The 57,671-nt window shown below is 42.0% G+C and carries 47 protein-coding genes and 4 tRNA genes (2 of these 51 only partly in view); 16 read left to right on the plus strand and 35 right to left on the minus strand.

Annotated elements, in window-relative coordinates:
- On the plus strand, nucleotides 1–313 hold the 3' portion of the coding sequence (hisIE, locus tag N6H18_RS04435) for a bifunctional phosphoribosyl-AMP cyclohydrolase/phosphoribosyl-ATP diphosphatase HisIE (protein ID WP_262310629.1). 296 nt of this gene lie to the left of the window's left edge; the window shows 313 of its 609 coding nt (coding positions 297–609); the start codon falls outside the window, past its left edge; the stop codon is at nucleotides 311–313.
- Between the two features lie 60 nt (nucleotides 314–373).
- On the opposite strand, the gene N6H18_RS04440 is transcribed toward hisIE, so the two are convergent.
- The 3 genes from N6H18_RS04440 to N6H18_RS04450 all read right to left on the minus strand — a co-directional run bounded on the left by N6H18_RS04440 (nucleotide 374) and on the right by N6H18_RS04450 (nucleotide 2,853).
- Nucleotides 374–1,105: a DUF2807 domain-containing protein gene (locus N6H18_RS04440; protein ID WP_262310630.1), complete on the minus strand. Its 732-nt coding sequence runs from the start codon at nucleotides 1,103–1,105 to the stop codon at nucleotides 374–376.
- A 295-nt stretch (nucleotides 1,106–1,400) separates the two neighbouring features.
- On the minus strand, nucleotides 1,401–1,850 hold the full coding sequence (locus N6H18_RS04445; RefSeq protein ID WP_262310631.1) for a GreA/GreB family elongation factor: 450 nt from the start codon (nucleotides 1,848–1,850) through the stop codon (nucleotides 1,401–1,403).
- A gap of 7 nt (nucleotides 1,851–1,857) precedes the next feature.
- A complete protein-coding gene (locus N6H18_RS04450; protein ID WP_262310632.1) occupies nucleotides 1,858–2,853 on the minus strand; it encodes a WD40/YVTN/BNR-like repeat-containing protein in 996 nt (331 codons plus the stop codon).
- A gap of 45 nt (nucleotides 2,854–2,898) precedes the next feature.
- Between N6H18_RS04450 and N6H18_RS04455 the strand changes: the two genes are divergently transcribed.
- Nucleotides 2,899–3,126, plus strand: coding sequence for a hypothetical protein (locus tag N6H18_RS04455; RefSeq protein WP_262310633.1), 228 nt, complete (start codon nucleotides 2,899–2,901; stop codon nucleotides 3,124–3,126).
- A gap of 128 nt (nucleotides 3,127–3,254) precedes the next feature.
- Here N6H18_RS04455 and N6H18_RS04460 read toward each other — a convergent pair.
- Nucleotides 3,255–3,329 (minus strand) — tRNA-Val (locus N6H18_RS04460).
- Between the two features lie 140 nt (nucleotides 3,330–3,469).
- A complete protein-coding gene (locus tag N6H18_RS04465; RefSeq protein WP_262310634.1) occupies nucleotides 3,470–4,243 on the minus strand; it encodes a class I SAM-dependent methyltransferase in 774 nt (257 codons plus the stop codon).
- A gap of 66 nt (nucleotides 4,244–4,309) precedes the next feature.
- On the opposite strand from N6H18_RS04465, the gene N6H18_RS04470 reads away from it, so the two are divergent.
- Nucleotides 4,310–5,491 carry a GWxTD domain-containing protein gene (locus N6H18_RS04470; protein WP_262310635.1) on the plus strand — a complete coding sequence of 394 codons (1,182 nt, stop codon included), beginning with the start codon at nucleotides 4,310–4,312 and terminating at the stop codon, nucleotides 5,489–5,491.
- The gene (gene rlmB, locus N6H18_RS04475) at nucleotides 5,470–6,246 is read left to right on the plus strand and encodes a 23S rRNA (guanosine(2251)-2'-O)-methyltransferase RlmB (protein ID WP_262310636.1); all 777 of its coding nucleotides are present in this window, start codon (nucleotides 5,470–5,472) and stop codon (nucleotides 6,244–6,246) included. The genes N6H18_RS04470 and rlmB overlap by 22 nt, the downstream gene beginning before the upstream one ends.
- On the opposite strand, the gene N6H18_RS04480 is transcribed toward rlmB, so the two are convergent.
- The gene (locus tag N6H18_RS04480; protein ID WP_262310637.1) at nucleotides 6,243–7,316 is read right to left on the minus strand and encodes a mannose-1-phosphate guanylyltransferase; all 1,074 of its coding nucleotides are present in this window, start codon (nucleotides 7,314–7,316) and stop codon (nucleotides 6,243–6,245) included. The genes rlmB and N6H18_RS04480 overlap by 4 nt on opposite strands.
- A 181-nt stretch (nucleotides 7,317–7,497) precedes the next feature.
- Between N6H18_RS04480 and recQ the strand changes: the two genes are divergently transcribed.
- The 4 genes from recQ (at nucleotide 7,498) to N6H18_RS04500 (ending at nucleotide 12,947) form a co-directional block, all read left to right on the plus strand.
- Nucleotides 7,498–9,681 carry a DNA helicase RecQ gene (recQ, locus tag N6H18_RS04485; protein WP_262310638.1) on the plus strand — a complete coding sequence of 728 codons (2,184 nt, stop codon included), beginning with the start codon at nucleotides 7,498–7,500 and terminating at the stop codon, nucleotides 9,679–9,681.
- 232 nt (nucleotides 9,682–9,913) lie between these two features.
- On the plus strand, nucleotides 9,914–11,197 hold the full coding sequence (gene purD, locus N6H18_RS04490) for a phosphoribosylamine--glycine ligase (RefSeq protein ID WP_262310639.1): 1,284 nt from the start codon (nucleotides 9,914–9,916) through the stop codon (nucleotides 11,195–11,197).
- A gap of 80 nt (nucleotides 11,198–11,277) precedes the next feature.
- Nucleotides 11,278–12,471 (plus strand): PSP1 domain-containing protein, encoded by a 1,194-nt coding sequence (locus N6H18_RS04495; RefSeq protein WP_262310640.1) that lies wholly within the window; start codon nucleotides 11,278–11,280, stop codon nucleotides 12,469–12,471.
- Nucleotides 12,468–12,947 carry a gliding motility lipoprotein GldH gene (locus N6H18_RS04500; RefSeq protein WP_262310641.1) on the plus strand — a complete coding sequence of 160 codons (480 nt, stop codon included), beginning with the start codon at nucleotides 12,468–12,470 and terminating at the stop codon, nucleotides 12,945–12,947. Before N6H18_RS04495 ends, N6H18_RS04500 begins: the two co-directional genes overlap by 4 nt.
- 37 nt (nucleotides 12,948–12,984) lie before the next feature.
- Here N6H18_RS04500 and N6H18_RS04505 read toward each other — a convergent pair whose 3' ends face one another.
- Genes N6H18_RS04505 through prfA form a run of 4 tightly spaced genes read right to left on the minus strand, consistent with a single transcriptional unit; the run spans nucleotide 12,985 to nucleotide 20,534 of the window.
- A complete protein-coding gene (locus tag N6H18_RS04505; protein ID WP_262310642.1) occupies nucleotides 12,985–17,022 on the minus strand; it encodes an AAA domain-containing protein in 4,038 nt (1,345 codons plus the stop codon).
- Between the two features lie 58 nt (nucleotides 17,023–17,080).
- Entirely contained in the window at nucleotides 17,081–18,010 is a 930-nt protein-coding gene (locus N6H18_RS04510; protein ID WP_262310643.1) for a ComEA family DNA-binding protein, read from the minus strand.
- Between the two features lie 31 nt (nucleotides 18,011–18,041).
- Nucleotides 18,042–19,439 carry a hypothetical protein gene (locus N6H18_RS04515; RefSeq protein ID WP_262310644.1) on the minus strand — a complete coding sequence of 466 codons (1,398 nt, stop codon included), beginning with the start codon at nucleotides 19,437–19,439 and terminating at the stop codon, nucleotides 18,042–18,044.
- Nucleotides 19,440–19,463: 24 nt separating this feature from the next.
- A complete protein-coding gene (prfA, locus tag N6H18_RS04520; RefSeq protein ID WP_262310645.1) occupies nucleotides 19,464–20,534 on the minus strand; it encodes a peptide chain release factor 1 in 1,071 nt (356 codons plus the stop codon).
- 134 nt (nucleotides 20,535–20,668) lie between these two features.
- Here prfA and N6H18_RS04525 point away from each other — a divergent pair, with 134 nt between their 5' ends.
- Nucleotides 20,669–21,232 carry a hypothetical protein gene (locus tag N6H18_RS04525; protein WP_262310646.1) on the plus strand — a complete coding sequence of 188 codons (564 nt, stop codon included), beginning with the start codon at nucleotides 20,669–20,671 and terminating at the stop codon, nucleotides 21,230–21,232.
- On the opposite strand, the gene N6H18_RS04530 is transcribed toward N6H18_RS04525, so the two are convergent.
- On the minus strand, nucleotides 21,229–22,092 hold the full coding sequence (locus N6H18_RS04530; protein ID WP_262310647.1) for a universal stress protein: 864 nt from the start codon (nucleotides 22,090–22,092) through the stop codon (nucleotides 21,229–21,231). The two genes, N6H18_RS04525 and N6H18_RS04530, sit on opposite strands and share 4 nt — an antisense overlap.
- A gap of 66 nt (nucleotides 22,093–22,158) precedes the next feature.
- Nucleotides 22,159–24,030, minus strand: a complete 1,872-nt coding sequence (gene asnB / locus N6H18_RS04535) for an asparagine synthase (glutamine-hydrolyzing) (RefSeq protein ID WP_262310648.1) — start codon at nucleotides 24,028–24,030, stop codon at nucleotides 22,159–22,161.
- A 262-nt stretch (nucleotides 24,031–24,292) separates the two neighbouring features.
- On the opposite strand from asnB, the gene N6H18_RS04540 reads away from it, so the two are divergent.
- Both N6H18_RS04540 and N6H18_RS04545 read left to right on the plus strand, forming a co-directional pair.
- Nucleotides 24,293–24,366 (plus strand) — tRNA-Ala (locus N6H18_RS04540).
- Nucleotides 24,367–24,493: 127 nt separating this feature from the next.
- Nucleotides 24,494–24,940, plus strand: a complete 447-nt coding sequence (locus N6H18_RS04545; RefSeq protein WP_262310649.1) for a KTSC domain-containing protein — start codon at nucleotides 24,494–24,496, stop codon at nucleotides 24,938–24,940.
- A 118-nt stretch (nucleotides 24,941–25,058) separates the two neighbouring features.
- On the opposite strand, the gene N6H18_RS04550 is transcribed toward N6H18_RS04545, so the two are convergent.
- Nucleotides 25,059–26,228, minus strand: a complete 1,170-nt coding sequence (locus N6H18_RS04550) for an AIR synthase related protein (RefSeq protein ID WP_262310650.1) — start codon at nucleotides 26,226–26,228, stop codon at nucleotides 25,059–25,061.
- 192 nt (nucleotides 26,229–26,420) lie between these two features.
- On the opposite strand from N6H18_RS04550, the gene acs reads away from it, so the two are divergent.
- Complete coding sequence (gene acs, locus N6H18_RS04555; protein ID WP_262310651.1) at nucleotides 26,421–28,316, plus strand: acetate--CoA ligase; 1,896 nt, start codon at nucleotides 26,421–26,423, stop codon at nucleotides 28,314–28,316.
- 68 nt (nucleotides 28,317–28,384) lie between these two features.
- Here the strand turns inward: acs and N6H18_RS04560 are convergent, their stop codons facing one another.
- From N6H18_RS04560 to N6H18_RS04590, 7 genes are all read right to left on the minus strand, one after another.
- Nucleotides 28,385–31,330, minus strand: coding sequence for a ligand-binding sensor domain-containing protein (locus N6H18_RS04560; protein ID WP_262310652.1), 2,946 nt, complete (start codon nucleotides 31,328–31,330; stop codon nucleotides 28,385–28,387).
- Between the two features lie 74 nt (nucleotides 31,331–31,404).
- Nucleotides 31,405–32,949 (minus strand): L-piperidine-6-carboxylate dehydrogenase, encoded by a 1,545-nt coding sequence (amaB, locus tag N6H18_RS04565; protein ID WP_262310653.1) that lies wholly within the window; start codon nucleotides 32,947–32,949, stop codon nucleotides 31,405–31,407.
- Nucleotides 32,950–33,007: 58 nt separating this feature from the next.
- Entirely contained in the window at nucleotides 33,008–33,823 is an 816-nt protein-coding gene (locus N6H18_RS04570; RefSeq protein ID WP_262310654.1) for a DUF4249 domain-containing protein, read from the minus strand.
- Complete coding sequence (locus N6H18_RS04575; protein ID WP_262310655.1) at nucleotides 33,816–36,056, minus strand: TonB-dependent receptor; 2,241 nt, start codon at nucleotides 36,054–36,056, stop codon at nucleotides 33,816–33,818. The genes N6H18_RS04570 and N6H18_RS04575 overlap by 8 nt, the downstream gene beginning before the upstream one ends.
- Before the next feature lie 73 nt (nucleotides 36,057–36,129).
- A complete protein-coding gene (locus N6H18_RS04580) occupies nucleotides 36,130–38,169 on the minus strand; it encodes a hypothetical protein (protein WP_262310656.1) in 2,040 nt (679 codons plus the stop codon).
- Between the two features lie 179 nt (nucleotides 38,170–38,348).
- Nucleotides 38,349–39,845 (minus strand): Do family serine endopeptidase, encoded by a 1,497-nt coding sequence (locus N6H18_RS04585; RefSeq protein WP_316044834.1) that lies wholly within the window; start codon nucleotides 39,843–39,845, stop codon nucleotides 38,349–38,351.
- A 135-nt stretch (nucleotides 39,846–39,980) separates the two neighbouring features.
- On the minus strand, nucleotides 39,981–40,418 hold the full coding sequence (locus N6H18_RS04590; protein WP_262310657.1) for an Hsp20/alpha crystallin family protein: 438 nt from the start codon (nucleotides 40,416–40,418) through the stop codon (nucleotides 39,981–39,983).
- Nucleotides 40,419–40,759: 341 nt separating this feature from the next.
- Between N6H18_RS04590 and N6H18_RS04595 the strand changes: the two genes are divergently transcribed.
- Nucleotides 40,760–40,833: transfer RNA gene (locus N6H18_RS04595), tRNA-Asn, on the plus strand.
- A 407-nt stretch (nucleotides 40,834–41,240) separates the two neighbouring features.
- A complete protein-coding gene (gene hemH, locus N6H18_RS04600; protein WP_262310658.1) occupies nucleotides 41,241–42,245 on the plus strand; it encodes a ferrochelatase in 1,005 nt (334 codons plus the stop codon).
- A gap of 47 nt (nucleotides 42,246–42,292) precedes the next feature.
- Here the strand turns inward: hemH and N6H18_RS04605 are convergent, their stop codons facing one another.
- Nucleotides 42,293–43,429: a cysteine desulfurase family protein gene (locus N6H18_RS04605; RefSeq protein ID WP_262310659.1), complete on the minus strand. Its 1,137-nt coding sequence runs from the start codon at nucleotides 43,427–43,429 to the stop codon at nucleotides 42,293–42,295.
- An 88-nt stretch (nucleotides 43,430–43,517) separates the two neighbouring features.
- Between N6H18_RS04605 and N6H18_RS04610 the strand changes: the two genes are divergently transcribed.
- Nucleotides 43,518–43,877 (plus strand): LytR/AlgR family response regulator transcription factor, encoded by a 360-nt coding sequence (locus tag N6H18_RS04610; RefSeq protein ID WP_262310660.1) that lies wholly within the window; start codon nucleotides 43,518–43,520, stop codon nucleotides 43,875–43,877.
- Nucleotides 43,878–44,015: 138 nt separating this feature from the next.
- Here the strand turns inward: N6H18_RS04610 and N6H18_RS04615 are convergent.
- The 3 genes from N6H18_RS04615 to N6H18_RS04625 form a co-directional block, all read right to left on the minus strand.
- Nucleotides 44,016–44,093 (minus strand) — tRNA-Val (locus N6H18_RS04615).
- A gap of 100 nt (nucleotides 44,094–44,193) precedes the next feature.
- Complete coding sequence (locus N6H18_RS04620) at nucleotides 44,194–44,850, minus strand: DUF2461 domain-containing protein (RefSeq protein WP_262310661.1); 657 nt, start codon at nucleotides 44,848–44,850, stop codon at nucleotides 44,194–44,196.
- On the minus strand, nucleotides 44,841–46,115 hold the full coding sequence (locus N6H18_RS04625; RefSeq protein ID WP_262310662.1) for a UDP-N-acetylmuramoyl-tripeptide--D-alanyl-D-alanine ligase: 1,275 nt from the start codon (nucleotides 46,113–46,115) through the stop codon (nucleotides 44,841–44,843). Before N6H18_RS04625 ends, N6H18_RS04620 begins: the two co-directional genes overlap by 10 nt.
- 100 nt (nucleotides 46,116–46,215) lie before the next feature.
- On the opposite strand from N6H18_RS04625, the gene N6H18_RS04630 reads away from it, so the two are divergent.
- Nucleotides 46,216–48,342, plus strand: coding sequence for a T9SS type A sorting domain-containing protein (locus N6H18_RS04630; protein ID WP_262310663.1), 2,127 nt, complete (start codon nucleotides 46,216–46,218; stop codon nucleotides 48,340–48,342).
- Here the strand turns inward: N6H18_RS04630 and N6H18_RS04635 are convergent, their stop codons facing one another.
- The 11 genes from N6H18_RS04635 to N6H18_RS04685 all read right to left on the minus strand — a co-directional run.
- Entirely contained in the window at nucleotides 48,343–49,134 is a 792-nt protein-coding gene (locus N6H18_RS04635; RefSeq protein ID WP_262310664.1) for an amidohydrolase, read from the minus strand.
- Nucleotides 49,135–49,689 carry a peptide deformylase gene (gene def / locus N6H18_RS04640; protein WP_262310665.1) on the minus strand — a complete coding sequence of 185 codons (555 nt, stop codon included), beginning with the start codon at nucleotides 49,687–49,689 and terminating at the stop codon, nucleotides 49,135–49,137.
- Complete coding sequence (gene ruvX, locus N6H18_RS04645; protein WP_262310666.1) at nucleotides 49,686–50,099, minus strand: Holliday junction resolvase RuvX; 414 nt, start codon at nucleotides 50,097–50,099, stop codon at nucleotides 49,686–49,688. Before ruvX ends, def begins: the two co-directional genes overlap by 4 nt.
- Complete coding sequence (locus tag N6H18_RS04650) at nucleotides 50,099–50,836, minus strand: iron-sulfur cluster repair di-iron protein (protein WP_262310667.1); 738 nt, start codon at nucleotides 50,834–50,836, stop codon at nucleotides 50,099–50,101. Before N6H18_RS04650 ends, ruvX begins: the two co-directional genes overlap by 1 nt.
- Before the next feature lie 99 nt (nucleotides 50,837–50,935).
- Nucleotides 50,936–51,898: an AAA family ATPase gene (locus N6H18_RS04655; protein ID WP_262310668.1), complete on the minus strand. Its 963-nt coding sequence runs from the start codon at nucleotides 51,896–51,898 to the stop codon at nucleotides 50,936–50,938.
- A gap of 8 nt (nucleotides 51,899–51,906) precedes the next feature.
- Nucleotides 51,907–53,250, minus strand: coding sequence for a peptidylprolyl isomerase (locus tag N6H18_RS04660; RefSeq protein WP_262310669.1), 1,344 nt, complete (start codon nucleotides 53,248–53,250; stop codon nucleotides 51,907–51,909).
- Complete coding sequence (locus tag N6H18_RS04665; RefSeq protein ID WP_262310670.1) at nucleotides 53,231–54,070, minus strand: peptidyl-prolyl cis-trans isomerase; 840 nt, start codon at nucleotides 54,068–54,070, stop codon at nucleotides 53,231–53,233. Before N6H18_RS04665 ends, N6H18_RS04660 begins: the two co-directional genes overlap by 20 nt.
- 22 nt (nucleotides 54,071–54,092) lie before the next feature.
- The gene (locus tag N6H18_RS04670) at nucleotides 54,093–56,045 is read right to left on the minus strand and encodes a peptidylprolyl isomerase (RefSeq protein WP_262310671.1); all 1,953 of its coding nucleotides are present in this window, start codon (nucleotides 56,043–56,045) and stop codon (nucleotides 54,093–54,095) included.
- An 8-nt stretch (nucleotides 56,046–56,053) separates the two neighbouring features.
- A complete protein-coding gene (locus N6H18_RS04675; protein ID WP_262310672.1) occupies nucleotides 56,054–56,461 on the minus strand; it encodes an ATP-binding protein in 408 nt (135 codons plus the stop codon).
- Nucleotides 56,461–56,802: an STAS domain-containing protein gene (locus N6H18_RS04680; RefSeq protein WP_262310673.1), complete on the minus strand. Its 342-nt coding sequence runs from the start codon at nucleotides 56,800–56,802 to the stop codon at nucleotides 56,461–56,463. Before N6H18_RS04680 ends, N6H18_RS04675 begins: the two co-directional genes overlap by 1 nt.
- A 5-nt stretch (nucleotides 56,803–56,807) precedes the next feature.
- On the minus strand, nucleotides 56,808–57,671 hold the end of the coding sequence (locus N6H18_RS04685) for a GAF domain-containing SpoIIE family protein phosphatase (RefSeq protein WP_262310674.1). 1,110 nt of this gene lie beyond the right edge of the window; the window shows 864 of its 1,974 coding nt (coding positions 1,111–1,974); its start codon lies beyond the right edge, outside the window; it ends in the stop codon at nucleotides 56,808–56,810.

Genomic DNA, 57,671 nt, shown 5'->3' on the forward strand with positions numbered 1-57,671 from the left:
CGACACTTGTTGGGGAGAAGAAAACAAGCCGAATTTTGGTTTCATCTCTCAGCTAGAAGCTGTCATCAAAGATCGTCATGACAATCCTGACGAAAAATCATACACCTCCTCTCTATTCAAAAAGGGGATCAACAAAGTTGCCCAAAAAGTAGGTGAAGAAGCGGTAGAAGTAGTCATCGAAGCAAAGGACAATGACGAAGGTCTGTTTCTTAACGAATCTGCCGATCTATTGTACCACTACATGATCTTGCTCCGCGCCAAGGGATATGATTTACATGATGTAGTGAAAATACTAGAGGCAAGACACAAATAAAAAACCACTGTGGTATGAATATCATACCACAGTGGTTTTGTGTGAATATAAATGTGTGTATTATATTTTTTCTATGGTGGAATTACCACTCATGTCTATTGCCTTGATTACTGCGTCTCCACCATATCTCAGTACACTCGCACCTGTAGCGTTGAGGCGTAGCTCTTGGTTGATGACCAATTTTGCCTGACTCGCTCCAGACAAAGTCAAATTCGCCATGTTGACTTCCATTCGGTCATCAGACACTCTACTAGCACCTGTAAGATTCAAGACGATAGAATTAGCCTCTCCTCTAATCTCTAAATTGGATGCGCCAGCAAGATTGGCTGTCAAACTAGCCGTACTCACTTCTGTTCGCAAGAAACTCGCTCCCGAGAGATCAAAAGTAACTGCACTTTCATAAGTCACACCAGAAGCCGTCAGTCTAGACCCTCCTGTAAGGGATATGGCCTTTATTGGATGGTTTGTATATACTCGTGCCTTCAGGATCGTTCTACCGCTCACATTGACATTATCCAAACGAATACTCAAATTCCCATTTTCTTGATTGGCCTCAATATACTGGTGGAGATTTTCATTTGATTCGATCAATACATATTCGTTGTCTCCCTCAGCCTCAAAAATCTCAACGTCAAACCCACTAGACACCTGAATGGTACTGAAATCACCAACAGTAATCTCCTCTGTGGTAATGGTCGCAGAAGGATTGATCTCATCGTCGCATGAAGAAAAGACCAATACACATCCTACCAACAAACCCAAGCCTAAATAATTCACCTTTTTTGAAATCATCTTATTAGCATTTAAATCACAAATTCTATTTTCCTCTGATGATTTGACAATAAGCATGCCATCTTCAAAAAAATCGTGATTTTACTAAGACCCTATAAATCAGCCAATAACAAAATATTGATAATTTATAAAAGTGAAAGTTTTCTGAAATATACCCAAATCTGGGTATTGAATAAGGTGTAGGGAATGGTCATCTTTGAATTGTAATCAACTGACACCTAAACTAAGTTATTACAAGATAATTTTTCTCGAATAAATGCTGCTGACGACACCATGAAGATGGTGTCGTTGTTTTTTATAGCACTTCCAAAATTTGTTCGGATTTCTTCATCCAGTCAAAAGTCTCTCCTTCTCTCTTACCCAACATCTGCTGTGCGATGGGAGAAATAGGTGAGATAGCCATCGCTTGGTTCATTTTGCCACGCACCAATCCAATACTGATTGAGATAAAAAAGAGACCTTTCTCTGTTTTGACCAAAGCACCAGACTCTACGGTTGACATCTTCTTCTTAGGATCTATTGATCCCAAAACCTTCTTTTGATGCAGCAAATCCGTGAATTGCTTGGCATACATATCTCTCTCATTTTGGCTCATGGCACGACCCGTCTCGTACTTGTCTCCAGCAGAGGATTTTGTTTCATTATTTGCCGATTCTTGAGCTGCTTCCATACTTGATTTGGCAATCTCAATTTTATCATCGAGTGTCTTCAGACAAGCATGATAAATGTCTTCTTTTAAAGTCACGTGTGTTTTATAAATCTAGTTTCATCACTCTCCCTTGGCTACCTGCCACCCAGATGGCACCATCTGCGGACACATCCACGGCATGAAACCCTGGATAATTGGTCTTGATCCAAGTATAGCCAGAGTCATTGGAAATGTAAGTACCTCCTGGGCCTGTAGACACCACATGCAGGCAATCCACAAAACGAACGGAGGATTGATAAACGGGAAAATTCTCCGAATGAATCCAAAATTCTCCTCCATCTTCCGTTACCACCACATTTTGATTTCCTTCGTCTTCTTTGGTATAGTCCCCACCTACTGCGACTCCCAACAGGTTGTTGCAAAAATCGATTGAGAAAATTCCTTGGCTACTTTCTCCTTGGATAATAGGCACAGCTTCGGCCTTCCAGCTTTTCAAACCAGCATCCGATATATAGAGTCGTGCTATTGATCCCCCTGTACCATTCACAAATATCTCATCATTCAAATACAGATGGCTACCACTCGCAGCAAATCCACCTGCCTCACCGTCGGCCATCTCGGGGAGCTTTTTTGGATTCACCCTTTTCCAAGTCTTGCCACCATTGGTAGTTCTGAGGACAAACAATTTACCCTCTATCGGATCACCAGTCAATACTCCCTTCAAAGAATCCGAAAAAGAGAATCCGTTAAAAAAGCCTTCTTCAAATGTATTGGCATACACCAAAGACCAAGACTTTCCAGCATTTTCACTTCGATAAATATTAGATTTTGAGCCTTCACCAGCACTCATCACCAAGACAGTTTTCGTATCAAACACCTCTATGTCTCTAAAATCCATCTCCTGAGTGTTGGGGATCACAACTTTCTGCCATGAAGCACCCCCATCATCAGTCTTTGCTATAGTGCCCTTGGTCCCACTTACCCAGACCACTTCCTGATTCAAAACAGAAATACCACGCAAAGAAGCTGTAGAATCTATGACAGTTTGTGCATGCACTTCCCAAGTGATCATTGATATGAAAATGAGTAAATATTTCATGCTTACAAATTAGTAAATTTTCCGCTGAGAATATCAAATGCTTGTTTGGAATCGCAAATCTCACCAAGGTCTGTGGTATTCATCTTTGAAACTGGTCTGTTGGTCTGTGTGCCACAGACCACGGAGAGTAGTAAGCTCTGTCAAGCCAGTGATCTATACAATAACATGAAGAATGAATGGGAAGTAAAGAAAGGAGTGGGACATACTGGATTCGAATCGGGACGCCGAACCGCAGTGACCTCTGCCCTGTCAAGGCAGCACTCTAAACCATGAAATCTGAAAATGAGTGAAAAAAGGAGTGGGACATACTGGATTCGAATCGGGACGCCGAACCGCAGTGACCTCTGCCCTGTCAAGGCAGCACTCTAAAGCATGAAATCTGAAAATGAGTGAAAAAGGAGTGGGACATACTGGATTCGAACCAGTGACCTCTGCCCTGTCAAGGCAGCGCTCTAAACCAGCTGAGCTAATACCCCATTTTTCGGTAACCGAGGCGCAAATATCACCCAAACAATTTGAATAGCAAATATGGAAGCCCCAAAATTATTATTAAAAGAATCACCCCCCCAAAACTTATTGTTTCGTTCGCTTTCGGGTTCTAGTTGATCATAATAACTCACTTAGTCAAGATACAAAACAAATCTAAGTTTTGATCAGACTCCTCTGCCAAAAAATAATCACTGTGATGAATCTCGGCTACCAAACCAGTATCCTGAGTTTGAAGCTTGTTTCTATTCATTCGATTCAAAATCTCGTAAGGAAAACGCAGAATAGGAGCTGGTAATTTGTGTTGCAAATCGAAGATATCGAAGCGCATGATTTTGTTGACCGACTTCCTGTTTTGCTCGTGATAGGTCATCACTTTTTCATTCCCTGCGATTCCTTTCATCTCTACAGACGAAAATATACCCTGTGCTAACTCTTTGAGTTCGGCGCTGGTATATTCTCTGACATGCCATGGGTTGCGAGAAAGCGACATTTTGATGTTAGGCGTGGTAATGATGGCTTTGCCTCCAGGTTTTAATACACGATGTATTTCTTTCAAGAACAAGAGATCATCTTGGATGTGTTCGATCACCTGAAAACTAATGACCGTGTCAAAAGTATTGTCAACCAATCCATCAAAAGGAGGAAAAACAGCTTGTCTAAAATCAACTGAATCATACTTCAATTTGAGCGCATCGATGACGGACTGGATTTTGTCCAATGCCAAATATTGATCTGCCTGAGGTGCTAGCAATTCAATCCCTCGACCTTCCCCACAACCTGGTTCGAGTACTGTACCTGATACCATGGGTTGGGCTACATAGTATGCCTTGAGTAGACGCTGATGAATGGGATTGTCAGAGACAATTTTGTCCGAGGCTATTTCCGTAGTAAATGTAGACATCCAGCAAAACTAAGGCATAAATGATCTCAAAACATGAAAATAATTTATATTTAGAGCATGCCTACTATGAAAATCCCACTTCTCACTATTTGCACCCTTCTTGTCTCATTTCTGAGTCATGCTGTCGATCTATCCAACATCAACTATGCTGACCACTACAAGAACTCCTCTGTCAAAATGAACTATCAGATAGCTCAAGTTGACAGTATTTACACACTGTTGCTATCGTTTGGCTACACAAGAATTTCGGCATCAGATAGCATCACCAGTTTTGAGTTATTGGCTCAGGAAAAATTTACTTCCTCCAGTGACTTCCCTGTAGAATTACTATCCGAAACGACTAGAAAACTAACTCAAGGGGAACAAAAAGAAATAAAACTCAAAGTTGATACGGATCAAAATTATTTGGTTGTAAAACTAGTCTATCATTCTCGAACATACTTTTTTGACATCCCTATCAATCAATCCTTGTCATTTCCTTTAGCTGATTTCATCATTAAACCTGCAGACACGACCAAGATGTTTCATGACCTGACCCTTGGTGATACATTGGTTCTACATCCTATCAGTGGTCAATCAGCTCCCTTTTATTCCTATGAATATCCCAATGCCTTTAAGAACGGGTTACCCCCTATGGCTATGCAACCAGACCCCAATGGCAACCAAGAGTTGGAGATCATCAAATCAAGCCTAATTGGTAATGAGTTTTCAATCCATGCGGAAAATAGTCTGTACTTTATACAAAACGACACGAGTACCAGTCAAGGACAAATTTGCCTTAGCCATACTGCTACTTTCCCAAAAGCAACACAAATTGAAGAACTCATCACTCCTTTAATTTTCATCTCCACCCAAGAAGAATATGAAAAATTGCTCTTGGCAACTGAACCCAGAGAAGCTTTTGAAGACTTTTGGCTAAAAATAATTCCATCCAAAAAAATGGCCGCAAGTACCATCAAAAATTACTACAAGCGAATCAAAGAGGCCAATGAGCTATTTACCAGTTATAAATCAGGATGGAAGACCGACCAAGGGATGATCTACATCATCTATGGTACACCAGACAAAGTAAGCAGAAATGGCAATGAAGAAATTTGGGAGTTTAAAGCCTATGAGGGGGATATTAAGTTTACTTTTGCAAAACAGATCAATCTATTTACGCAGCATCATTACACGCTGGTAAGAGATAGCGTCTATGCAGAGATCTGGTACCGAGAAATAAAAAAATGGAGAAAAGGAATTTCGTAAACCACCACAAACCTAAAGCAATCAAATATGACAACATGGTATTTGGTACCAGAGCAGTCATCGAAACGATCAAGTCAGGAAAAACCATCGACAAAATTTTCGTTCAAAAAGGTGCAGACAATGAACTGATCAAAGAGCTCATGTCAATGCTCAGAGGATCAATGGTCAGTGTATCCAAAGTACCTGTTGAAAAACTCGATAGTTTCACCAAGAAGAATCATCAGGGTGTGGTTGCCTTTGTTTCTCCAATTGATTTCGTAGCACTGCATCAGATTGTAGCCTCAAGCTATGAAAATGGACTAGCTCCTTTGGTCTTGGTACTCGATAGAATCACAGACGTGCGCAACTTTGGTGCTATCTGTCGTAGTGCTGAGTGTGTGGGTGTCAACGGAATCGTAATTCCTAGTCGTGGTGGTGCCATGATCAACAGTGATGCCGTCAAAACCTCGGCAGGCGCACTTAACTACGTATCCATTGCCAAAGAGCACAACCTCAGCGAATCCATCAAATACCTAAAGGATAGCGGCTTCCAAATCATCGCCTGTACAGAAAAGACCGATGAGGTCATCTATGGCGCTGATCTAACCATCCCTACAGCTATCATCTTAGGATCGGAAGAAGATGGAATATCAGAAGAACTCCTCCAAGCAGCAGATCTAAGATTGAAAATCCCCATCATGGGCAATATCCAGTCGCTCAATGTGTCAGTGGCGGCAGGAGTGATCTTGTTTGAGAGCTTACGCCAGAGAAGTTAGAGGTACTTTTCTCCCTTCTCTGCTTTTACTCTGGCTACATACTCTCTAAACTTGGACTCGTTGTTCTTTTTGCAGACAATTAGCACATCATCAAAATCCCCAACCAAGTAGCCATCTAGGTCATCCAGTACGATGAGTCTGTTAGATTCACTCTTTACGATGTTGTTTCTACTATTGAAAATCAGTGATTCTGCATCAATTACATTTTGATCTTCGTCCTTTTCACGTATCTCGTGCAACGAATCCCAAGAGCCCAAATCTGACCAATCAAAGTCCCCTTGAATCACATAGACATTGGGTGACTTCTCCAAAATCCCGTAATCGATGGAGATATTTTGGCAAGCAGGATAGACTCTGTTGATATAGTCCTGCTCCTGACCTGTGTAGTATAGGTTATTTCCTTCTTCGAAGGTGTCCGCTATATCAGGCAAATACTCAGCGAACGCATCGGTAATCGCCTGAGTGGACCAAACGAATATGCCAGCATTCCATACAAAATCACCACTCTCAAGGAATGTTTTCGCTAGTTCCAACTGAGGCTTTTCGGTAAAAGTCTTGACTTTTTTGACATCACCCTCACTTTCCAAGTATTGGATATATCCATAACCCGTCTCGGGTCTAGTTGGTTTGATACCAATGGTGACAATCTTATCAGATCGATCCGCTGCATCAATTGCCACCTGCGTAATCTTGGCGAATTTATCATTTTGAAACACCACATGATCCGCTGGCGTGACGACCATCACTGCATTGGGATTCTTCTGGTGGATTTTATATGCAGCATAAGCAATACAAGGTGCTGTATTTCTTCTACTTGGCTCACACAAAATTTGATTATCACTCATGTCGGGAATTTGCTCTTTTACTAAGTCCGCATATTGGTGATTTGTAACAACTATTATATTATCTTTGTTGGCGACTGACAAAAACCTCTCGTAGGTCATTTGTAATAGGGTTTTGCCGACACCCATGACATCAATAAATTGTTTGGGTCTGGAGTTTCTACTATAAGGCCAAAACCTGCTTCCAACCCCACCTGCCATTATTACAATATGTACGTTTGAGTTCATGTTAGATCATCTATTCTTTCGTGCAAATATATAAGACCAAAGCGCATAGGTTGTCTTTGGTAGAGTTTATTTTGAATAATAAAGTAGTTAAAAAATTAACCCCATTGATACAATATTGGTGTTCATTATTCGATATCCGAATGATTTTCGTTAAATTAAGTATCATATAAATTTGAGAAAAATGGTTGTTATTCAGGAGGAAGAACTTCGTGAGCAACTGAAAAACACTTTTGGTTTCAGTAAGTTCAGAGGAAATCAGGCAGCTATCATCAAGAACATCATGTCAGGCAAAAACACTTTTGTGTTGATGCCAACAGGCGCAGGCAAATCGCTGTGCTATCAGCTACCTGCTGTCATGCAAGAGGGCACGGCCATCGTAATCTCTCCGCTGATTGCGCTGATGAAGAACCAAGTTGATCAGTTGAATGCTTTTGGTGTCAATGCACAATTTTTAAATTCCTCTCTCAACAAGACCGAGATCAAAAGAGTCAAACAGGAAACCTTGGCGGGTCAAGTCAAGTTGCTCTATGTCGCTCCAGAGTCTCTCACCAAGGAGGAAAATGTGGAGTTTCTAAGTGAAGCCAACATCTCTTTTGTAGCCATTGATGAGGCGCATTGTATCTCCGAATGGGGGCATGACTTTCGTCCAGAATACCGCAGAATCAAATCTATTGTAGAGCAGCTCGGTTCTATTCCCATCATAGCACTGACTGCTACTGCTACGCCTAAAGTCCAACTCGACATCCAGAAAAATCTCCAAATGGAAGATGCGGATGTATTCAAATCTTCTTTCAACCGAAAAAATCTCTACTACGAGATCAGACCAAAAGTTGATGTAAAAAAACAACTTATTCGATTCGTCAAAGAACACAAAGGCAAGTCTGGTGTCATCTACTGTCTCAGCAGAAAAAAGGTAGAAGAAATAGCCGAATTGCTCAAAGTCAATGATATCAATGCCGCCCCCTATCATGCAGGACTAGACTCGTCTGTAAGAATGAAAAACCAAGACAGCTTCCTCAACGAAGACGTCGATGTGATTGTAGCCACCATTGCCTTTGGAATGGGGATTGACAAGCCTGATGTGCGATTTGTCATCCACTATGACACACCAAAATCTCTCGAAGGATACTACCAAGAAACTGGCAGAGCGGGCAGAGATGGATTGGAAGGGAAATGTGTAATGTTCTATAGTTTGGACGACATTATCAAACTTGAGAAATTCAACAAAGACAAACCAGTCACAGAAAGAGAGAACTCCAAGCTCCTCTTGGAAGAAATGTCGTCCTACGCTGAATCTTCGGTATGTAGAAGACGCCAATTGTTGCATTACTTCGGCGAAGAATACACAGATACAGACTGCTCAACCGACGGCATGTGTGACAACTGCGCTCATCCCAAAGAAATATTCCAAGGACAAGAATTCATTCAAAAGGCCATCAATATAGCAATCAAAACAGAACAAAGATTTGGCATCAAACATCTCGTAGATGTAGCACGTGGGATCGAAAACCAATATGTCAAAAGCTATGATCACAACAAGTTAGATGTATTTGGAATTGGTAGTAGCGACACAGAGGTATTTTGGAGATCTATCGTACGACAGACTCTACTCAATGAATTTTTGGAAAAGGACATAGAGAATATCGGTGTGTTGAAAGTGACCCAAAAAGGTCATGATTACCTCCAATCACCCTATCCAATCGAACTCTCCAAAGACCATGACTATATGGTGGAAGAACTCGACAAGAATGAAACCAATAATATCAAAGCCCATGACGAGGAACTCTTCGAACTACTCAAGAATCTAAGAAAGAAGGTTGCCAAAGAAAAGAATTTACCTCCCTACGTCATATTTCAAGACCCCTCGTTGGAAGAGATGGCCACTACCTACCCTACCAATAATGAGGATCTTGCTCAGATCAACGGCGTAGGAGTAGGCAAAGTAGCCAAATTTGGAAAACCATTCGTGGACCTGATCAGCAAGTACGTGAAGGAAAACGACTTGACCACTGCCTCAGATGTAGTCATCAAGTCCGCTATCAACAAGTCAAAGATTAAAATATTCTTGATCCAGCAGATTGACCGCAAGGTAGACCTAGAGGAAATTGCTGAAATTAAAAACATGACCTTTGATGCCGTAATAGCCGAAATAGAAAACATTTGCTATTCAGGGACAAAACTAAACTTAGATTATTACATCGATTCTTTCATTGACGAAGACAGGCAAGATGACCTTCTGGACTACTTCCTCACAGCCGAAACGGATGATATAGAAGTCGCCATGGAAGAACTAGAATACGATGGATATTCTGAAGAAGAAGTACGATTGATGAGAATCAAATTTATGTCTGAGTACGCCAATTAAACTTACCGCTGTTCGCTACGCGCTGATTGCGATACGCTTCAAGTTTTTTATAGGTCATGTTGGCAATGCTATTTATAATATACTGATATTCAGTATATTAACTATTTGATATCCAAGGATTAAGTCCCGAATTGCACCGTAGGGATCTCTTCGGTACATAATTCGGGGTCAATTGGCCACTGATAAGTTATTTCACTTAATTTTGCCTCTTTCAAATCAAAGCAAAAAGAAGATGAATGTACTTGTGATTGGTTCTGGCGGAAGAGAACATACCCTTATTTGGAAGATCAAACAAAGCCCTCTTTGTGATCAAATATACGCTACCCCAGGCAATGCAGGCACTCAGGATTTAGCTATCAATCTTCCTTATGGCGTCAATGATTTTGAGCGTATCGGACAGGCAGTAATTGAGCACAACATCGAACTAGTTGTCGTGGGTCCAGAAGAACCTTTGGTCAAGGGCATTAGAAATTATTTCACTTCTACCCCTGCCTTACAGCACATTTTGCTCGTAGGACCAGATGAAACAGGAGCACGTCTAGAGGGTAGCAAAGATTTTTCCAAAGAATTCATGATCAAGCATGGTGTCCCAACTGCTGGTGCCAAAGCTGTCACAAAAGACAATATCGAAGAAGGCAAAGCATTTCTAAGAACCGTAGAGGCACCTTATGTTTTAAAGGCCGATGGCCTAGCTGCGGGCAAAGGGGTCATCATTACTGAAGACCTGTCTGAAGCTGAAAATACACTGGATGAAATGCTGGCAGGTAAATTTGGTGATGCCAGTTCCAAAGTTTTGATTGAGGAATATTTGCACGGCATAGAGTTGTCCGTATTTGTCCTCACGGATGGTAAAGACTACCTGATCCTTCCTGAAGCCAAGGATTACAAAAGAATAGGTGAAGGTGACACTGGACCAAATACTGGTGGCATGGGCGCCGTCTCACCAGTGCCTTTCGCGGATGCGGCTTTCATGAAAAATGTAGAAGAAAAAGTTATCAAACCTACAGTGCTAGGGTTGCATAAAGACAAAATAGACTATGTGGGCTTTATTTTCATCGGACTGATGAATAAAGACGGAGAGCCCAACGTGATCGAATACAACGTCAGAATGGGTGATCCCGAAACGGAGGCTGTTCTCCCAAGAATCAAATCTGACCTACTACAACACTTGATCGCTGCGGCCAAAAAAGAATTGAAAAACGAGAGAATTGAAATCGGTACTGAAACAGCCACTACTGTGGTAGCAGTATCCGAAGGCTATCCAGATGCCTATCCTAAAGGACTAGAAATCACAGGCCTTGGAGACACCAACGACGGTATCGTCTTTCATGCAGGGACTAAAATGGAGAGTGGAAAAATCCTGACCAATGGAGGACGAGTCATCGCTTCCACAGCCTTAGGCAGTTCTATTCAAGAGGCTTTGGACAAGTCCTACGCCAATCTCGAAAAGATCAATTGGAAGGGCATGAACTACCGAAAAGACATCGGTCAAGACCTACTAACTTACAAATCATGACATCTTGTATGATCAATGATCCAGCTTCTCTCTATCATAGCAATTCTTGATTATATTTAGGGCTATCATAAACAACTAATATGTCAGGATGTAGTTCATGTGGGGTACTTACAGCAGCAGACGGAAACGTAAAGGGCTGTAACAGTAATGGAGGATGTAGCAGCGGTGGTTGCAACAAAATGAACGTATTTGATTGGTTGTCTAACATGGACAATCCAACCAACGATCAATTCGATATTTTAGAAATCAGATTCAAAAACGGTCGCAAGGAGTTTTTTAGAAACACCAATGACCTAGAACTTCATCCTGGTGATCCAGTTGTGGTAGATGTGCCCAATGGTCACCACTTGGGTTATGTATCGCTACAAGGTGAGCTTGTGCGTCTGCAGATGCAAAAGAAAAAAGTCAAGAACGATGATGAAATACGCAGCATCTACCGCATTGCCAACCAGAAAGATCTCGAAAAATTTGATTCCGTTCAAAAACGAGAAAACCCGACCCTATTCCGCACCAGAGAAATCATCAATACGCTGAAACTCAATATGAAGCTCACGGATATTGAATACCAAGCGGACAATTCCAAAGCGACATTTTACTACTCTGCAGAAGAAAGAGTGGATTTTAGAGAACTGATCAAGCAATTGGCGGGAGAGTTCAAAATCCGCGTAGAGATGCGTCAAATCAGTTTGAGGCAAGAAGCCAGCCGACTAGGTGGTATCGGATCGTGCGGCAGAGAACTTTGCTGCTCTACTTGGTTGTCAGAGTTCAAAAGTGTCTCTACATCAGCAGCGAGATATCAAAACTTGTCTCTCAACCCGAGCAAACTATCCGGTCAATGTGGCCGACTCAAGTGCTGTCTCAACTATGAGTTGGAGACCTACATAGAAGCTCTAGAGCATATCCCTCAGGTAGACAAAGGGCTACTCACTGAGCAAGGCGAGGCTAGACTACAAAAAACTGACATCTTCAGAAAAATCATGTGGTTTGGTTACAAAAATGACAGTGCATGGATCGCTCTCTCTGCTGAGAGAGTCATTGAAATCCAAAAACTCAATGCAGCTGGAAAAACACCTCAGTCCTTGATCGAAAACATCAAGGAGCCAGAAATGGAGTTTCAATCACTCAATAGTGATCTGGAGCAGATGGACAAGAAATTCAACAAGAAAGGAAAGTCCTCCTCCAACAAGAAAAGAAGAAATAAGAGCAGAAATAAGTTTAGAAAATCGCCAAACAAAAGCAACCAAAACAATCAGAAAAAACCTAATCAATCATGAAAACACACTTAATTCTTTTGTCTGCGACTATCTTCTCTGCATTTTTTTATTCTTGCTCTAGTGATACACTCATTGACAAAAACCATGATATCACAGAAGGTGTATGGCATGTAGACTCTCTGGCTACTTTTCACTTCGGGGTAGAGGACAGTACACAGGCCTATGATATTTCATACATCATTAGGTATGCCGTGGGGTACCCCTACTACAATCTGTACGTAACCTATTACCTAGAAGACTCGACAGAGCAAATCATTGATTCCAAGCTCCAAGAACTCGTCTTGTTTGACAAAAAAACGGGGACCCCACTGGGCGATGGAGTAGGCGATTTATTTGATCGTGAAGTATTGATTTTTGAAAACTACAAATTCAATACTACTGGAGATCATTCGTTCAAAATCAAGCAATTCATGAGAATGGAAGAACTGCCTGGTATCCTCTCATTTGGATTGAAGGTAGAAAAATCAGAGAAGTAAGAAATACAGATCGTCCTACACGGACACAAATTGAAGTCTAACTTTCTTCTTTCAGATTTCTAAAAATCAAACGATTGAGTCGCTCCTTGACATGCTCTGGGTCTGCCCATAACTGTCGGCTGTAAACTCGTGTGTAAGGCCAGTTCTTTTGTCTCAGGGTAAAATCTCTATAAACATGTGCGTCTTTGACAGAAACTGATTGATGATAGTAATCATCATCTGTCAACACAGCACCAGCATAATCCTTGCCTTCTTTGATGGTCAGATCAATGTTAGGAAAGCTTTCTACTAGCCTGATGTCTTCAAATTTCTCATAACCCAACTTCTCTATTTTTGACTTCAGGTACCAGCCTGACGAATGCCCAAGCTCCTGAGAATCATACTTGATATCCTGACCTTCGGAGATTTTGTGCGCAAACTCTAGGTACTTCTTGAGCAGTTTTGGTCCCTCATTTTTACTATCATCTACCCGCAATTGCTGTGGATGAATACTGGAGATCAAATAGATTTTTTCCCTGGCACGTGTGATGGCTACATTGAGACGGTTTTCTCCACCATCGGCATTCAGACTACCAAAATGCATATTCAACTTTCCACTACTATCAGGCGCATAGACGGTAGAGAAAATAATCACATCCTTTTCGTCCCCTTGGATATTCTCAATGTTTTTGACAATCAAGGTCTCAGGGATCAGGAAATTGTGATCAATCGCATACTGCTCCAGATGCTCTATGATGAACATCTGCTGACGGGAATTGAAAGTCACAATTCCAATCTCTAACTCAGGTCGCTGGTCCAGCAATCGCTTGACCAATCTAGAGACTTCCTGCGCTTCTACCTGATTGTCATTCTTTTCCCAGACACCCTCCACTTTGAGGTACTCGATCGCTGCCTTGTGTTGGTTTACCTCCTCAAAATCAGGCAGCATTTTGAGTCTATTCCCATAAAAGTGCTCATTAGAGAATCGAATAAGGTCGATATTTTTGCTGCGGTAGTGTCCATTGAGTTGCACTTGCATTATGTGCTGATTGGCGAGATTGAGCAAGGAATCAAAATCCAACTCTGGTAGATCATCCTCATTCTCTTCTTCCCATCTGACCTGATACAGATCATTGGGTTTGAGCTGCTTGTCATCTCCAGCGATCACGACCTGCTTGCCTCGGTACATGGCAGGCAATCCCTTCTCGACAAAACACTGTGAAGCCTCGTCAAAAATCACCAAATCAAACATTTTTTCCATTGGGAAAATAGCTGAGACGGACTCTGGAGAGGCCAACCAACAAGGCATCAAATCGAATATCTCTCTTGGGAAATTGCTCATCAATTTTCTCACTGGCCAGATTCTTCTCTTCTTTGTGACCTGATGAAATAAGTCTCTGTAGGTTACCAGATTGTTGAGGCGATTGTATTCTACGCTTTTATAAACACGCTCTCGTGCTTTGATGAGCAATATTTCGTTGCTGATTCTCAGTTTTTCACGCACACATTCCTGTAGCTCAGATTGCAGGTCTTCCAACTTGTTGGAGCTCACTGCTCTCAAAATAGGGTATTTCAATTCCAAGTGGTCAATCCAAGCCAACTTCAATGAATTCATAAAATCCCTTTGCCATACCTCAGCATCTATTTTGGAGGAATGATCTTTGAGTTTCTCGATGATATTTTTCTCTTCATTGTTCAGATTGTCACTGAGCTGGTCAAACTCACAAAGGGAGTCAAAATCCTTTCGCAGCGTAGACAAAAGCACCCCTGTTTCCATCTGTCTAGAAAATATCTCCCGCATCTGAGGAATAGAGAAATAGATCAACCAGTTTTTCAACTTTTCTCCAATTGGCTCTAATGAAGTCACCAGTTTTTTCAGCTTCTCAGTATAGATTTCCTCCGTATGCGTCTCCAGCGAAATATAATCCCTGAGCGGACGTATTTCGTTGAGAATGTCACGTGCCTCGATGCTTTGTTTTTGGAAGAAAAACCAGTTTTGGACATTGATTCGATTATAAATATCAGGGAGACGGTTGAGACCATCGCCATTCTTGAAGCGAGACATGTTGTGTTCCAGATTCAAGCGATTGTCTACCATCGTGACCAGCGTACTGAAATCCTCTTTGTTGTTTCGCAATTGATTGGCAACCAACACTCTGGTGATAAATATTTTGTCTTTGGAAAAAAACTTCCAAGTAAACCAACGAAAGATATTTTCTCTCGCACTGATACCCCGCTCCAAAACCTCTTGGAATCTACCCAATTCCGAACTATGCAAGGAGAGTTCTGGCCCTCGTCCTTTGAAAAACTGCAATACAATTTTTTCTACCTCGACCACTTCCTGTTTGGTCACGGGTCGTATGGATATTTTGTTCAACTTTAGTACACCATTGTACACATCTGGCTCCTGAAGGAGCTCGGATAGGTGTGTGATGTCGTCACGCTTGTCAATGATCTCCACCGCATCTTCAAACTTCAACTTCTTGCCAACTGCCTTTTCCGTCACTGTCTCCAGTACATGGATGTAGTCATACATCTCATCCAGATGTTTCACCATGTTTTGTAGATCCGACATGGTCAACAGGGCAAAGGATTTGCGTTTGTACCAAGTGTAATTCTCGTTGAGGAAGCGAGAAGCATACTGGCTATAGGTTTGAATTTTCTTTAAAAACCCATCTACTTCATCAAAATGAAAACCGCGGTACTCCTGATTGAGTGCAAAAAATGGTTCATGCGGACTGGATGTCAAATACAATTCCTTCACTGAGAGGCCACATTCCGATTCATCAAACAATGCATCTTTGAACTCCTCCAACTCCTCTTCCAACTGATCAATTCGTCGACTGGTCTTGAGAAAATTCCTTTCTATCTGGAGGGCATCCAAGGAATTATTCATCGCCATGTAGTCAGTCAAGCGGTTCACTTGACCTTCGAGTTGCTCATAGATTGGTTTTCTATCGTTTTTGAAGTCATGGAGCAAACCGATGAAATCGTTGAGTTGCTTCTCTTTCAAGCGACCAAACACCACATCCAATGCGGCTCGCTTTTGACTCACGACCAGCACGTTTTTGCCACGGGCAATGTAGTCTGCTACTAGGTTACATATCATCTGTGATTTGCCCGTACCAGGAGGTCCTTGCACCACAGCAGAGTTTCCTTTCTTGATGGCTTTGATGGCATTCTCTTGGTAGGCATCCATCTTGAATGGTGTGAAAGTCTGATCCTCTTTGACCCGCTTCAAGAACCTGTAATAAGATGAAGAATCCTTTTCATTATCATTTTCATCCAAATTTCTCTCCAAGAAAAAGTCCTCCATCGAAGCATACTTGTCCTCCTCGATCAGTGTCATATAATCAGGCACCAAATAGGAGCCCGCCTGTGGGAAAATACCCAACACGGCCTCTGGGAAGAGTTTTAACTCCCCTTCCTTTTCTAATAAATCCAAATCAGGTTTTTTGTAACTCTCAAAACGCTTCAAAACATCTTGAAAATTGTCCTGATTGAAATGCACCTCCATGTTGTGTGCCTTGAGTAGTTCGAAAAGATCCGTTCTAAATCCTGTACTCTCTCTGTCAAAATCATCAAAAACCCGCTCCAACAATCCTTCGTCCAGGGACAGTCCGTTGTAAAAAGCATAAGCCAAAACAAATGACTTGTTGAGCGTAATGTTGACGTCCTTTCGGAAACTTACATACCACTGCTTTTCATCAGATTCGAGGGTCACAGGAAAAAACATCAGCGGACAGCGGACAACCGTCCCGTCATTGAACTTGCCTTTGACGAAAGGCCAGCCGACATAGAGGTCTCTAGCACCCTGCTCCTCAAACACCAAATGATCCACACGTTTCAGCTTCTTCAACCGAGTAGATAGCTTGTTGCTATCCTTGTCTCTGCTGTCTTGTACACTGCATAGGGGTATTTTTGTCTTGCGTGCCATCAACCCCTTCATGATGTCGAAGGACGGTTGATTCAAGGCATAGTCAAACTCATGGATATCTATAAACTGCTCTGAGAGCAGTTTGAGCAAGAGAATTGACCTGTTGCTTCCAGATAGGTTGGTTAATCGGCGAAGGTAGGATTTTAGGATCTCTTGCATAACGACTGTTGAGTTTCTAAAATAATGAAGTGCTACGACTTTATATCCAATTCAGGATTTAATCTGCCACTTTTAAATACGGTCTAATTTTATCAAAGGTAGGCTCATCCAAAATTACGATTTTTTTGAGTGCATCTACAGACTGATAATCCCCGTGTTGTTTGCGGTATTTGATTATGGCATTGGCCAGTTTATAATTGATATACGGATGAGTGGACAACTCCTCTGTAGTCGCTGTATTCATGTTTAATTGTCGGATGTTGGTCACGGTAAATGTCGTGTGTTCCAAAATTATATCCGCGACACTGTCTTTCATGTAATCAATTTCATATACCTGCATACGATCGACGAATCCACCCAATCTCTCACGATGACTCACCACCTTTCTCGCCCAAAAAGAGCCAATGCCTCTGATGGTTTTTAGTTCTGTGGTATCTGCTAAATTCAGGTCATAAATGACCTGCTCCTTCTGCTCTTTTTTGGGTATCACAGGTAGGGACTGTTCGTTTCTCAGAGGTTGATAGGCTTTATTTATTCTCAATTTTTCCTCAGGAAGAAAATACATGTAGTCATAATATGCCTTGACAAGCCGTGTGTTGATCCCATATATTTTGAGCAAATCTTCCTTTCGTTTGAATCGCCCACCTTTGGTTACGTATTTTTCTATCCGCTTTGATACACTCTCCGAAAAACCCATTTCCCTCCATTGCTCGGCATCTATCAGATTGGGATCGAAATGCTTTGCCAAAACACGAAGATCCTCATCTTCAGTCACCTTGATTTGACTCTTCAACTCCTTCATCCAAACGTCCAAAACCTCTTGATCCTTGGCACTAGAGTCGAGTTGATGTCCTGATAGGTATGACTTGTATAGTTGTGGGATAAAAAGGACAAACACCAAAAGTGGTACAAGGACAAAAAGCCCTCGGATCTCTGTACTGGTGAAGCCAAAGTACCGTCTCAGGTAGTTTTTTAGTGGGTTGGACACAAACTAAAATTAAGAAATCCTTGGGGATTTTCTAGGGCAAAGAATCTTTTCTTTCGTACGCGCCCCAGTCTGGCATAGCATCCCTCGGGGTACCCAGTAGGTCAAAGACAATGGCTGATGGTGTACCTCTATCTCTGGCGCTCGCCAATGAGTCCAATTGGTAGTTGTAGAATGCTGGCGCATAAAAACCTGGAAAATTAGACTTTTGACTGATCACATTGCCCAGCTCTTCATAGTCACTGTTGGCAGACCGTATAATGTTGTTGTTAAGTAAGATGGAGACATTGGCTTGTCCAGAAACCGATATTGTCAATTCTTCATCCAATTCACCCCAGATGATAGAGTTGATTAGTTCCACATTTAGCTCCTCTATCAAAGCAGAACCATCACCAAGTAAGAGGTTGTCGGACAAGATCACAGAAGCTTGGTCTCTGGTGTACAGACTCGGTGCATTGGTAAAAGTACAGTGCTCATACTTATAATTGCCTCCAATATAATTGCCTAGCAGTTCAGTTTGGCAATTGTAAATTTCTGTGTTGTAAACATGGATATCTGAGTTGAAAGCCAAAATTCCTGACGAAGACATGTGTGCAATACTCGTGTTGGACACTACCAAATCAAAATCCGCATCGTCATCAGGACTACCGACGCGTAGACCTATTACGCCATTTTTGATGAGGGCATGATCAATGATATTGTCCTTGCTGCCTTCTAGAAACAGTATCGCATTCCATTGGCCAGGTGCTACTTCGTAGTCTGGATCGAGACGTGTGTTTCGGATGATTACTTTGCTATCCGCTGTACCGTTGACCAATAAAGTCCCTGCCACTGCCAAGGCAGAGTTGTTGTCTATGTAAATACGAGTGCCAGGTTCTACTGTCAGTGAACAATCCTTGGCAATCAAGACAGTGTCATACAACACATAGGGTTTGCCTGCTGTCCATACCGCATCGCATTCGATTACTTCACGATCCAAGAAATTGGCATCCTGCCCCCAAGCCACCAGCTTGACATCCTTTTGCTGTTGGTTGTACTCCATGACAACAGAGTCCTTGACCAAATAAGGCAAGGATTCATCCATAGGGTCGATCAAGACATCAACCAACACGAGCAAACTGTCCTTACCAAAAATCACTTCGTTCTTGAAAGACTCTGTGCGAATACCGTTGATGGTCAGGCCATATGGAGAATCACGATTTCCTCCCAAAAACAAACGATCGATCTGAATTGCTTTTTGGTTGGGATTATAAATCCTGAATCTCCTTGTGATGCTACCCACACTACTCAACAACGTGTCGAATTTGACGGTATCTGAAGAAAACAAAAGAGACTCGGAGCTGTCACGAGAAATTTCTTCCTCCACTGGATCACAGGATTGGATCAGCACCCAAATACCTAGGGCAACTAATAAAGGAAGTTTTATTTTCAAATTGTTTGCTTAATGGTAAGACTATTAAGACTCTCCGTCTTTTAATTTATTGGCATTCTCTGCAATTCGTAGTTCTTCTATGAAATTGCCAATCTCGCCATCCATCACGGTGGGTAAGTTGTGCTGAGAATACCCAATGCGGTGGTCTGTCACTCGCCCTTGTGCATAATTGTACGTTCTGATCTTGTCAGCACGGTCACCACTACCGACCATTGACTTGCGCTGCGCACCTACCGCATCATTGTGTTTTTTCAATTCGATATCGTATATCCTACCTCTCAGGACTTTCAATGCCTTCTCCAGGTTTTTAATCTGGCTTTTCTCATCCTGACAAGAAACTACCAATCCTGTAGGAATGTGCGTCAAGCGGATCGCAGAATAAGTGGTGTTCACAGATTGTCCGCCTGGACCGCTGGAGCAGAATGTGTCCTTTCGTACGTCATTCATATCGATCTGTACATCAACCTCTTCCATCTCTGGCAGTACCGCTACGGTAGCTGCCGATGTATGTACTCTCCCCTGAGTCTCGGTCGCTGGCACTCGTTGTACACGGTGCACACCCGACTCGAACTTCAGCTTGCCATAGACATCTTCACCCGTCACCATACTGATGATCTCTTTGTACCCTCCAGAAGTCCCCTCTGTCAAATCCATCACGTTGAGCTTCCATCCCTGCATTTCGGCGTAGCGCTTATACATCCTAAATAAATCTCCCGCAAATATTGCCGCCTCGTCTCCACCGGTTCCAGCTCTGATCTCTAGTATGGAATTTTTGTCATCATTTGGATCTTTGGGGATGAGCATGTCTTTGAGGATTGCTTGCATCTCCTCCTTTTTGGGCTCCAGTTCCTCCAGTTCCATTTTGGCCATTTCTCTGAATTCTGGATCTTTTTCCTTCTCCAAAATCTCTCTCGAACTGGCTATATTGTCCAATATCATGCGATATTCATCGTACTTGATCACAATCTTCTCCAAGTCTTTGTACTCCTTGCTCAACTTTGAATAGTTGCTCATATCGTTCATAGCATCTGGCTGTACGACCAATTGGCCTACTTCTTCGAACCTGTGCTTTATATCTTCTAACTTGTCAATCATGTATTACTATTTTCCACAAAACTAATGAATGGAGTTGGTCTAAAAAATCTAAAATACGTACCTAGTGTCATGTGGAGTCTAATAAGCCTACGAAATCGAGATTTCTACTAAATTGCGTACAAAATTATCTGTTCATGAACATTAGCCGTCTGATAGCTGTCTTAGTAATAAATACCCTATTATTCTCCTGTCTCTCTAAAGATGAGATCGTCTCAAAAGACGACAGCCAACTGGCTCATCTCGACTCTCTGGTCACCTTGCAATCCATTGGGTTGCTAGGTGAGCGTATTCACAAAACGGCAAACATCAATGGTACTACCGAATCGAAAGCAGTGGTGGCTGACTCTATTTTTGTACAAGGTGAATTCAAATCACTATTCAGCAAAAAATTCGAAAGGGTATTTACCAATGGTGCTTATCTCAAAACTCAATCAAATGGTGAATATATCTACACCAGAAAAGACGGTGAGAACTCTGGGCCTTTGACCCTCAGATTAACTTTTGACAGTAGCGACCGACTCATCAGATTGATCTACATCGAGACCAAAGACAACTATATCTACCAGACTGAAAACAAAGGTGTCTTTGAACTAAACCCCAACACGGGGCTAATCACAAACTACGAGCTCAGCGGTTTTCAAAAAATCATTGGGCTTGATAAAAACGAATACAAAGTTACTGGTGTAGTTCAGTCTTAGATTTTGAGCAAGGCATCAAAAAATCCAATGCTTTCGTTTTTGTCCTTGACAACCAAGCAAGGCACATCTTCGTCATAGTGTACCAAGCCAACAGCCGTACTGGCCAGCAACATAGAAGCAGCTTTGGTTCTGCCTTTGGAAGCTATGATGATCAAATCGACATTCTTTTCCTTGGCCATCTCATAGATGTTGTCTGAGGGTTTTTGATCCTCGTCCAGCGTAAAAACCACCTCAAATTTGCTCTCATCCAGTTCATTCTGCTTGATGAACGTCTCGTACTCCTTGACCTTGTTCTTGCGCATGATCTCAGCAAAATCCTCATAAGTTTTGCCGGTGCTGCTGTAGCCATTTGGCACGAAATATACGTGTTGCAGGAAGATCTCGATATCGGTGTGCTCTTTGATCCTGATAGCGGTATTGATTGATCGCAAAGAATCCTCCGAAAAATCCAACGGGATCAACACCTTGGATACATCGTACTTAGCCGTAACAGGCACCAGCATGACGGAGCATAGCGAGCCATTCAGTACGCGGGTTGCCTGAACACCCGTTGAAACCGACCGAGGTTTGATACCCATCAAGACGAGATCGATCTCCTTCAATCCCTCCCAACTTAGAATATGATGAGCCCCAGTTCCTTGAATAACCAATACTTCTTTCTCACAATCTGAATCAAAAAAAGTGTTGACCTTTTCTTGTAGGTTATGTTTGATTGACTGATCCCCATTGGTCTCAGCTACGTGAATAAATGTCGTCTTGGTGTTGGTGAAAAAACGCGCCATCATTGCGCTGTATTTCAGCAAATGGTCATCTAAATTGGTTCCATCTAGACAGACTAGAAGATTGTTGAGGTTCAGCATTTCGCTATTTTTTTATTCCGAAATAAAATTAAGGCAATTCGGTAGGATAACAAGTCCAAGCCAAATTTAAAAGTGCTTCTCTTGCCATTTTTGAAAAATGTAAAGCGCCCAAACATGAGCATGGCTATCTTCTGGATTGCCCGAATACATCTTGGTTTTGAGTTTTTCCACAGCAGACCAGTTAAATATCTTTCCCGCTTCGATTTTGTCCCGGTCAAATAAGGTGGCTGACAACTCCGAAGACAGAGAAGTCTTGAGCCAATTCAATAACGGCATCTCAAACCCCTTTTTGGATCGGCGATAAAGCTCCTTGGGCAAAATGTCTCTGTAGGTATCCTGCAAAATCTTTTTTCTCATCTGAGCATTGATTTTGTACTCGACAGGCAAAGAGTGTACAAACTCGACCACCTCGTGATCCAAGAAAGGCACACGAACTTCCAGACCAGACGCCATCGACATGAGATCGACCTTCTTCAACATATCATTGGGCAGGACAAACTGCGTATCCATGTACAACAGATCGTTGATGTCACGATAGCCATCTAAATCTTGCATCCACTGCTCTCGCATGTCCGACCCAGCGAATGAATCCCGCATCATGTTATCCGCATACTCTTGACTAGCCAATGATGCCAAAAACCAGTAGCGAGATTTTGGTTTGAGCTGGCGAGCTTGATCGTAGCGAATCACTTGACGCATCCGATTGGACAGCTTACCAGATCTGGATTGTGGCATGAGTTCAGCCACAGGTCGTGCCAATGACATCAATTTGTTCAAGCTACCTTTGGACTCCATCTTGAGCCAGGCTGCATGTTTGTTGTAGCCAGAGAATATCTCGTCCGCTCCATCACCCGAGAGAGCGACCGTCACATGCTCTCTGGTTTTTTTGCTCAATATATATACCAAGAGCGCCGACGAGTCGGCAAAGGGCTCATCTATATGATCTACAAACGCAGGCATGTGCGACAATATCTCCTCATTGCTCAGTTTGAAAGCTGTGTGATGGGTCTTGCACTTCTTGGCAACTAACTCTGCATAATGTGTCTCGTCAAAAAACGAATTCCCTTCAAAACCTATTGAAAAAGTCGACAGCTGATTGGTGTGTCTCGCCGCTATACTCGTGATGACACTGCTATCAATCCCACCACTGAGGAAAGTACCCAAGGGCACGTCCGCGACCATTCTCTTCTGAACCGACTCCTCCATCAGCTGAGCCAATTTCCTTTTCGCATCCTCATAGGACAGGTTTGATGGACTCGGATGGCTTTGTAGTTCGTAGTAATTACTTTTCGTTACTTGTTTGCCTTTGATCTCCAAACATTCGCCTGGCATGAGTTTTTTCACTCCCTTGATCATCGTCAGCGGAGCTGGTGTGTAATTCAGTTGCAGATAATAATGCAAAGCCTCATTGTCGATTTTGTAATCCAAGCCATAGGCCAAGATCGCGGACATTTCTGAACCAAAAAGCAGCTTAAACTCATCTTGGAAATATAGCAGCGGCTTGATGCCCAAACGATCCCTTGCTATAAAAAGTGACTGCTCAGAGGTATCGTATATCGCCAAAGCAAAAAAACCATTCAGCTTTTGCAAACAAGCCTTTCCCTCTTGGGCGTAGAGATGCATGATCACCTCTGTATCTGATTCGGAGTGAAATTGGATGCCCTTGGACTGCAAATCTTGGCGTAACTGGCGGTAGTTGAAAATCTCACCATTGAAGACCATCACATAGCGGCCATCCATGATCTGCATCGGCTGATGCCCGTCTGCACTGGTATCGATGATAGACAGACGGCGATGTCCCAAGCCCACCAAATGATCATTCCATATAGCATGGTGATCTGGTCCCCTATGAGCCAAACACCCTGTTGCTTTATCCAGATTGTTGATCTGAATTCTACCCACCTCATTGAAAGCCCAAACACCGGTAATCCCGCACATAAAATAGTGATATGATCTACCGCAATAATAATGAATGATCAAGAAGTAAAAGTCAAATGCCTAAAAACCATTTTCTACCTCACACAATTTTGAGCAGGGAATTGAAACCTTTGGCTATCTACAGATTATCGAAGAAAATCAAAATCTACAAATCCCTAGCCAATGTTCTGATACCTTTAGGAGTAAATTGAAAAATAAGAATATATTTGCGACCCTATAGAAATAGCGAAAGGTTTTGTCATAAATCAAGAAGCAAAAATATGGGGAATTAGCTCAGTTGGCTAGAGCGCTACGCTGGCAGCGTAGAGGTCATCGGTTCGAATCCGATATTCTCCACACCCAAAGGAAGTCATGACTGGCTTCCTTTTTTCCTCTTTATTCGCCAATCACTCTTTTGATATCCAAAAACACTTTAGAACTTAATAATCACTAGCTTTGCGGCTGGATAAGAAAAAGACCGTTTATGAAACGTATCGCGGAATACAGAAAGCTGTTCAACGCAGCAGCAAACACAGACCTCAAAGAACTCAAGACAACCTACAGAAACTTGGTCAAAGAATGGCACCCTGACAAATTCCAAGACGAAGCTGAAAAAGCGGAAGCAGAACTAAAAAGTCAGAAAATTATTGATGCCTATCACTTCCTCGTGAGCATCGCACCTGAGACCAAAGAGGCCAACTTAGCTGAGTACACGGTCACCACGACTGAGTCAGGCATTGCAGATTTCAGACACAAAGGATTGTTGCTAGAGGTATCCTTCATGGACGGCACCACCTACGAGTACTTTGGCGTCAACAAAAACGTTTATTCCAAATTGATCAACGCAGACAATCAATACCGCTTCGCCAAGAGAAACATCTTCAATTCCTTCTTGTACAGAAAGTCTAAAAGAGATCTAGAGAAAGCTTAATTTCTCAACGTGTATCGCAATACACGAATGAAAAATCAAAAACCCATCGTTCTTCATTGAGCGATGGGTTTTTTAATGCCGTAGTGAGGTCTGTGAGTCACAGGCCAAATAAAATACCTTACTTCAAATATTCGAACTCGCCCTTTTCAGACTTAATGGTTGCTTTGGTGATGTTGGATGATTCTACACGACCGATGATTTGTGCAGGGACACCAAATGATTCTGAGATCGCAATGATCTCTGAAGCGAGTGATTCTGGTACGTAAAGCTCCATACGGTGACCCATGTTGAATACCTTGTACATTTCTTTCCAATCTGTCCCACTTTCTGCATGGATCAGTTTGAACAGTGGAGGGATTTCAAAAAGATTGTCTTTGATCACATGCACGTCATTGACGAAGTGGAGGACTTTGGTTTGTGCACCTCCACTGCAATGAACCATCCCATGGATTTGTGATCGATAGTTTTCTAGTATTTTCTTGATGATCGGCGCATAAGTTCTCGTCGGTGACAACACGAGTTTCCCCGCATCAAGTGGCGAGCCATCTACCTTGTCTAGCAGATCTTTGCTCCCAGAGTATATCAACTCTGCTGGCACGGATGGATCAAAACACTCTGGATACTTCTCCATGTATTTTTTAGCAAAGACATCGTGGCGAGCAGAGGTCAAACCATTGCTCCCCATGCCGCCGTTGTACTCTGTCTCATAGTTGGCCTGACCGTACGAGGCTAATCCCACAATCACATCACCCCCTTTGATTTTTTCATTGGTGATTACATCGGCTCTTTTCATGCGACCGATGACAGTACTATCCACCACCACGGTTCTAACCAAGTCACCCAAATCAGCCGTTTCACCTCCTGTAGACTTGATATCGACACCATTGTCACGGAGCATCTGGAGGACTTCTTCGGTACCTTCGATCAGTGCAGTGAGCACTTCTCCAGGGATTAGGTTTTTATTCCTTCCGATCGTAGATGACAGCAAGATATTATCCACAGCACCTACACAAAGCAGATCGTCTGTATTCATGATCACAGCGTCCTGAGCGATCCCTTTCCAAACAGAAATATCTCCCGTTTCTTTCCAATACATATAGGCCAATGAAGACTTGGTTCCCGCACCATCTGCATGCATGATATTGCAATAGTCCTCACTGCCGCCGAGCATGTCTGGGACGATTTTACAAAAGGCATTAGGGAATATCCCTTTGTCTATGTTTTTGATGGCGTTGTGTACATCTTCTTTTGAGGCAGATACGCCTCGCTGCATATATCTTTCGTCCATGGTATCGAGCTATGAATTATGCCACAAAGCTAATAAACTATCTCTTTTCACTCTCTGATTCTAGCAAGTTCATTGTCAATCCAATATTGGACATTAAGCATCATTTTATAGCTTCCTAGCTAATAGTTTCTGTGATTTGATCTAAAAGAAAGTATATTTATTTGATTAAAAAATGAGACTAAATAATTATCCATGTTAAGTAAAGTAGAAAACCTCAGTGAATACTTTTTGGCTTATGAAAAGAGTGTAGCCAACACCGATACGTTTTGGGAAAGAATCGCTAATCAGTTTTACTGGAGGAAAAAATGGGACAAAGTAGTAGAGTCAGATTTTGAGGAAGCCAAAGTAGAATGGTTCATCAACGGCAAACTCAACATCACAGAAAATATCTTGGAGCGACATCTGTTCACCATCGGTGACAAACCTGCCATCATCTGGGAACCTAATGATCCTAAGGAAGCAAACGTCACACTCACCTATAGACAACTGCACGAAAAGGTCTGTCAGTTTGCCAATGTACTCCTCAAAAACCAAGTAAAAAAAGGAGATCGGGTTATCATTTACATGCCTATGATTCCTGAGGCAGCTATTGCTATGCTGGCATGTGCCAGAATCGGCTCAGTTCACTCTGTGGTATTTGCTGGGTTCTCTTCTACTGCCTTAGCCGATCGTATCAACAACTGCGAGGCAAAAATAGTCTTGACTTCAGATGGCAATTTTAGAGGCTCCAAGTCTATTGGGGTAAAATCAGTAGTAGATGAGGCACTAGAAAAAACCAAAACCATAGAGAAGGTAATCGTAGTAGAGCGCACCAAAACGCCTGTTACCATGAAAGCTGGCAGAGATCTTTGGTGGCATGACGAAGTAGCCAAAGTAGATAGCATCAACAAAGCTGAGGAAATGGATTCAGAAGACATGCTCTTCATCCTCTACACCTCTGGCTCTACAGGTCAGCCCAAAGGCGTGGTGCATACTACCGGAGGCTACATGGTATATACCCAATATTCTTTCCAAAACGTGTTTCAATACAACACCGATGACGTGTATTGGTGCACAGCTGACGTGGGTTGGATCACAGGTCACTCCTACATAGTCTATGGACCATTGCTGACTGGTGCAACAACTATCATGTTCGAGGGTGTACCTACCTATCCCACGCCTGGGAGATTTTGGGAAATTGTGGATAAATACAAAGTCAACCAATTTTATACAGCTCCAACAGCCATCCGTGCTTTGCAGGCATTCGGACTCGATCCAGTGACGCCTTATAAACTAGATTCGCTCAAGGTATTGGGCACAGTCGGTGAGCCTATCAACGAAGAAGCATGGCACTGGTACCACGACCACATCGGCAAAGGGAAATGCCCGATCGTAGATACCTGGTGGCAAACAGAGACAGGAGGAATTATGATCTCACCTTTAGCAGGTTTGACCCCTACCAAGCCAGGTTATGCGACTTTACCCTTACCAGGCATCCGACCCGTCATTGTCGATGCTGATGGCAAAATATTGAAAGGCAATGGAGTCAAAGGCAATCTTTGTATCAGTCATCCTTGGCCATCAATGATCCGAACGACTTACGGAGACCATGAGCGTTGCAAAAGCACTTATTTTTCTACATACAAAGGGATGTATTTTACAGGAGATGGGGTCAAAAGAGACGAAGATGGCTACTACCGAATCTTGGGACGAGTGGATGATGTGATCAATGTCTCGGGACATAGAATGGGTACTGCCGAAGTAGAAAACGCCATCAACGAGCATCCAAAAGTCATCGAATCTGCTGTGGTTGGTTATCCTCATGATATCAAAGGCCAAGGCATCTATGCCTATGTGATCTGTGATATGGAAGGACGTACCGAAGAAAACCTCAAGGAAGAAATCCGTGCGACGGTCAACAAGATTATCGGACCAATAGCCAAGCCTGACAAGGTTCAGATTGTATCGGGATTGCCAAAAACCAGATCTGGAAAAATCATGAGAAGAATCCTCCGCAAGGTAGCTGAAAATGATACTTCAAATCTTGGAGATACCTCTACACTCCTAAATCCAGAAGTAGTAGATGAGATCATCAAAGGGGCGCAGTAACATACCTTACATAGACCACCTAAGGCGTATAAGAAACTCAGAGAGATTGATCCAATCCTCTGAGTTTCTTATACGTCGTCTTTCAAGTGTTCATCGATTTCGCTGCCCATACTGCGGGTGATTTCATCCATTTCTCTGGATGCTTCTGCGACTTTTTCAATCCAAAATTCTCTCTCTGTCAATTCTGACTCCTTCTCAATCAGATTCATCATGCCCATGATTCTTGTGAGAGGCCCTCTGACACGATGAGCATTGTCAAAGGCAAATTTGGTAAGCTTCCCATTTTTTTCTCTAATCTTTTGGGTACGAATCTCCACAAGTTCTTCGAGCTTTTCATTCATGGCATTGAGTGCTTCATTGTAGGTGCGTAGCTCTTCCGCTTGATCAGTAATCGCCTTGTTAAGTTCTTCCAACTCTCTGTTCTTGTCACTCAATTCAGAGGTTCTCATTTTGACCATGGTACGGAGTTCTCTTTCTCTGGCAGACAACTTATAGGTTCGCCACCGTACATAGCCCATTACACAGAGTATGAGTACAAATACACACAGCATGACTGCCCACCAAGTACGCCACCAGGGTGGCAAAACGGTAATTGAGATCATGGCAGGCTGCTCTTGCCAGACGCCATCATTGTTGGCTGCCTTGACTTTGAAAGTATATGATCCTGGGTTCAAATGTGTGTAAGTCACTTCCCTTTGGTTGCCGACATAGTTCCATTCTTCTTCCATTCCTTCCAACATATAGGCATATTGATTGAAGTCAGGTCTGGTAAAATTCAGCGCAATGTACTCAAGAGTAAATCTCCATTGGTCAGGATGAAAGATCAAATCAGGAGAAACAGCTATGTGACTCTTCAATAAAGCTGTAGAATCACCAACTTGGACACGATTGTTGAAAAGTTTGAGTCCAGCCAAATGTACGTCTGGTTTGTATCGATTGAAAGGAATATTCAAAGGATCAAAAAGATTGACTCCTTCGGATCCTCCTACATAAATGAGGTTTCCCTTGGTCAGCATTATGGTGTTTTTGGTAAACTTCCCTCTTTGCAAACCATCTCTCACCGAAAAATTGAGAACCGAGTCTTTGACAGGGTCATACTTGCTCAACCCTAATGTAGTTGCTAACCAAAGATTCCCCTTCTGATCTTCTATGATTGATCTGATATCTGTCGTTGGTAATTTATTTCTGAGCACGAATTCAAAATTCATGGTGGTAGGATCCACCTCAATCAAGCCAGAAGAAGTAGCACAATAAATACGGTGGTCTTTGTCCTCATATATCTGAGATACCCAATCACTCGCTATATCTAGCACGTCTTCAGTTGTAAAATTTAGTCCTTCAAACTTACCCATCTCCTTGTTTTCATATCTCAGAATGTACAAACCCTTTGCCTCACCTCCAACCCAAATATTTCCTTGACTGTCTTCAAAGAGCGCATACACCATATTGCTTTTGAGTCCATATTCATGGGTTGCATCATAGCGATAACTTCTGACCTCACCTGTACTTTTATTGATTCGCTGGAGACCGTTAGAAAAACTAGTCCCCCATATAAAACCATCACGGTCTTCGATCAAGGAAAAGATACTTTTCAATGAACTATGAGTTGGTTGAAATCTCTTAACATCTCTGGATTTTTTGTCGATGATGTTGATTCCTCCATTCCAAGTTCCTATCCAGATAGATTGATCAATATCTAGCATACAAAGGACAGCATCGGAAGAAATTGAATTTTTGACTTCTTCATCCAGTCTCAAATTATCGATTTTCATAGTGGCGGGATCATATATATTGATACCACCACCATCGGTTGCTATCCATATTTTACCAGATTCATCCTCATGAAAATCTCGAATGATGTTACTACTTAGTGTTTGACTTTTATAATTTGACTTCATCAAATGATGAAATTTGTGCAGCATAGGGTCTGCCACATCTACTCCTTCGAGCGCTGTGCCTACCCACAGTCGATTTTGTCGATCTTGATACACGCACCTCACTGAGATATTTACAATAGAATGGGGTTTGTTATCAGGAATATAGCGATGAAATCCATTGAAGCTATCATCATAAAGATGCAATCCGCCATTGTCATTGCACACCCATATTCTATTTTCCCTATCCAGATAGATCGACTCGATATAATCATTGTATAGGGAATTTTTATCACCCGCAATGTGTAAAAGTTGTCTTTGCACTTTCGGGTGCTCCCCATTCAAATTCATCTCAAAAATTCCATTCTCAAGAGTCCCAACCCACAAAACACCCTCCCTCACTATCCTGAGTGTAGTCAGCTGCTGTACAGTATCCTCCTCATTGTTGAGTAAAACAACAGAGCGAACTTCCTGAGTGTCCAAATCAATTATATTCAATCCTTTGGCATAGTGTCCTATCCACAACCGATTATTATCTTGATCCAGCAGGAGGCTTTTGAGTGCTAAACTATTGAGGGAATAATTCTTTAGTGGAATCTCGCCATCTCTTTTAAAATAGGGGGTTAGTTTTTCTGTTGTATAATCATAGACCAACAAGCCTTCGGATAGACTGGCTATCCATACTTTTTTTCTCACCGTATCTTCCACCATGTCCAAAATCACATTTGGATTAGCTTGCTCTGGGAAATACTCGTTCTCTAAAGTCACGGGGATCAACTTGTCAAGTTCCCTGTTGTACCGAAACAGGCCATCAGTAGAGCCCATCCACAAGGTCCCCTCATGATCTTCCATCAGGCATTTTACCCTACTGGAATTGATAGAACTAGAATCTCCATTGTTCAAAAACAGTCGGTAATTGACTCCATTGTATCTGTGTAGCCCGTTTTCGGTGGCTATCCACATATAGCCCTTGTGATCCTGACAAAAGCCAGTAATCTGATTGTTGTGCAGCCCCTCCAGATGATCGAAGTACAGCTTGGGAGCCTCAGGAATTGCTGCTTTTTGAGCAATAGCAAACATGCTACTACCCAAAATGACTAGCAGTACCAGAAAAAAAAGATGCTTTTTGATGTCAAACAACTGATACTAGGCTTAAGTGCTTTCTAATATAAATAAAAAGCACTTAAGCCAAAGGAGAATTTTGGATATACGAATTAAATTTCAAACTTGATACCCTGTGCCAGAGGTAGCTTGGTAGTGTAATTGATGGTGTTGGTCTGTCTTCTCATGTACACCTTCCATGCATCCGAACCAGATTCTCGTCCACCACCTGTTTCTTTTTCTCCGCCAAAGGCACCACCGATTTCAGCTCCCGAGGTTCCTATGTTGACATTGGCTATCCCACAATCTGATCCAGCATGTGACAGGAATTGCTCTGATTCCCTCATATCGCTGGTCATAATTGCTGAAGACAGGCCTTGTGGGACATCATTTTGCAGAGCTATGGCTTCATCCAAATCTTTGTAGCGGATCAAATACAAAATAGGGGCAAAGGTTTCATGCTGTACGATTTCAAATTCATTCTTAACCTCAAAAATGGCAGGTTTGACGTAACACCCAGATTCATACCCCACACCCTTGAGGACTTCTCCATCTACAATCGTTTTAGCACCTTCTTCTTTGGCTTTTGTGATGGCTTGCTGGTACATATCCACCGCCAATTGATCTATCAGAGGACCTACATGATTCTTTTCATCCAGCGGATTGCCTATTCTTAGCTGGGCATAGGCCTTCTTTAGCCTGGCTGCTACATTGTCAAAGATCTCCTCGTGAACAATCAACCTCCTCGTAGAGGTACAACGCTGGCCGCAGGTACCCACCGCACCAAATACGGCACCAATGAGAGACATATCCAAATCGGCATTTTTAGTAAAAATGATGGCATTGTTCCCTCCCAATTCTAGCAACGCACGCCCGAGTCTTTTGCCAACAGACTCACCTACTGCCTTGCCCATGCGCGTAGATCCAGTCGCTGATATTAGGGGAATCCGAGTATCTTGACTCATCAATTGTCCAATTTCAGCATCTCCCACAATCAAATTACTCACACCCTCAGGTACTTGATTCGCCGCAAAAACTTTAGCAGTAATTTTTTGACATGCAATTGCTGTCAAAGGAGTCTTCTCGCTGGGCTTCCATACTGTCACGTCTCCACATACCCATGCCAACGCAGTGTTCCATGCCCATACAGCCACTGGGAAGTTGAATGCGGAAATAATCCCAACCACACCCAGTGGATGGTACTGCTCATACATCCTATGACCAGGACGCTCTGAGTGCATGGTCAACCCGTAGAGTTGGCGAGACAATCCGACTGCAAAATCACAGATATCTATCATTTCTTGTACTTCTCCTAGACCTTCCTGATAGGATTTCCCCATTTCATATGAGACCAATTTACCCAATGCCTCTTTCTTTTGGCGCAGGGCATCTCCAAGTTGACGGACTACTTCGCCACGTTTTGGTGCTGGCACTTGACGCCATTCGGCAAAGGCCTTTTGGGCGGTTTCTACGACTTGTTGGTAGCAAGCCTCATCGGACTCTTGCACTTGGCCTATCAACTGTCCATCTGCTGGAGAGTGAGATGAAATATTGCCTCCACCAGACTTCAACCATTGACTTCCCGTACTAGAACCAAGCTCGATATTACTCAATTCAAGGCTTTGAATCGCCTCCTTTATTCCGTATTGATCTGACATGTTTTTGGGTATTTGTGTTTAGACAAATCTATGAAAAGCAATTTTATTATCTCGCCAATCACCTAGCAATCTCGGCAACAGGTATGATTCTCTTGTCCTCTGTATAGCAGGTGAATATTCCGACTGCATTAATCAAGTTTCCCTCCAAGGGCGCTGGGAAAGTGACATTCTCTCTACTCGCGTTTTTCGCTTCTTCCAGAGATCGCTGATACCTAAAATTCTCCTCCGTGACCCGCATCAAAGTGATTTCTGTTTTCTCACTATAGCGCAGTGAATCTGCCTTTATATCTACGACAATCTCTTGCTCCTCCAAAAGCTCATGATAATCCAAATAAGTAACCTTGTTTTTGGGTCGCTTCTCTCCATTTTTTCCAACCACATCATAATTGGCGATCAGGATGTAGTAATTGTCTGGATGATAATCAGAAGATAAAAAATTCACGACAATCTGATCTTCTCCAGCCTCAACATTCTCCATTTTGATTTGCTCTGGCACTCTGCTTCGCGCCCTAATCGTGTCTCCCATAGGACTCAGTACGAGCAGCTCCACCATCAAAGTCTGATCAGACAAGCGCTGACCACTACCAAAATTGTACACATAGCCTGTCCCCTCTTCAATAAACAAGCTTTGAAACAATTCGATGGTGTCAGAATCTATGATGTAGACATCAAAATCCTGAGAATAATCGAGTATGTAATCTTCGAAAATAGGAGAAATCTCAGTAGCTGTCAAGTTGAACAGTTCGCCTGGACGCATATAGCATTCTACAAAGTAACTTTGCTCCAAAGTCACATCCTGTACGTCTAGCTCTCCATCCCATTGACACGAAACGAGGGTTAGCCACAATAAAATTAACCTCCCCAATTTATTCATGGCTCCCAGCTTTATGATTCAAATAATAAGTAACCGAGAGATAGGGAATTAATGGCAAAACCATCTTGGACTTGGGTACAAATGAGACAAAAAAATCGTCCTTTCTCTCCACCTCGAAATAAACGAAATCTGCATTTTTTCGATTGTATGTATTGAAAGTTCCCCCAGAAATTTTAAGGGCATTTTTCCTTTTCAACTCTTTGTAGTAGTTGATTCCTAAATCCAATCTATGTCGTGGAGGCAACCTGTAGTTGTATCGATCACCATAGATGGGGATATAATTGGCAATCGAGCTAGGGTCAGTGATGTCTTTGGCCACAGTCACACCTTCTGGGACGGTCACATATATTCCAGAACTGTAGGTCCAGAAAGCCGAAAATGACCAGTGCTGATTGAGTCGATACAGCAAACTGATGAGTATGTTGGAAGTAATGTCAAAGGGAGGACTGAAGTATACACCTCCATTGATTTGATCAAACTGGCGTTTGGAGTTCAGATAGGTATAGTTGATTCGTCCTTCTATCTTGGCGATGTTGTACGTCCACTCCGCCTCTATACCTTGGACATATCCTTTCCCTTCGATCATTGTGATGGACTCAAATTCAAGATTGGCTCTACTACCTGCGCTAAAATCCTTGATGTGCTTCAAATTCTTGAAAAAAACTGATGCCGTCAAACTCATCCCACTTATCAACTGATGACTGGCTCCTATTGATACCTGATCACTCCATGCAGATTGATTGTCACTACCCAAAGGAACAGGTATGTCTATGGGACTCCTCACCGTAAAAAACGGCAACATTTCCTCATATTGTCGTGTCCTCGCGTAATCTACCCATAGCTCCAAGCGATTCAACAAGTACTGTATTTTGAAGCGTGGAGATAAATCTAGCAAGGATACCTCCCCCAAATAGTAAGTCAAATTGGCACCTCCCATGATAGTCAAATTTGGATTGGGATAAAGAGTCGCATCGCCAAATACACTGTGCATATGGTTATCCATTTGGCTGCTACGCGCAATAGCCTCTCCATTGATAATGCGGTATTGAGTCCATTCTGATTTGTATCCCAGCGAAACCGTCAATTGATTCAAAATAGGCTGATCCAATCTGATCAAAGCAAGTTGATTGTTATACTCTGAATCAATGCGCTGACTCACCTGCTTGTTTTGATAGCGCGTAGCACTTCTATTCCCCCCGATTTGAAAAGTCAGTCTACCCTTTTGATTGAGTGCCCTGTCGATCGAAACAACTCCTGACTGATTGTTCCAGTTCATTTGATACATTCTGTCGGCATCCAAGTGCAACGGTAAATCATCCGAGGATGCCAAACCATATGCATTCACTGACCACTTGTCGCTGAGTACTCCATGGTAGCTCAAGGTCAAGTCACCCAACTGATAATTCGGGATTTCATCTAGCTTTTTTGTTCGTTCATACATTTTCGCAACCAAGCCTAGATAGGAATATCTCCCCGATAGTTTTAAGTTGTGGTTAGACTTCTCTCCCCATGCCAAAGATGTCTTGGCTGAAGAAGAAATGATTCCCAAAGTAGTCTCTACACTTACCCCTTTTTCATAATTGGGTTGACCGATCATGTCTACATAACCTGATAGTTTGCCATTGTATATCGAAGGGTAACCACTCTTGTACACGTCAGACTGGGATAGTACATAGGGGTCAAAAGCTGTTACCAGCATCGTCATGTGTTTGGGTTCAGCGATACGAATCCCATCTATCAAAAAGGCATTTTCCGTGGTGCTTCCACCCCTCACTGATATTCCCGCATCAAAAGAGTTGATACTTGACACACCTGGTAATGTCACTAGATATTTTAATATGTCATTTTCACCAAAAAGGCTATTTAGATTAGATATTTGTACGGGATCGACTTTTAGTACATCATGAATGGTAGCTGCCTCTATTTGTAATTCATCGAGAGATTTAGTTTGAGCAAGCAACTGAATTGTCAATATCTGTGATTGAGAGACCATGATGTATTGTGTCTCAAAATTGACATGTGATACCTCAATGACACCTGCGGTTGCCAATTCGATTTGAAAGTATCCTTGGTCATCTGTCACCATGATCCTAGATTCAGTAGAAATATGTGCCCCTGCAATGGCTACATTATTTTCATCAGATACCGTTCCTTGCACAAGAATTTGACCTATCAATTCTTGAGAGAAGGAAAAGATAAAAACCCACACGCCTAGGTATTGAAAGAAACGCATACTATAAAATTAGAAAACCTCAGCCTAAGGCTGAGGTTTTCCACTTGGTTATATCTCTGTTGTACACTAAGAATTATTGTTTCTTGATATACTCCAACTTATAAGAAATCGCTACGGAACCATTGATCGGGATACCAAAATCTTCTAACTCTGAATCTTCGAAAGGCACATCACTGGCAGACAATTGGAGATACGTTTTGATTTCAGTAGGATACCCTCCTTCGTTGTATTTGAGGTGCTCTGAGAATATCGCACTGCCGTGCCCTGCCCATCCAATTTGATTGATGGAATGAGACGATTCAAAAAAGGACATCAATGGGTTGACTGCAGTTAAGGTATGATTCATAAAATTTTTCATGCCATAGTCATAACTCAAACTAATCATGCTAGTATAGCCTTCTGGATAGAAGTACTTTTCGACGACCATTCCCAACTCTGAATCATATTCATCATACGAATAGATAAGTCCCAATGCAGCCAAAATCTCTGGATCAGCCCCTTCATAGTCTTGCGTTTCCTCTAGAGCACTTGGTTTTACCCCAAACTCTATTGGGTTTCCTTTGCTATCATAGGTGATGCCTACAAGACCCTTTATGTCACTCTGCAAGAAATCAATCGTGCTCAACTTCCCATCTGTATAATTGAACCCAAGCATATCTTCAAAATGAGGATCTTCCTCCTCGTCAATGTAAGCCACAAGCTTGGTTATTTTCCCTCCCTCTACTTTGATATTCAATACATCTTTATCTTCATTTTCTTCCTCTTCACTACGAATCGTAAAATCTGCTCCGTCATAGGTATAATATATTGTACGACTATCAATAACGTCTCCAGTCTCATATACATCATAGGTATAAAACAGTGCTTTGTAATCCCCTACTATCCCCAAAATTACTTCCACCTCTGGTGTATATACATAAATATAATCCTCTATCATGTTTTCTGTGACTATATCAATAGGATCACTATCTAAAACAAAATTATATGTGGGGACAAACCACTTATAGTATCTCTTTACTGCTGATGGGCCTGTACTAAAACCACTACCATAGGATACATTAGAGGCAGAAACGGCATTGATATTTTTATATTCCTGGTCCCATTCTTCTTTGTTCTCATCATAATCATTGAACCACAGTTCACTATTAATTGCTCCAAATGTGACACTCTTATCATATGATTCTCTCATCAAGCATTTTTTGATCTTAGACCCATTCTCATTTATCTGATATAAATAACCATTGCTGGAATAAATTGGAGTTCTAAATTCACTAAAAAAGGCATAACCATCACCGCTATAACCCTTTACACCACCAGACCAAATTTCATTATATGCATCTTCAAATTCCATTTCAATTCCTTCTTGCTTATTGGCAAAATATTCATCCCTTGGAACAGCCTTTTTTTTGGTCGCCCACTCTGTGTAAGTTTGGGTAGCTATGTCACCATTGGCATTGTAAGTTCTTTCGATCGTGAGGTATTTGACTGGATTGTTTAGCAGTGTAGTATAATAGGTGACTTCAATCAACCTGTTATTTACATCGTATTCGAAACTAACAAAAGGGAGGTCACCATTGTAAATGGCCGAAACCATGTATTCTCCATTGAGATCGGAAAGTTTCACTCCTGATAATGACGCATCGTAAGACAACAAAAATTCATAGACTGTGCCATCTCCGAGTATTATCGTCAGGATTCCAGTGGTCTGATCATAGTCTACATTGGACACGCCTCGGGGAGAAATTTTTGCTTTCACTCCTGTATCCTTGTCTCCAACCCACCAGTTACCATTTGGATTGACTAGTGGCATTACATTACCGGCAACTTCTCCTAAATCATCGCTACCAACCCACCAATTTCCATTTGGTCCGATTACTGGGATTTCATTATTAGGCAGTGCGGTGCTTATGGACGATCCATCTCCGAACAAGAAAATCAAACTATCTTCTTCAATCAAAATTTCGGAAATCTTGTTGTTCTCTTCTAGTAAGAGCTTCAGTGCATCAATCTCCTCTTTTAGTTCATCTATATCTGCTGAGTTGTTATCAACACATGCAAATACAGTAAGTGCAAAAAAGAGGAAGGTGTAAACAATTTGTTTTGTTTGTTTCATGGGTAGACACGGTTAGATAGAATTACAAACAAAGCTAGCGTCAACCCGTGCATTACAACAAATCAGTCATCGAATATCTACTGGTGTTGGTCAAATATTGAAGTGATTTGGCAGGATATGAAAAGAGCCACTGAGTTTTTACACCCTGTGGCTCTTCATTTTATGAGTTAAAGCACTAATTACCAACCGATTCCATAGTAGGCCTTTTGTCCACTTGGATAGTAACCTTCGATCAATATGCCATTGCCGTTGGATGATCTGGTCAAGGCTCTTGACAAGTCTTCTACGTTGGAGATGACGTTTTTATCTATTCTCGTCACGATGAATCCTTCTTTGATTCCAGCTTCCTTCCATACACCATTTTCCAAGACCACTAATTTTGCGCCTCCTGTGAGATTCAGCTTCTCCTGATCTGTATCAGACAAGTCCTCAAATGTCGCTCCTTGTATGGTCACACTACTGTTAGTAGCGGCCACTGTAGTGGTGGTGCCCAAGGTGTTTTTCAATACAGCGGACACTTTCTTTTCTTTTCCATCTCTCAGCAACGTAACTTCAATAGTGTCTCCAGGACGATTGAGAGCTACCTTTTCTTGAAGTTCAGCTGTCTTGGTCACTTTCCTACCATTGATGGCAATGATTACATCACCAACTTTGATTCCAGCTTCTTCTGCACCACTGTTGGCATTCACTCCATTGACATAGACACCTTGTAATACCCCGAGTTTTTCTTCATCGGCTAGTTTGGCACTTACATCTTGGATATTGATACCCAATAGCGCTCTCTGAACGATCCCAAATTCTTCCAAGTCACCTAGAACCTTTTGAACCAAATTGGATGGTACTGCAAAAGAATAACCCGCATACGAACCCGTTGGTGTCGCGATTGCCGTATTGATTCCAACCAATTCTCCATTGAGATTGACCAAGGCACCCCCTGAGTTGCCGGGGTTTACTGCTGCATCTGTCTGCAAGAAAGACTCAATCTGTAATCGGTCCCTGTTTCTTAATATATTGATGTTTCGGCCTTTGGCACTGATGATACCAGCTGTCACGGTAGACCTAAACTCAAATGGGTTGCCTACTGCCAATACCCATTCGCCCACTTCTACTGCATCTGAATCACCTATTCTCACGAAAGGAAGTCCCTTTTCTTCTATCTTCAATAGTGCCAAATCGGTGGTAGGGTCAGTCCCAACCAATTTTGCTTTGTATGTTCTGTTGTCGTTGAGTAGAATCTCAATATCATCCGCATTCTCGATCACATGATTGTTGGTAGCGATGTAGCCCTCTGGGCTCACTATCACTCCACTACCCGATCCTACTGATGGTCTTTGCTGGTATTGACCGCCACCTGGGGTACCAAAAAAATCTCTAAAATACTGCTCAAAAGGATCGCGAGAGCCGTTGTTGCTCGTTTGTGTCGCTTTCATCGTACTTCTGATATGCACGACACCTGGTGTCACCACTTTGGCCGCATCCACAAAGTTCATCCCCACTGGTGCTGTAGCAGGTGGCAGGTTGCTATAATTAGAAAATTGAACTCCTTGATTAGCGTTTGCAATCTCTTCTGTTGCGGGCTGTTTGTCTTCAAAAAATTGATAACCTCCTATGGCTACCAAGCCACCTATCAACGAGGCAGCCATCAATCCCATAAAATTTTTTCTTGTATTCATCATCTATTCATTTTGAACCTAAGCAAATAACGCAATTAAAATAAATACGATTCTTTGCTTAACAATATTTAACGCAAAACCCCGACCTTTCAATTTTTCAATCTCCAGAATCGGGGCTTAAACCAACCTAACCTAAACTTACTTTATTGCTATACTTTTCTTTTGTACTTTCTTTACGTCCTTTGGGATCGTAATGTTTAGGATACCGTCTTCAAAGTTGGCATCTACTTTTTCTGCATCGATACTGTCTGGCAATTGAAATGACCTCTTGAACGAACCATATCTTGTTTCCACGCTATGGAAGTTCTTTTTGGTTTTTTCTTCCTCAAATTTTCTTTCTCCAGACACGGTCAACACACCGTTGTTTAATTCTATGTTGATATCAGGTTTTTTAAACCCAGCCAATGCGAATTGCAAATCAAAAGCACTTTCGCTCTCAGAGATATCTACCTGAGGCACAAAGGCTCTTTCTTGTGGTAATTCTGTCTTAAAAAACTTGTCATTGAAAATATCATCAAAGAAGCTATTGACACCTTGTGTTCTAGTTCTTGCAGGATTGTATGTTATAAGTGACATTGTTTTATAATTTTTAGTTGTACATCAATTTTTGATAGGATATTAGAAAAATTAGTGCCAAGACAAAAAAACAAATCAAAAACTGTCATAATGACCTGTTTTTAGTTGTTATCACAAAAAACACTGTCTTTATGTCTTGATTAATAGGTTAAAGTGTCAATTCCCAAACTCCGTTTGTACTTTTACACCATAAAAAGAAACCAACCAGTCGTGCAGAATCCAGTGGCATAATCAAAGACATAAAAAAGAATTTTTTTTCCTGTTAATATTGTGGTTTTAAAATATAGCTGCTAATATTGCACTCCCAAAATCAATGAGTCAAACGATGACTCAAGATTCATTCCTCTTTAGCTCAGTTGGTTAGAGCATTTGACTGTTAATCAAAGGGTCCTTGGTTCGAGCCCAAGAAGAGGAGCAAAAGTCGTTGAAACAATGTTTCAACGACTTTTTTGTTTACGGCAATCTTAGTTTTCATCTACTTATAGATTCCGCCAAGTTGTAGAACTAAAAAAGCATAGCTCCCATCACTTCACGACGAATTACACATTGCCCTAGCTTGATCACTTTGCCAATACGGCTCTGATTGGTGTGCTTTCAGAAAACATTCTACTAAAGCAAAAAACCTGTTCATTCATCACTAAAATGTGATTTTGTCATGATATTGAAGTCATCTGGCAGGATCGTGAAATGAACATACACTTAGTTTGCCAATACATAATAATTAATTTTTCTCAAATGCTGCTGGCTCCAGAACTCCCATTCTGGAGCTTTTTTTATGTCTCAACAAATGAGTTCGGTCTGACTGTATTAGATTTGCATCTAATGAAAAAAGGCGTTCTGTTAGTGAATCTTGGTACCCCGGATAGTCCGAGTGTCCCCCATGTGAGAAAATACCTTCGTGAGTTTTTGATGGATGGTCGCGTGATCGACATCCCTTATATTTCTAGATGGTTATTGATCAACCTGATCATCGTGCCCTTTCGTGGACCTAAGTCTGCCAAAGAATACCAGAAACTTTGGGAAGACAGAGGGTCGCCACTTAAATTTTATGGTGAAGATCTAGCAGAAGCCACACAAAAGAAGCTTGGCAAAGAGTACGAGGTAGTGTTGGCGATGAGGTATCAGTCCCCATCGATCCAAAAAGGACTCGAACAACTCAAAGCTGCTAAGGTTAATTCGATCAAGGTGATCCCGCTATTTCCACAATATGCCTCTGCATCCACTGGCTCTGTGATACAAGAAGTCATGCGCATCGTCTCGCAATGGCAAGTGATCCCCAAGCTAGAAATAGTTGATCAATTCATTGACCAAGACCTCTTCATCGAAACGATCGCTCTCAATGCTAAGAAACTAATGAAAGACACTGAATATGATCACTTCCTATTCAGCTACCATGGTTTACCTGAAAGACAGATTTACAAAGCAGAAATTGGCAAATGTGCCGTTGGAAACTGTTGCAACCACTATGGAGAGGCCAACAAATATTGCTACCGAGCACAATGCTTTGAAACCACTCGCTTGGTATCAAAAAAACTTGGCTTGGACGACAGCATGGTCACCACTTCATTTCAATCTCGATTGGGGAAAAACCCATGGATTCAACCATACACGGACCACAAACTCGTAGAACTAGCCGAAGGTGGCATAAAGAAAGTCTTAGCCTTCTCTCCTGCATTTATTTCTGACTGTTTAGAAACAACGTTCGAAGTGGGTAAGACTTACAAAAAGGACTTTATTGATGCAGGTGGTGAACAATGGGATTTGGTCCCTAGTCTTAATGTGGAAGAGACTTGGGTAGATTGTGTAGTTGAGATGTCAAAGCATTGATCCATGCACTGCACTGACTGTTCAGTACAATACATGAATCTAAAAATCTAGTCTCTACAATTGATGATTTCAGCCAAAGAATCTACCGCATAGCTGATTTCTTCTGGTGTGGTGTACTTGGAGAATGAAAAACGAATTGCACCTCGGTTGGGATCAGAGCCAATCGCATCCAATACGTGTGACCCGACGTTAGTACCACTGGCACAGGCACTACCTCCTGAGACTGAAATCCCTTTGATATCTAGGTTGAAGAGCAACATATCATTTTCGGCAGACTCTGGCACACCTACATTCAAAACCGAATACAAGCTCCTATCCATGTCTCCTGAGAGACCATTAAAATCCACTCCCTTTACTTTTTCCTTCAATTCCTGAATCATCTGAAGTTTCAAACCTGTGATATGTGCTCTATTGATTTCCATATCTCTGTAGGCAATCTCCAAACCCTTCGCCAGTCCAACTATACCTGCTAGGTTCTCTGTACCCCCTCGCATATTCCTCTCTTGTGCTCCACCGTAAACAAAAGGATCAATTTTGGTCTCTCCATTGATGTATAGAAACCCCACGCCCTTTGGGCCATGAAATTTATGTGCCGAACCTACAGCCATGTTGATGTGAGATGCTGTAAGGTTATGCACATACTTGCCCATGGTTTGTACAGTATCACTATGGTACGTTGCTCCGTGGCTCTTGCAGAGCATAGAGATTGCATTCACATCACTGAGATTCCCCAATTCATTGTTGGCATGCATGAGAGAAACCAGCGCCCCTTTGTGAGTAGACAAGAGCTGCTCCAAATGCGCCATATCTACCGCGCCACCTTGTGTCAGTTGCACATACTTGAGCGCTATCTCTCCGCGTCGCTCCAGCGCCTCCAAAGTATGCAGTACTGCATGATGCTCTATCGGTGATGTGATGGCTACTCTGACGCCCTTGCGCACAGACGAAACGATAGCAGTATTGTCAGATTCAGTCCCTCCAGATGTAAAGAATATTTCAGCAGGAGAAGTCCCCAACAATTCAGCCACCTTTTTTCGATTCCTCTCCACTACAGATCTTGCTTCCCGACCATGAGAATGGATCGAAGAAGGGTTTCCGAATACATCCATAAAATATGGCCTCATGGCCTCAAATACTTCAGGGTCAACTGGAGTGGTTGCAGAGTTATCCAAATAAACTTTCATCGCACAAAAGTAACAGGCAATTAATTTATATTCGCAGAAAATTACCCTTTAGACAACCCCACCTTGCCGTCTATCTAATATTTGAGCTATGACAAAAGAGGCCTACAGTTGTGTTTGCATCGATGATGATAAATTGTTTATCGAAATCATCAGTGGAAAAATTCGTCAACTTGATTTTTTGGATCTCATTGCCTGCTACAACAATCCCATGACGGCTTTAGTCAAAGTAGATCAACTCAGACCTGATATTATTTTCTTGGATGTCGATTTGCCAGAAATTAATGGATTTACATTCATGGATGCCCTTGATTATAAACCCATCATTGTCATGATGACCTCTCATTGGGAACAAGAAGAACACGCCATCAAAAAAGGGGTAGATGCATTTCTAACTAAGCCACTCAAAAGTGCTGAACAAATTTCTGACGCCTTATTTAAACTCCTCTAGACTTTCACTTTAAAGAACCAGGGATAGAAACAACGAAACCTAGATTTGAGAAATCGAAGAATAGGGATAGAAGTATGCTCCTTGGATTGAACACCTAAGCCTAATAACAAAAAAAGACAGCCATCTCTGACTGTCTAATGGTGGGCGCTGAGGGATTCGAACCCCCGACCCCCTCGGTGTAAACGAGGTGCTCTGAACCAGCTGAGCTAAGCGCCCAAGTGTGTGATGTTTTCACTACTTGTTCCTAAACCCGTTGATTTGGGAGTGCAAAAATAGAAAGTATTCGAATTATTCCAAGGGTTTTTCAAAATAATTTTTAATTAATTGCATTTTTTAAAAAAGCATTGAATTTACTCGCTTCCTGAGCCGTCTTAAGTGCCTCTTTTAGAAACACTTCCGTTCCAATTTCTTCATCACTGTATTTTTTGATCACATAAAAACTTTTGAGCCTTAAAAGATCGATAAAAGCGTGATCTTTAGGGTAACCTTTGGGAGCAGTCTTGAGTTGCTCGCCCCTGATCTCGCCAAAAGTAGATTTGAAAGAGAGCGTATCTATGATATTCTTCAAATCCATAGGGTTGTAATCTATCTCTTGCCTGATCTTGGCAAGCGTCTCTGGTTGAGGTTTATAAATACCTCCTCCTACAAAATTCTCTCCAGGGGAGAGGTGAATATAATAGCCCGTCCCCTCAGTCTTCTTGCCCATCTCACCAATCAACGCCCCAAAATTGGTTTTGTATGGTGTCTTGTCATGACCAAAACGAATGTCTCTGTTGATTCTAAATACACATTTCTTGGGGTCGACTCCCGAGATAGCTGGATCAATTTCGGCGATACCTTCGATAAACTGCTGAAGAAATTTCAAAAAAATACCACGACACCTTTCGTATTCCTTTCTGTTTAGGTCAAACCATTCTTTGTTGTTATTGACCCTGAGGTCTCTCAAAAAACTGAGAATCGCGTCTAGTTCCATATTTCTTGGTTCATGATGAGACGCTCCATTTTCATACTTCTAGACCCCTTGATCAGAACCGTTGCTCCTGAGATTTTTTGGTCGCCCAAGTATTCAATCAATCGATCTACATCCAACAAAACGTGTACAAATTCTGAGGCTTTCTTAAACTCATTACCCACTAAATACAGGTTTTTGATGCCCAACTTTTGTGCCTCTTTGACAATGTTTTCATGCTCAATCACAGCATGTGAGCCCAATTCTTTCATCTCACCAAGCATAGCGATTTTGTAATCACCTCTCATGTTGGCAAGGTTTCGAAGTGCGGCTCTCATAGAGTCTGGATTGGCATTGTATGCATCCAAAATGATGGTGTTGCTGCCCAGCTCTATGATCTGCGAACGGTTGTTGTCAGGCAAGTACTGATCGATGGCATTGTAGGGATACTCCACTTCAAAAAACTTGGCGACAGTGACTGCCGCTGCGATATTCATGTAGTTGTACTCCCCGATGATTTCGGTACTATGCTCGTGATCTCTGTCATCCGCATAGTTGACATAAGGTGACGCATCAATCAACTTGCAACTGTCATTGGGATACTCGACTGCATTGTTAAATCTCTTGGACATATTGACCAAAACCACATCCAGCTTGTTGATAAACGGCACTCCACCAGTCCGACGCAGGTAATCAAATAGCTCACTTTTGCCTCTGATGATATTTTCCTTCCCTCCAAACTCTCCTATGTGCGCGGACCCAATGTTGGTGATCAATCCGTGTGTCGGCTCAGCAATCTCACACAGCAAGGCAATGTCTCCTAAGTGATTGGCTCCCATCTCTATAATAGCAAAATCTGTATCCTCTCTGATACTAAGAATCGTCAGGGGCACTCCAATATGGTTGTTCAAATTGCCCTGTGTGAAATGTACTTGGTATTCTTCACCAAGAGCCCTAGCTGTCAATTCCTTGGTGGTAGTCTTGCCATTGGATCCAGTGATCGCCAGAAAAGGAAAATCAAATTGTTTCCTGTGGTGATTGGCCAACTGTTGCAGTGACTTGAGCACATCATCTACAAAAATATACCTGTCTCCTTGATCAAAAGACAAGTCGTCTATCACTGCATAGGATGCGCCAGACTCCAAAGCTTTGGCGGCATATTGATTCCCATTGAAATTTTCGCCCTTGAGTGCAAAAAATATTTGACCTTCTTGTATAGATCTCGTATCAGTATTGACGCCAGTACTTTGTAGAAATTTATTGTATAAATGAGGTATGATTTCTTCCAAACTAATGATTTTTACTACTTCGTAAGGTACAAATATATTTATTCGTGATTCAATAAATAATCCATAGTATTGTTATAAAAACAGGGTTTTAAGCCAAAGAATGAATAGCATCCTCAAAATAGTCATATTCTTAGTTTTACTGACGCCCATTCGCGAAGCATATTCCCAAATAAGCCTACGACCGAGCCATACCAAAATCTTGCACGAAAATCACGTTCTAATACATCCATTGGCAGGTGGTATCAACAGTGCGCAATACCACGAAATTGACCTTGACCAAGATGATGATATGGATTTGGTGCTGTTTGACCGGACATCAGACAAGCTCACCTGCTTTGAAAATTCGGGAGGAAAATATATCTACAATCCTGCATTTGAAAATTTGTTTCCCGAAGGATTACAAAACTGGGTGGTACTCAAAGACTATGATTGTGATGGACAAAATGACCTCTTTACTTCGTCCCAAGTAGGAATTAAAGTCTATAGAAACTCAACAAGCAACGATGGTCTGACATGGGAATTGGTCGCAGATCCCTTACTGACCAACTTGTCTAGCAATCCCGTCAATATATTCTTGAATGCAACGGATATCCCTTCTATCGAAGATTTGGACGGAGATGGGGATTTAGACATTTTGGTATTTGAATTTACCACAGGCGTCTCTATCATCCACCACCAGAATTTGTCAATAGAAGAAACAGGCCATTGTGATCTCATCTATACCAAAGCCTCAGACAACTATGGAGATATACATGTCTGCAATTGTGGAGACGTCGTGTTTGGAGAGGATTGTAGTGCTGGCAAGAGGGTGCTGCATGTAGGCGCCAAAGCCCTCCTCTCTATGGATCCAAACCAAGATGGCGTGATGGATATAGTCATCAGTGAAGAAGATTGTAACGACCTCAGTTTTCTACCCAACACAGGCAGCTTAAACTCTCCGCTGTTCGAAAGCTTCACTACCAAATTCCCTCTTAACACTTCTTCGATCGATTTCACCACTTTCCCTGTCGCTTACTATTTGGATGTCACGATGGATGGAATGAAAGACATCCTGGTCTCGTCCAATGTCCGCAGCAATACAGCCAAGACAATTGACTTTCAATCATCAAGTATGCTCTTCGAGACCCATGAAAATGGTAGTTTTAATGTCTCCACACCTTTTCTTCAAGACGAAATGATAGATGTCGGCGAATGGGCATACCCAGCCATCGTAGACGTGGATGGAGATCAACGTGATGACCTTATTATTGGCAACAGAGGCAGGTTACTGGACGGGAAATTTGTAAGTACGCTCACCTATTATCACACCCAATCCGACGGGTCTCTAACCCTCGAAAGTTCGGATTTGTTTAATTTTTCATCATTAGAGCATACTGACATCAAACCTCAGTTTGTAGATATCAACCAAGATGGCAAACAGGACTTGGTATTCACATCCATTGATCCTAATGTCCGAAACAAAATACACTATGTCCTCAACAGCAGCCAAAGCAAGTCCCTACTCTTTGATCCTAATCAGCTTGTTGAAATAGACCTTTCCTATAATTCTGGAGATGATGTATGGCTCTATGATATGGATGATGATGGACATTTGGATGCTTTGATTGGACGTACTTATGGTGATTTGGATTACTTCAGAAATCATGGAGACTTCACTTTTGAACTGGAAGAGGGAAATATTCTAACTTCTGAAAACACAAGCCCTGGCAACCTATCTATTACCATCGAGGACGTGGATGAAGATCAAAAAGATGACCTAATTGTCACTGATCGATCTGGACGACTCTCGATCTATCCAGATTTTCCTGCCAACAGATCGATATCTAATCAAGAGCTCTTCGATTTTAGTAGCAATGGCACATTCACTACGAGTAGATTTGGGCGATATTCAAAGCCTGCATTCGGAAAATTAGGCACGACATCTCTGGTTGTCGGGAGTATTCAAGGTGGAATATGGCTCTATGAAAGTAGCAAGGCAGAAAAGAAAAAGCTGAACTTAACCGTGTATCCCAACCCTTCAGGCATAGATAAAAAAGTCCGTTTTCTTGCTAATCAATCAGCCACATTGTACTTGCTTACGGCCTCTGGACATCTCGTACTAAAGGACATAGATATCACGGGCAATGAGGCTTTAGAATTAGACCTATCATTTCTCCGGTCTGGACTCTACATCGCCTACATCCGAAAGGGCAGCAAAGTAAGTTCTAAAAAAATTGTGCTGAATTGATTAAGAGAAGGTAATCTTATCTGCATCTTGAAGGAAAGCAAACTTACTCCTGAATTCCTCCAACGATTTTCTTTCCAACTTTTGAACAATGACACCCTCTTGCTCATCCAACCCACTCAACACACCACCAGCATAATCCAAAACCACGCTGTGACCTACATACTGATGGTCATTGCCATCCAATCCCACACGGTTGATTCCTGCGACATAGGATAAATTCTCAATCGCCCTAGCTGGCAATAGAATATCCCAAGCACGAATTCGAGGTTTCGGCCAGTTGGCAGCATAGATAAGCAAATCATAGTCATACTGTCCTTCATGGACGGTATTTCTTGACCATGCTGGAAAACGCAAATCATAACAGACCAAAGGACATATTTTCCATCCCAAATAATCCACAACCAATCGTTCTGTGCCTGGAGTAAAAAATTCTTCCTCCTTGGCCAAGGAAAACAAGTGGCGTTTGTCATAATACTGCATCGTACCATCGGGAAAGGCAAACAAAAACCGATTGAAATACTTTTCTTCCACCTGCACGATGTAGCTACCCCCAACCAAAGTCTGCTTCTGTGCTGCCATGCGCAACATCCATCTTTGGGTTTTCAAACCAGCCACCTCCGCGAGTTGTTTGGGATTCATCGAAAATCCAGTATTGAACATCTCTGGGAGTAGAATCACATCTACCGACTCATCTATACTCCACACCATCTCCTCAAACATCGCCAAGTTGGCTTCTGCATCTTCCCAATAGGGGTTTGCTTGTAAGAGAGCAATGGTGAGGTCTGGTATCATTTATCTCTTTTTGGGGAGTTTGATTTTGTAGTCTGCATCACACTTTCCTTTGGTGATGTTCGCTAGTTTGCCTTTGAGGATTCTTTTCTTGAATGGCGTCAGGTAATCCGTGAAGAGTATCCCCTCGATATGGTCATACTCGTGTTGAATGATCCTAGCTCTCATGCCATCGAATTCTTCTTCATGCTCTACGAAATTTTCGTCGAGGTAATTGATTTTCAACCTTGATGGGCGCGTGACATCCTCCCTGATACCTGGGATACTCAAGCAACCTTCGGTAAAAGTCCAAGAGTCCCCATCTTCCCAAAGGATCTCAGGGTTGATAAATATCTTCTTGAAGTCTGCCATGTCTTCGTCCTCCAAGGGACTGCCATCTACAACAAACATTCGGATAGATTTTCCGATCTGTGGAGCCGCCAATCCTATCCCACTGGCGTGATGCATGGTCTCAAACATGTCTTCGGCCAGTTGCTTCACGTCAATACTTCCTTCTTCTATGTCTACAGCGGCCTTTTTCAACACAGCATCACCATACACTACTATTGGATAAATCATATACTAGATTCTAAAAACGACTGCAAAATAATCGTCGCACTCAATTTGTCTACATTTTCCTTCTTTCGTCTGTCACTTTTTTTCATCCCTCCTGCAAGCATCGCACTTTTAGCCATCTTGCTGGTAAAACGCTCATCAATCTGATGAATCTGGTGAAGAGGAAATTTTTTCTGTAGCAAATTTATAAAAGACCTGACAGATGCCGTACTATCTGTGTCCTTATTCATCAAATCCTTGGGCATACCTATCACAAAAAGGTCTATTCCTTCGCTTTCATGGTATTTGATCAGGAAATCAATAGCTTGGTGGGTAGGGACGGTATCGAGTGGTGTGGCGATGATTCGCAATGGGTCTGTGACAGCTATTCCAGTGCGCTTTTTGCCATAGTCTATGGCGAGTATCCTTCCCATTAATTTTGGTTCACTTTTGATTGAAAGAGCAATTTCGTTCTCTTTTCCAATTCTAGCGCCCTTGGGAACAATATATCATTTTCTATTCTTGCGTGATCTTTTAGCCTCTGGTCAAAAGAATTCAATTCCTTGAAAAGAACCTTGAGTTGTACATGGGTTATTTCTTGGGTATTGTAGCTATTGGTAATGCCTCTGATGCCCGCCATTTCGTCATCCGAATCGTGGTGGTGCAATGCAAATTCCTGAATGGAAAATGAACCATACTTGGTCAATGGGTTTGACGCATAATTTTTGGTATTCACAAAATGATCCAACTCCAACACATAAGCAAAGAGCTTGTCCTCTTCTTCATAGATGTGATGGATAAAATCCTCAACAAACATAGGCATCACCAATTTCAAATCTTCCTGAAGCTCAGAGCTGGTCATTGTGTCCAAATTATTGACGACTTTCAGCAGAAAAGGAAGCGAGTCTTTGATAAAAACTTGATGAGAATGCTTGAGGTACTCGATAACCACACGAATTGGGTAGTTTTTCAATGCCAAAAAGTCTATGGCCTGATTGCTCTTTTTGTTTTCCATCACAGATTTGAGCTGATCCACTGTGATGTTGTATTCTGCACAGACCTGCTCCAAGGTCTTGTTTCTGGACTGGTAAAACTCTACGCCAAAGAAGTCCAATACCTTGGCATAGACAAAATTCTCGTTGACTATACTTTCTATGGATTTGTGTTGCATGGGTAGCGTTTTATAATGGGTCACCAACAAATATAAAAAATCGCTCGACCAGGCGCAATTATTATTTGCCCGTCATGACAAAAATCATATCTATTGACTTTATAATAACTCAGCGATGATCTTACTCATGCTCATCCCTTCGGCCTCTGCCTTGAAGTTTCTCACCAACCTGTGTTTCAAAATTGGCTCAGCGACTGCTTTGACATCTTCTATATCTGGAGAGTATTTTCCATTCAACAGGGCGTTGCATCTTGCGCCTTTGATCAGGAACTGTGATGCCCTAGGTCCTGCGCCCCACTCTAGGTACGACTGGGTCACAGCTGCCGCACGCTCCGATGTAGGTCTGGTCTTGTGTACCAGATTGACAGCATATTCGATGACATTGTCCGCCACAGGCACCTTGTTAACCAACGCCTGAAATGCCATGATTTCCTTGGCATCCAACACGGGCTTGACCTTCTCATCCTGTATCGCATCCTGTTTTACGATGTTGAGTTCTGATTGATAATCTGGGTAATCCAAACTAATCATGAACATAAATCTGTCCAGCTGTGCCTCTGGCAAAGGATATGTACCTTCTTGCTCGATTGGATTTTGAGTAGCCAATACAAAAAATGGCTTTTCCAGTTCCCACTTCTTTCCACCTACAGTCACTGCGTACTCTTGCATGGATTCGAGGAGTGCCGCTTGTGTCTTTGGTGGTGTTCTATTGATCTCATCAGCCAACACGATGTTGGAAAAAATAGGCCCCTTGATGAACTTGAAATTTCTATCCTTGTCCAAAGTCTCTGCTCCCAAAATATCTGAGGGCATCAAATCGGGTGTAAACTGGATTCTGTTGAAATCTAGATGAAGAGCCGAAGAAATTGTTTTGATCAGGAGGGTCTTTGCCAGCCCAGGTACACCAACCAAAAGTGAGTGCCCCTGACAAAACATTGAGGTCAAAAGCAGTCTCACGACTTCATCTTGGCCTATGATGACTTTTGAAATTTCTTTTTTTAAATCAGTAAAGGCCTTGAACAAGGCGTCTGCTGCTTCTACTTCATCTTTGAATTCGCTCATGTATTTGGTCAATCTACAAGGATCCGACAATGGTCATATTCCTCTTCAATGTTGATATATACTTCTCCTTTGGCTCCATCGAACCAGTCCGACATGATGCCGTTTCGCTTATTCGCCAAGGCGGCCGATCTGATTTTCTGATAATCTTCTAGCAAATTGGCTTGGTGAGGAGGTACTTTTGCTTTGTAATATACAATCCTGACGGCACCTTTGCCATCATCCATTTTGTATTCAAATGGTCGTGTAATCTCTCCTACCTTCATCGTATCGATCGTGAAAAACAAAGTAGGATCCAATTCTTCTACCGAAATTCTCATCGCACCTGTTGCATCACTGAAGTAGCCTCCGTTTCCGCTGGTTTGCTTGTCATCAGAGTGTTCCTTGGCCAATAGATCAAATCTAACACTGTCTCTGATGATAGACGTCCTCAGACTATCCAAAAAATCTTTGGTTTCTTGTATATCTGATGGACTAGGTTTTGGGATGATCAAAATGTGACGCGAATTGTAGGTGTTACCTCTTCTCTCTATGAGTTGAATCAAATGAAAACCAAATTGAGTCTCGACTGGATTAGAAATTTCGCCTGGTTTCATACTCAATGCAGCGGCTTCAAACTCAGGGGCAAGCTCCCCTCTGTTGAAAAAGCCCAACTCTCCACCTTGTCTAGCAGAGCCTGGATCCATCGAATACTTTTGCGCCAATACTCCAAAGTCAATCCCGTTTTGAATTCTCTCCTTGATATCCAACAATTGTAAGCGAACCTCATCTTTCCTGTTGTCGTTGGGTTCTGGGATTTTTACTATATGACCAATGGTCACCTCCGTAGAAAAGTACGGCAAACTATCTTGAGGTATTTTGCCAAAAAACTTCTTTACTTCAGCTGGCGTAATACTCACATCAGAGCTGATCACTCCTTGCATCTTTTGTACGATCATTTGCTCCTTGATCTGGTCAAAGAGCTCTTCGCGAAACTCCGCCACCGTTTTGTTATAGATTTCTTCCAGCTTCTCTTCTGAGCCGATCTGTTGGATAAAGTATGACATCCTTTGGTCCAGGTTTTGTTCTACCTGTATGTCCATCACTTCGACAGAATCTATCTCTGCTTTGGCTACCATCAGTTTGTTGATCACCAAACTCTCCAAAATCTGACATTTGACATCTCCTGTAGCAATCTCTCCTCTTGACAAAAATTCCAAATAGGCCTTTTCCAATTCAGACTTCAAAATGATGTAGTCATCCACCTTGGCAACAATCTTGTCAATTACCACACCCTTATCCTGCTGAGCCATTGCCTGCGTACAAATCAACATCGTCACTGCAGCCAAGACAGACTTAATATATTTCAAATTCATTGTTTTCTTTTGCGTTCTCTAATAGATCCTCTTCGAGCTGTTTCCTCAAGTCAACCTTCTTCTTATTGATTAGAATGCTTTCTATGTCATCATGGATGTATTCCAATGGAGATATTTGATTGGAAATTTTGTAATCCAAGAGTCTAATGAAGTAATAATTGGTTTCGTCGGAGCTTTCTACATAGCTATTGTTCTTCAAAAACGTGACCTTGTCCTGTACATTGGCAAAGGGTGTGCCTGCAATCACTTCATCAAAATTGATCCAAAGATCTGTCTCTAACGATGACTGTGCTGCAAAACGATAACAATAGGATTGAATCTCCTCAAGATCCGTTTTGGGATAGCCACGTACCAGTTTGCGGAAATTATCTATCTGGGGCGCCTCTGCTGGCACTACTGCGTACAAGCATCTGATAATATTTTGTCTCAAGACAAAATTTTCAAATTTATCATCATAATACTCTCGAATCTCTGCTTCTGAAATCTTCTTGTCGAGTCGTTGATTGACATAGTATTTTTCAAACTCATGCACCATGAGCGCATAGCGGTAGTCCAATACTTTTCGCTCGATATTGGCCTCATCAAAATCAATTTCTTTGGATGCTCGTGATATCGTCAGCTGCTTTCTTACCCACGAATCAATGTATTTCTGAACAATCTGCAAACTGTCTTGACTGGTCATGCTATTCAAAGTCAAGCCTTCTATATCATCTGCATATAGGTAGATGTCATTGACTCTAGCTACGGGTTTTCTAGTCACCTCTTCTTCTGCCTCCAAGGGAGAGTACAGTTGCTTGCAGCTCCCTCCTAAGATGAGCATGCCAAACAGAAAATAGATATAATTAGAATGTTTTGACAAAACTTTTGAATACTGGTTTGTTCAACTTGTAAGGATACTTGGCTCTCAATTCTGCGAGCCAACGTGTCTCCAATTCATTTTGATAATCCGAAATAACCAAGCCCTTGACTTTGTCCAGAGGTAACTTCGCAGCAGGAATAACTTGCTCTACTATCCAGAGGGTATAGTATCCATCACTCTCCTGTAAGTAAGTTCCAGTCTCCCAATGCCCATCCAGAAAAGGTTCTTCTCCCTTCTTGATTTCCAAATCATCAATTTGCAAAGCTAAGGCTTCTTGGTCATTGAATACACTATCCAACTGTGAATTTGACAGACCAAGCTGCTGGCTCGCCTGCTTTATCACTTCTTGACTGGCAGAGGTCAGTTTCCTCACCTTCAACATTTCCTCAGAGATGTATTTGCCAGCATTCTGATCAAAATAGGCTTGCAACCCCACTGTATCAATCAATGCCTTTTCCCAAACTTCGTCTTCCATCAGGTTAAAGAGCAAGATTCCACTGCGGTATTCATCCAATATTCTCTTATAATCTTGATTGTTTTGCTCGATGAAAGCCATCTCTGCATCAAATATGCTCTCGGACTCAAACCGATCGTACAATTGCTTCTTATACTCCTCCAAATCCGCAGTCTTTCTGACACGCTGTGCACTCTTGACATATTTATAAAAATCAGCTACAGTATATACACTTGTCTCAAGGCTAAAAAGTACATTGCTCAAGACAGAACTAGTAGTGTCATAGTTCCAATTTGCAACTTTGAGCGTAGAATCAATTCCTTGGAGTGCATTCGATTGAACTTTTTTGTCCAGTTTGAAGCCTTGTTCTTTTTTCAGAGTAGCCAGTACCTCTGATTGACTATCCTGAGATCTACTGTCTCTGGTCACACGCTTTTCCAAGTCTACTTTGATCTCATCAAATGGTTCTAACGGCTTCTTGTCAATCAACTTGATAATGTGCCACCCGAATCGGGTTTGAACTGGTACACTGATGTCTCCTGGATTTTTTAAGGCAAATGCAGCGTCTTCGAATGGCGGCACCAAAGCCCCCGTTCCAAACCAACGCAACTCACCACCAGCTTTGGCAGAGCTCTGATCTTCTGAGTATAGTTTGCACTGTTCTGCCCAGTCTTTCCCTTCACGTAGGTTCTCATATATCGAGTCGATCTTCTTTTTTGCTTTGTCATTTGTCACAGTATCAGTCGTGGTCTTGATCATGATATGTGCTACCTTGACTTGTCCTCTGGCAGGCCTTTTATCGATTACCTTGAGCAAATGATACCCAAATCGAGTTTTGATTGGCCCTGCGACTGTTCCTACTGCGTTTTGGTAAGCAGCATTCTCAAATGGATACACCATTTGCAACGCCGAAAAGTATCCCAAATATCCGCCATTCATTTTGACACTTGGATCTTGCGAATATTTTTTGGCCTGTTCGGTAAAATCCGCCCCTTTGGTGATCTCTTCTTTGATTTTCAATACTTCATTGTATATCCTCAAGGTATCCTCAGGCAGTGCATTTTCTTCTACTTTCAGCAGGATATGAGCTGCCGACACCTCAAATTTCATGCGTTCGTAGGCTTCAGAGAGGAGCTTCTGATTGAATTGGGTAGTAGTCAGATAAGGTTCTGCCAATTGTTTTTTGTATCCTTCTAACTCATCAATAAAATCCTTGTCCTTATCCATGCCACGACTGACGGCTTCTTGTACCTTTAGTCTAAAATTGACATAAAGATCCAAATACGCTTCGATCTTGATTTTTGCACTATCAGCACTGGGTCTCTCTGAGTTCTTTAAAAAATAGTACTCAAAAGTACCAAGATCATAAGGCTGATCCCCAAGACGAAAGAGTGTCTTTTCCTGCAAGTCATTTTTGGACTGTGCATGGGACTGAAAATTGAAAGCAAAAAGTAATAGGGTAATTAAGGTAGATAATCTCATCGTTGAATTTAGAATTTCTTCATCATGCGGCAAATGTTACGATTCTTTTCTATTTTGAACTCCACTTCGTCCATTATATTTCTGACCAACATGATGCCCAAACCACCCTTTTTCCTTTTTCGGATGATTTCTTCCAAGTCGGGTTCTTCATAGTTGCAGTATTCGAATCCTTGGCCATAATCGATGATCTCAAAGATCACTTTTCGGTCTCCATTATCCTCGACAAACAGCTCCAGACGTTCAGATGCTTGACATTGATTGGAGTGAATGATCAAATTGGCACAGACTTCGTCCACGGCCAAGATGATTTTGTGGGCATCGTTCTCAGCGAGCCCCATGTTGCCAAGGACTTCTGCAACAAACTCACGGATTTCCTTGAGTTTTTCTCTGGCACATGATGTTTTAAACTGATGCATTATTTGAGTGCTTCTAAAGCTTCTTCTTTTTCCTTTTTGATCACAAGCAATTGATCCAAGCCCAAGATTTCGAATACTTCGAACACCTTGTCTTTCATCCCAAACAGCACAAAGCTGATGTTATCTTGTTCTATTTTCTGAATGTTAGACATAAACACCCCTAATCCTGCCGATGATATGTAATCCAAACCACTCAAATCCACGAGGATGTTTTTGCTATTTTCCATCGCTTCTCTCAGCGCTTCGTCCAAATGAATAGAAGAGGATGCGTCAATTTCCCCTGTCACTACAAGCTCATAGTGGGCATTATTCTCATCTATTCTCTTCTCTATATTTACCATTTCAATTAATAAAATTTCAGAATTACCAGTGTATAATCATCATCCAGCGATCTCTTTCCACAAAATCCATAAAGTTCGTCTATTATGCCCTGCTGGATAGCTTCGGGCGGTTGGTCGGCGTATTTCGTCAGTGCACTTAGCAATCGATCTGTTCCAAATTGTTCTTTATTGGCATTGCAAGCTTCAGTCACTCCATCGGTGTACATCACCAAAACATCGTCTGCTTGGTATCCGAATTCATTGACTTGTACGTATTTATGAAAATTAGAGTTTCTTAATATACCCAGGCCTAGTCCTTTGTTTTTGAAATAATCGGCTGTTTTGATCTCTGCGTTGTAGAAAAGTGATGGACAATGTCCCGCTCTGGCAAAGTCTATTTTCTTTCTCTGGCTGTCAATCACAAAATACGAGACTGTGATGAAAGAAGTTGTCTCCAGACAGCGACTCAGTGCATTGTTGGCATGGATTAAAAAATCCTTTGGATCCAAATCCAATTGCACCAAACTCTGAAAAATCCCCTTCATCTGCGCCATGTTAAATGCCGCAGAAGTACCCTTGCCTGACACGTCACCTATAATCAACGCAGTCCGATGGTCATCCAGTCGGTAATAATCATAGTAATCACCTCCTACCTCATCCGCTGCTACGGTAAATGCATGAATCGCATAGGCATCATTGGATTCCAAGGTATCAGGGAGCAATTTGCTCTGCACCCGATTGGCAATCTCTAGCTCTTCCTTGTATCGTTCTGTGACGATGGCTTCATTGAGCAAACGGAAATTCTCGATAGAAATGCTCGCCTGATTGACAAAAGTGTCAATAATATCCACCATTTCTGAATTGAAGCCATCATCTACTTGTTTGAGCAA

Origin of the sequence: Reichenbachiella agarivorans (assembly GCF_025502585.1) — a bacterium.
Lineage (GTDB): Bacteria > Bacteroidota > Bacteroidia > Cytophagales > Cyclobacteriaceae > Reichenbachiella > Reichenbachiella agarivorans.

What these genes read in the sequence shown, in the direction of transcription:
- N6H18_RS04440 (WP_262310630.1), bottom strand. Translation starts at nt 1,105, where the DNA reads ATGATTTCAAAAAAGGTGAATTATTTAGGCTTGGGTTTGTTGGTAGGA.
- N6H18_RS04450 (WP_262310632.1), bottom strand. Translation starts at nt 2,853, where the DNA reads ATGAAATATTTACTCATTTTCATATCAATGATCACTTGGGAAGTGCAT.
- N6H18_RS04465 (WP_262310634.1), bottom strand. Translation starts at nt 4,243, where the DNA reads ATGTCTACATTTACTACGGAAATAGCCTCGGACAAAATTGTCTCTGAC.
- N6H18_RS04470 (WP_262310635.1), top strand. Translation starts at nt 4,310, where the DNA reads ATGAAAATCCCACTTCTCACTATTTGCACCCTTCTTGTCTCATTTCTG.
- rlmB (WP_262310636.1), top strand. Translation starts at nt 5,470, where the DNA reads ATGGAGAAAAGGAATTTCGTAAACCACCACAAACCTAAAGCAATCAAA.
- N6H18_RS04480 (WP_262310637.1), bottom strand. Translation starts at nt 7,316, where the DNA reads ATGAACTCAAACGTACATATTGTAATAATGGCAGGTGGGGTTGGAAGC.
- recQ (WP_262310638.1), top strand. Translation starts at nt 7,498, where the DNA reads ATGGTTGTTATTCAGGAGGAAGAACTTCGTGAGCAACTGAAAAACACT.
- purD (WP_262310639.1), top strand. Translation starts at nt 9,914, where the DNA reads ATGAATGTACTTGTGATTGGTTCTGGCGGAAGAGAACATACCCTTATT.
- N6H18_RS04495 (WP_262310640.1), top strand. Translation starts at nt 11,278, where the DNA reads ATGTCAGGATGTAGTTCATGTGGGGTACTTACAGCAGCAGACGGAAAC.
- N6H18_RS04500 (WP_262310641.1), top strand. Translation starts at nt 12,468, where the DNA reads ATGAAAACACACTTAATTCTTTTGTCTGCGACTATCTTCTCTGCATTT.
- N6H18_RS04505 (WP_262310642.1), bottom strand. Translation starts at nt 17,022, where the DNA reads ATGCAAGAGATCCTAAAATCCTACCTTCGCCGATTAACCAACCTATCT.
- prfA (WP_262310645.1), bottom strand. Translation starts at nt 20,534, where the DNA reads ATGATTGACAAGTTAGAAGATATAAAGCACAGGTTCGAAGAAGTAGGC.
- N6H18_RS04525 (WP_262310646.1), top strand. Translation starts at nt 20,669, where the DNA reads ATGAACATTAGCCGTCTGATAGCTGTCTTAGTAATAAATACCCTATTA.
- N6H18_RS04530 (WP_262310647.1), bottom strand. Translation starts at nt 22,092, where the DNA reads ATGCTGAACCTCAACAATCTTCTAGTCTGTCTAGATGGAACCAATTTA.
- asnB (WP_262310648.1), bottom strand. Translation starts at nt 24,030, where the DNA reads ATGTGCGGGATTACCGGTGTTTGGGCTTTCAATGAGGTGGGTAGAATT.
- N6H18_RS04545 (WP_262310649.1), top strand. Translation starts at nt 24,494, where the DNA reads ATGAAACGTATCGCGGAATACAGAAAGCTGTTCAACGCAGCAGCAAAC.
- N6H18_RS04550 (WP_262310650.1), bottom strand. Translation starts at nt 26,228, where the DNA reads ATGGACGAAAGATATATGCAGCGAGGCGTATCTGCCTCAAAAGAAGAT.
- acs (WP_262310651.1), top strand. Translation starts at nt 26,421, where the DNA reads ATGTTAAGTAAAGTAGAAAACCTCAGTGAATACTTTTTGGCTTATGAA.
- amaB (WP_262310653.1), bottom strand. Translation starts at nt 32,949, where the DNA reads ATGTCAGATCAATACGGAATAAAGGAGGCGATTCAAAGCCTTGAATTG.
- N6H18_RS04570 (WP_262310654.1), bottom strand. Translation starts at nt 33,823, where the DNA reads ATGAATAAATTGGGGAGGTTAATTTTATTGTGGCTAACCCTCGTTTCG.
- N6H18_RS04575 (WP_262310655.1), bottom strand. Translation starts at nt 36,056, where the DNA reads ATGCGTTTCTTTCAATACCTAGGCGTGTGGGTTTTTATCTTTTCCTTC.
- N6H18_RS04580 (WP_262310656.1), bottom strand. Translation starts at nt 38,169, where the DNA reads ATGAAACAAACAAAACAAATTGTTTACACCTTCCTCTTTTTTGCACTT.
- N6H18_RS04585 (WP_316044834.1), bottom strand. Translation starts at nt 39,845, where the DNA reads ATGATGAATACAAGAAAAAATTTTATGGGATTGATGGCTGCCTCGTTG.
- N6H18_RS04590 (WP_262310657.1), bottom strand. Translation starts at nt 40,418, where the DNA reads ATGTCACTTATAACATACAATCCTGCAAGAACTAGAACACAAGGTGTC.
- hemH (WP_262310658.1), top strand. Translation starts at nt 41,241, where the DNA reads ATGAAAAAAGGCGTTCTGTTAGTGAATCTTGGTACCCCGGATAGTCCG.
- N6H18_RS04605 (WP_262310659.1), bottom strand. Translation starts at nt 43,429, where the DNA reads ATGAAAGTTTATTTGGATAACTCTGCAACCACTCCAGTTGACCCTGAA.
- N6H18_RS04610 (WP_262310660.1), top strand. Translation starts at nt 43,518, where the DNA reads ATGACAAAAGAGGCCTACAGTTGTGTTTGCATCGATGATGATAAATTG.
- N6H18_RS04620 (WP_262310661.1), bottom strand. Translation starts at nt 44,850, where the DNA reads ATGGAACTAGACGCGATTCTCAGTTTTTTGAGAGACCTCAGGGTCAAT.
- N6H18_RS04630 (WP_262310663.1), top strand. Translation starts at nt 46,216, where the DNA reads ATGAATAGCATCCTCAAAATAGTCATATTCTTAGTTTTACTGACGCCC.
- N6H18_RS04635 (WP_262310664.1), bottom strand. Translation starts at nt 49,134, where the DNA reads ATGATACCAGACCTCACCATTGCTCTCTTACAAGCAAACCCCTATTGG.
- def (WP_262310665.1), bottom strand. Translation starts at nt 49,689, where the DNA reads ATGATTTATCCAATAGTAGTGTATGGTGATGCTGTGTTGAAAAAGGCC.
- ruvX (WP_262310666.1), bottom strand. Translation starts at nt 50,099, where the DNA reads ATGGGAAGGATACTCGCCATAGACTATGGCAAAAAGCGCACTGGAATA.
- N6H18_RS04650 (WP_262310667.1), bottom strand. Translation starts at nt 50,836, where the DNA reads ATGCAACACAAATCCATAGAAAGTATAGTCAACGAGAATTTTGTCTAT.
- N6H18_RS04655 (WP_262310668.1), bottom strand. Translation starts at nt 51,898, where the DNA reads ATGAGCGAATTCAAAGATGAAGTAGAAGCAGCAGACGCCTTGTTCAAG.
- N6H18_RS04660 (WP_262310669.1), bottom strand. Translation starts at nt 53,250, where the DNA reads ATGAATTTGAAATATATTAAGTCTGTCTTGGCTGCAGTGACGATGTTG.
- N6H18_RS04665 (WP_262310670.1), bottom strand. Translation starts at nt 54,070, where the DNA reads ATGCTCATCTTAGGAGGGAGCTGCAAGCAACTGTACTCTCCCTTGGAG.
- N6H18_RS04670 (WP_262310671.1), bottom strand. Translation starts at nt 56,045, where the DNA reads ATGAGATTATCTACCTTAATTACCCTATTACTTTTTGCTTTCAATTTT.
- N6H18_RS04675 (WP_262310672.1), bottom strand. Translation starts at nt 56,461, where the DNA reads ATGCATCAGTTTAAAACATCATGTGCCAGAGAAAAACTCAAGGAAATC.
- N6H18_RS04680 (WP_262310673.1), bottom strand. Translation starts at nt 56,802, where the DNA reads ATGGTAAATATAGAGAAGAGAATAGATGAGAATAATGCCCACTATGAG.